The 57,671-nt window shown below is 45.6% G+C and carries 46 protein-coding genes, 1 tRNA gene, 1 pseudogene and 1 CRISPR repeat array (1 of these 49 running past the window's edge); of the genes and pseudogenes, 22 read left to right on the top strand and 26 right to left on the bottom strand.

Annotation, left to right across the window (positions count from 1 at the left end):
* The 6 genes from JGK36_RS17190 to JGK36_RS17165 form a co-directional block, all read right to left on the bottom strand.
* Positions 1–955 carry the 5' portion of a 2-succinylbenzoate--CoA ligase gene (locus JGK36_RS17190; protein ID WP_293197666.1) on the bottom strand. Its footprint begins 584 nt before the window's first position, so the window shows 955 of its 1,539 coding nt (coding positions 1–955); its start codon is at positions 953–955; its stop codon lies off the left edge, out of view.
* Positions 934–1,944, bottom strand: a complete 1,011-nt coding sequence (locus tag JGK36_RS17185) for an o-succinylbenzoate synthase (protein ID WP_293197663.1) — start codon at positions 1,942–1,944, stop codon at positions 934–936. Before JGK36_RS17185 ends, JGK36_RS17190 begins: the two co-directional genes overlap by 22 nt.
* Positions 1,945–2,145: 201 nt before the next feature.
* Positions 2,146–2,946, bottom strand: coding sequence for a 2-succinyl-6-hydroxy-2,4-cyclohexadiene-1-carboxylate synthase (menH, locus tag JGK36_RS17180; RefSeq protein ID WP_293193230.1), 801 nt, complete (start codon positions 2,944–2,946; stop codon positions 2,146–2,148).
* A 25-nt stretch (positions 2,947–2,971) separates the two neighbouring features.
* Positions 2,972–3,217, bottom strand: a complete 246-nt coding sequence (locus JGK36_RS17175) for a hypothetical protein (RefSeq protein ID WP_293182309.1) — start codon at positions 3,215–3,217, stop codon at positions 2,972–2,974.
* Between the two features lie 147 nt (positions 3,218–3,364).
* Positions 3,365–4,261: a 2-carboxy-1,4-naphthoquinone phytyltransferase gene (gene menA / locus JGK36_RS17170; RefSeq protein ID WP_293197660.1), complete on the bottom strand. Its 897-nt coding sequence runs from the start codon at positions 4,259–4,261 to the stop codon at positions 3,365–3,367.
* Between the two features lie 46 nt (positions 4,262–4,307).
* Positions 4,308–4,454, bottom strand: a complete 147-nt coding sequence (locus JGK36_RS17165; protein WP_293182305.1) for a hypothetical protein — start codon at positions 4,452–4,454, stop codon at positions 4,308–4,310.
* Positions 4,455–4,642: 188 nt separating this feature from the next.
* Here JGK36_RS17165 and JGK36_RS17160 point away from each other — a divergent pair, with 188 nt between their 5' ends.
* Together JGK36_RS17160 and menD are read left to right on the top strand one after the other, a co-directional pair.
* Positions 4,643–6,073, top strand: a complete 1,431-nt coding sequence (locus JGK36_RS17160; protein WP_293193231.1) for an isochorismate synthase MenF — start codon at positions 4,643–4,645, stop codon at positions 6,071–6,073.
* A 286-nt stretch (positions 6,074–6,359) separates the two neighbouring features.
* The gene (menD, locus tag JGK36_RS17155) at positions 6,360–8,225 is read left to right on the top strand and encodes a 2-succinyl-5-enolpyruvyl-6-hydroxy-3-cyclohexene-1-carboxylic-acid synthase (protein WP_293197657.1); all 1,866 of its coding nucleotides are present in this window, start codon (positions 6,360–6,362) and stop codon (positions 8,223–8,225) included.
* Positions 8,226–8,450: 225 nt separating this feature from the next.
* Here the strand turns inward: menD and grxC are convergent, their stop codons facing one another.
* A complete protein-coding gene (gene grxC, locus JGK36_RS17150; protein WP_293182299.1) occupies positions 8,451–8,765 on the bottom strand; it encodes a glutaredoxin 3 in 315 nt (104 codons plus the stop codon).
* Between the two features lie 260 nt (positions 8,766–9,025).
* Here grxC and JGK36_RS17145 point away from each other — a divergent pair, with 260 nt between their 5' ends.
* Positions 9,026–9,235, top strand: a complete 210-nt coding sequence (locus JGK36_RS17145; RefSeq protein ID WP_293182340.1) for a hypothetical protein — start codon at positions 9,026–9,028, stop codon at positions 9,233–9,235.
* A gap of 325 nt (positions 9,236–9,560) precedes the next feature.
* Here the strand turns inward: JGK36_RS17145 and JGK36_RS17140 are convergent, their stop codons facing one another.
* Positions 9,561–10,427, bottom strand: coding sequence for a WYL domain-containing protein (locus tag JGK36_RS17140; protein ID WP_293182297.1), 867 nt, complete (start codon positions 10,425–10,427; stop codon positions 9,561–9,563).
* A gap of 97 nt (positions 10,428–10,524) precedes the next feature.
* Here JGK36_RS17140 and cas3 point away from each other — a divergent pair, with 97 nt between their 5' ends.
* The 8 genes from cas3 (at position 10,525) to cas2 (ending at position 21,860) form a co-directional block, all read left to right on the top strand.
* Positions 10,525–12,705 (top strand): type I-D CRISPR-associated helicase Cas3', encoded by a 2,181-nt coding sequence (cas3, locus tag JGK36_RS17135; protein ID WP_293182295.1) that lies wholly within the window; start codon positions 10,525–10,527, stop codon positions 12,703–12,705.
* Positions 12,706–13,436: 731 nt separating this feature from the next.
* Positions 13,437–16,823 carry a type I-D CRISPR-associated protein Cas10d/Csc3 gene (gene cas10d, locus JGK36_RS17130; RefSeq protein WP_293182293.1) on the top strand — a complete coding sequence of 1,129 codons (3,387 nt, stop codon included), beginning with the start codon at positions 13,437–13,439 and terminating at the stop codon, positions 16,821–16,823.
* 53 nt (positions 16,824–16,876) lie between these two features.
* Positions 16,877–17,932 (top strand): type I-D CRISPR-associated protein Cas7/Csc2, encoded by a 1,056-nt coding sequence (gene cas7d / locus JGK36_RS17125; protein ID WP_293182291.1) that lies wholly within the window; start codon positions 16,877–16,879, stop codon positions 17,930–17,932.
* Positions 17,933–17,937: 5 nt separating this feature from the next.
* Entirely contained in the window at positions 17,938–18,675 is a 738-nt protein-coding gene (gene cas5d / locus JGK36_RS17120) for a type I-D CRISPR-associated protein Cas5/Csc1 (RefSeq protein ID WP_293182289.1), read from the top strand.
* Between the two features lie 88 nt (positions 18,676–18,763).
* Entirely contained in the window at positions 18,764–19,597 is an 834-nt protein-coding gene (gene cas6, locus JGK36_RS17115; protein ID WP_293182287.1) for a CRISPR-associated endoribonuclease Cas6, read from the top strand.
* 367 nt (positions 19,598–19,964) lie between these two features.
* Positions 19,965–20,558, top strand: coding sequence for a CRISPR-associated protein Cas4 (gene cas4 / locus JGK36_RS17110; RefSeq protein WP_293182285.1), 594 nt, complete (start codon positions 19,965–19,967; stop codon positions 20,556–20,558).
* Between the two features lie 22 nt (positions 20,559–20,580).
* Positions 20,581–21,582: a type I-D CRISPR-associated endonuclease Cas1d gene (cas1d, locus tag JGK36_RS17105; protein ID WP_293197654.1), complete on the top strand. Its 1,002-nt coding sequence runs from the start codon at positions 20,581–20,583 to the stop codon at positions 21,580–21,582.
* Positions 21,583–21,584: 2 nt separating this feature from the next.
* The gene (gene cas2, locus JGK36_RS17100) at positions 21,585–21,860 is read left to right on the top strand and encodes a CRISPR-associated endonuclease Cas2 (RefSeq protein ID WP_293197652.1); all 276 of its coding nucleotides are present in this window, start codon (positions 21,585–21,587) and stop codon (positions 21,858–21,860) included.
* A 252-nt stretch (positions 21,861–22,112) separates the two neighbouring features.
* Positions 22,113–24,525: direct repeats of the CRISPR family, unit length 37 nt; unit sequence GCCGGAAAATACCTAAAACCCTATCAGGGATTGAAAC.
* Positions 24,526–24,533: 8 nt separating this feature from the next.
* Here the strand turns inward: cas2 and JGK36_RS17095 are convergent.
* The 3 genes from JGK36_RS17095 to JGK36_RS17085 form a co-directional block, all read right to left on the bottom strand.
* The gene (locus JGK36_RS17095) at positions 24,534–25,685 is read right to left on the bottom strand and encodes a glycosyltransferase family 4 protein (protein WP_293182279.1); all 1,152 of its coding nucleotides are present in this window, start codon (positions 25,683–25,685) and stop codon (positions 24,534–24,536) included.
* 329 nt (positions 25,686–26,014) lie between these two features.
* A complete protein-coding gene (locus tag JGK36_RS17090; protein WP_293182277.1) occupies positions 26,015–26,191 on the bottom strand; it encodes a hypothetical protein in 177 nt (58 codons plus the stop codon).
* The gene (locus JGK36_RS17085; protein ID WP_293182275.1) at positions 26,158–28,479 is read right to left on the bottom strand and encodes an IMS domain-containing protein; all 2,322 of its coding nucleotides are present in this window, start codon (positions 28,477–28,479) and stop codon (positions 26,158–26,160) included. The genes JGK36_RS17090 and JGK36_RS17085 overlap by 34 nt, the downstream gene beginning before the upstream one ends.
* 400 nt (positions 28,480–28,879) lie before the next feature.
* Between JGK36_RS17085 and pdhA the strand changes: the two genes are divergently transcribed.
* Positions 28,880–29,911: a pyruvate dehydrogenase (acetyl-transferring) E1 component subunit alpha gene (pdhA, locus tag JGK36_RS17080; protein ID WP_293182273.1), complete on the top strand. Its 1,032-nt coding sequence runs from the start codon at positions 28,880–28,882 to the stop codon at positions 29,909–29,911.
* Positions 29,912–30,155: 244 nt separating this feature from the next.
* Positions 30,156–30,602, top strand: coding sequence for a clan AA aspartic protease (locus JGK36_RS17075; RefSeq protein WP_293197650.1), 447 nt, complete (start codon positions 30,156–30,158; stop codon positions 30,600–30,602).
* A 173-nt stretch (positions 30,603–30,775) separates the two neighbouring features.
* Here the strand turns inward: JGK36_RS17075 and JGK36_RS17070 are convergent, their stop codons facing one another.
* The 3 genes from JGK36_RS17070 to JGK36_RS17060 all read right to left on the bottom strand — a co-directional run bounded on the left by JGK36_RS17070 (position 30,776) and on the right by JGK36_RS17060 (position 34,524).
* Positions 30,776–31,876, bottom strand: a complete 1,101-nt coding sequence (locus tag JGK36_RS17070; protein ID WP_293197648.1) for a M24 family metallopeptidase — start codon at positions 31,874–31,876, stop codon at positions 30,776–30,778.
* An 85-nt stretch (positions 31,877–31,961) separates the two neighbouring features.
* A complete protein-coding gene (gene galT, locus JGK36_RS17065; protein WP_293197647.1) occupies positions 31,962–33,047 on the bottom strand; it encodes a galactose-1-phosphate uridylyltransferase in 1,086 nt (361 codons plus the stop codon).
* Between the two features lie 382 nt (positions 33,048–33,429).
* Complete coding sequence (locus tag JGK36_RS17060) at positions 33,430–34,524, bottom strand: beta-glucosidase (RefSeq protein ID WP_293201011.1); 1,095 nt, start codon at positions 34,522–34,524, stop codon at positions 33,430–33,432.
* Between the two features lie 171 nt (positions 34,525–34,695).
* Between JGK36_RS17060 and JGK36_RS17055 the strand changes: the two genes are divergently transcribed.
* A complete protein-coding gene (locus JGK36_RS17055; RefSeq protein WP_293193246.1) occupies positions 34,696–34,851 on the top strand; it encodes a hypothetical protein in 156 nt (51 codons plus the stop codon).
* Here the strand turns inward: JGK36_RS17055 and JGK36_RS17050 are convergent.
* From JGK36_RS17050 to JGK36_RS17030, 5 genes are all read right to left on the bottom strand, one after another.
* On the bottom strand, positions 34,848–36,731 hold the full coding sequence (locus tag JGK36_RS17050; RefSeq protein ID WP_293197646.1) for a glycoside hydrolase family 2 protein: 1,884 nt from the start codon (positions 36,729–36,731) through the stop codon (positions 34,848–34,850). The two genes, JGK36_RS17055 and JGK36_RS17050, sit on opposite strands and share 4 nt — an antisense overlap.
* 399 nt (positions 36,732–37,130) lie before the next feature.
* Complete coding sequence (locus JGK36_RS17045; RefSeq protein WP_293182254.1) at positions 37,131–37,448, bottom strand: STAS domain-containing protein; 318 nt, start codon at positions 37,446–37,448, stop codon at positions 37,131–37,133.
* 334 nt (positions 37,449–37,782) lie between these two features.
* The gene (glf, locus tag JGK36_RS17040; RefSeq protein WP_293182252.1) at positions 37,783–39,024 is read right to left on the bottom strand and encodes a UDP-galactopyranose mutase; all 1,242 of its coding nucleotides are present in this window, start codon (positions 39,022–39,024) and stop codon (positions 37,783–37,785) included.
* 141 nt (positions 39,025–39,165) lie between these two features.
* Entirely contained in the window at positions 39,166–40,467 is a 1,302-nt protein-coding gene (locus JGK36_RS17035; protein WP_293197644.1) for a glycosyltransferase family 1 protein, read from the bottom strand.
* Between the two features lie 1,074 nt (positions 40,468–41,541).
* Positions 41,542–42,588: an aldo/keto reductase gene (locus JGK36_RS17030; RefSeq protein ID WP_293182248.1), complete on the bottom strand. Its 1,047-nt coding sequence runs from the start codon at positions 42,586–42,588 to the stop codon at positions 41,542–41,544.
* Positions 42,589–43,023: 435 nt separating this feature from the next.
* Between JGK36_RS17030 and JGK36_RS17025 the strand changes: the two genes are divergently transcribed.
* Positions 43,024–43,827, top strand: a complete 804-nt coding sequence (locus JGK36_RS17025; protein ID WP_293197642.1) for a DUF4058 family protein — start codon at positions 43,024–43,026, stop codon at positions 43,825–43,827.
* Between the two features lie 490 nt (positions 43,828–44,317).
* Here JGK36_RS17025 and JGK36_RS17020 read toward each other — a convergent pair whose 3' ends face one another.
* Entirely contained in the window at positions 44,318–44,626 is a 309-nt protein-coding gene (locus tag JGK36_RS17020) for a DUF433 domain-containing protein (RefSeq protein WP_293197640.1), read from the bottom strand.
* Between the two features lie 378 nt (positions 44,627–45,004).
* Complete coding sequence (rlmD, locus tag JGK36_RS17015; protein ID WP_293182242.1) at positions 45,005–46,429, bottom strand: 23S rRNA (uracil(1939)-C(5))-methyltransferase RlmD; 1,425 nt, start codon at positions 46,427–46,429, stop codon at positions 45,005–45,007.
* 829 nt (positions 46,430–47,258) lie between these two features.
* Between rlmD and JGK36_RS17010 the strand changes: the two genes are divergently transcribed.
* On the top strand, positions 47,259–47,744 hold the full coding sequence (locus tag JGK36_RS17010) for an allophycocyanin subunit alpha-B (RefSeq protein ID WP_293197638.1): 486 nt from the start codon (positions 47,259–47,261) through the stop codon (positions 47,742–47,744).
* A 306-nt stretch (positions 47,745–48,050) separates the two neighbouring features.
* On the opposite strand, the gene JGK36_RS17005 is transcribed toward JGK36_RS17010, so the two are convergent.
* Positions 48,051–48,317 (bottom strand): hypothetical protein, encoded by a 267-nt coding sequence (locus tag JGK36_RS17005; RefSeq protein WP_293201009.1) that lies wholly within the window; start codon positions 48,315–48,317, stop codon positions 48,051–48,053.
* Positions 48,318–48,491: 174 nt separating this feature from the next.
* Here JGK36_RS17005 and JGK36_RS17000 point away from each other — a divergent pair, with 174 nt between their 5' ends.
* A complete protein-coding gene (locus JGK36_RS17000) occupies positions 48,492–48,908 on the top strand; it encodes a helix-turn-helix transcriptional regulator (protein ID WP_293182238.1) in 417 nt (138 codons plus the stop codon).
* A gap of 133 nt (positions 48,909–49,041) precedes the next feature.
* The gene (locus JGK36_RS16995; RefSeq protein ID WP_293182236.1) at positions 49,042–49,443 is read left to right on the top strand and encodes a helix-turn-helix transcriptional regulator; all 402 of its coding nucleotides are present in this window, start codon (positions 49,042–49,044) and stop codon (positions 49,441–49,443) included.
* A gap of 109 nt (positions 49,444–49,552) precedes the next feature.
* Here JGK36_RS16995 and mazG read toward each other — a convergent pair whose 3' ends face one another.
* Positions 49,553–50,380 carry a nucleoside triphosphate pyrophosphohydrolase gene (mazG, locus tag JGK36_RS16990; RefSeq protein ID WP_293197634.1) on the bottom strand — a complete coding sequence of 276 codons (828 nt, stop codon included), beginning with the start codon at positions 50,378–50,380 and terminating at the stop codon, positions 49,553–49,555.
* 164 nt (positions 50,381–50,544) lie between these two features.
* Positions 50,545–51,135, bottom strand: coding sequence for a metal-binding protein (locus JGK36_RS16985; protein WP_293143470.1), 591 nt, complete (start codon positions 51,133–51,135; stop codon positions 50,545–50,547).
* Positions 51,136–51,206: 71 nt separating this feature from the next.
* On the opposite strand from JGK36_RS16985, the gene JGK36_RS16980 reads away from it, so the two are divergent.
* From JGK36_RS16980 to JGK36_RS16970, 3 genes are all read left to right on the top strand, one after another.
* A tRNA-Val gene (locus JGK36_RS16980) sits at positions 51,207–51,278 on the top strand.
* A gap of 284 nt (positions 51,279–51,562) precedes the next feature.
* The gene (locus JGK36_RS16975; protein WP_293182232.1) at positions 51,563–51,961 is read left to right on the top strand and encodes a hypothetical protein; all 399 of its coding nucleotides are present in this window, start codon (positions 51,563–51,565) and stop codon (positions 51,959–51,961) included.
* A 169-nt stretch (positions 51,962–52,130) separates the two neighbouring features.
* Complete coding sequence (locus JGK36_RS16970) at positions 52,131–53,195, top strand: folate-binding protein (protein WP_293182230.1); 1,065 nt, start codon at positions 52,131–52,133, stop codon at positions 53,193–53,195.
* Positions 53,196–53,286: 91 nt separating this feature from the next.
* Here the strand turns inward: JGK36_RS16970 and JGK36_RS16965 are convergent, their stop codons facing one another.
* Together JGK36_RS16965 and JGK36_RS16960 are read right to left on the bottom strand one after the other, a co-directional pair.
* The gene (locus tag JGK36_RS16965; protein WP_293182228.1) at positions 53,287–53,493 is read right to left on the bottom strand and encodes a hypothetical protein; all 207 of its coding nucleotides are present in this window, start codon (positions 53,491–53,493) and stop codon (positions 53,287–53,289) included.
* A 603-nt stretch (positions 53,494–54,096) separates the two neighbouring features.
* A pseudogene (locus JGK36_RS16960) lies at positions 54,097–55,143 on the bottom strand (transposase); the annotation flags it as partial.
* 570 nt (positions 55,144–55,713) lie between these two features.
* Here JGK36_RS16960 and JGK36_RS16955 point away from each other — a divergent pair.
* Positions 55,714–57,345: a polysaccharide biosynthesis protein gene (locus tag JGK36_RS16955; protein WP_293193535.1), complete on the top strand. Its 1,632-nt coding sequence runs from the start codon at positions 55,714–55,716 to the stop codon at positions 57,343–57,345.
* Positions 57,346–57,671 lie beyond the last annotated feature (326 nt).

The raw sequence follows: 57,671 nt of genomic DNA, 5'->3' as shown, positions 1-57,671 counted from the left end.
CGGTTTCTGTCATGCCGTAAGTCGGCGCTAATTTGATTTGATTCTTTCTAGCTGTGGCTAAAAGTTCGGGCCAAGCGGGAGCACCGCCTAAAAGTACGGCACGAAACTGGGATAGCCAATTAGTTGTATCTGGGTTTTGCAGCAGCCGTTGCAGTTGAGTTGGTACTAAAGAAATGAAAAATTCTTCGGGTTCGACATCGGATTTTTCGCCTGCTTCTAGTGTTTTGAATGATGCAATTGCCAGTTTTCCTCCGGTTGTGAACGATCGCATAAATTGCATGAGACCGCTGACGTGGTATAATGGTAATACGCAGAATGAGTTAATTTTGTCAAGGTTAAAATATTGTTGAAAACCTTGGACTGAGGCTGTGAGGGTTTCCCAAGTGTGGATGGCAAAACGGATTTTTCCCGAGGAACCTCCGGTAGGAATCATTATTGTAGCTAATTCGTCTATTTCGGGTGAAGGTAATTCTCGTGAATGATGGAATTCCGGCGAATGATTGAGTCCCGGCGAATGATGGAATCCCGGCGAATGATTGAATTCGGGTGAATGATGGAATCCCGGCGAATGGAATTCGCGGCTATACAAACGAAGTCCGCCTCCGCGGACTGGGAGAGGGGGAAATGTGTTTTTAAGATTAGTATTTTGTCCCCAAATTAGTTCGGGTTGGACTAAATCAAAGACTTGTTCCCATTCTTCTTTTACCCAGTTGGGATTGCAGAGAAAAATTTGGCATTTGGCGGTGCGGGCGGCGATGAAACTGGCAAGAAATTGCAGGGGTTCTGGTTCGGCTAGGCAAATTTTTAGGGGTGTTTCTCCTGTTTGATTTTGGGTGATTTGTTGCAATTTCCGATCGACAATTCGAGCAAATTCGCCGCTGTCACCACCGATTAGCCAATTGTCGGGGAAGTCAAAGGGAAGATTCAGAGTATTTACTGTGAGATTTTCTGCCATAGATGCTGTAACCAGGTGTCTTGATTGTCGTCGAACCAGCTATCGGTACCGAAGCCTAGTGCTCTATTATTTAGAGATAATTTTGTTGCTAAGTTTAAGGCGGCTTGTCTGCCAATTTTAGTTTCAAATACTGATGAGAAAACTGCGTCTATATTGTGAGTTTGACAAAATTTGCGGAGTTGGGATGGGGAACCGCCAATCGCTGGTTTGATGACGAAGATTCCCCGCCAGCCTTGGTTGTAGCATTCTTGGATGCGATCGAGATTGGCTGCGGATTCGTCTAGGGCGATCGCCGTTGTATAAGTAGCATTCAATCGTACCATTTCTGGGAACTGTGCGATCGCCAGCGGCTGTTCCAAAAATTCAATCTGGGCGGCCAAGTCGGGTGTTGCTGTCACGCTATCGCAAGCTTCCAGCCATTTTTCAGCCTGGGAGTAGGTGAGTCCCCCATTAGCATCTAAGCGCAAAAGTGCTGTTTGGCGATCGGCTAAATCATCCATTGCTGCGATTAGCTGCTGAAAAATCGTTAATTCTTCCTCAATTACAGCAACGCCAATTTTCCATTTAAACGTGCGATATCCCTCCAACCAAAGCATTGGTAAAACCTGCAAAGCTGTTTCACCTGCGGGTAATAAACCGCTACACTGATTTTTCGGAATTTTGTCTTGACGAGGCGTATTTTCGATTGCTTGGCCCAGATTTTCCCAAGCTGACTCAAAGCCAAATTGACAGGCTGGTAATTCAGCGGAAATACTGAAGATTATTTCCTCTGAAATATTAGCAGGTAACTGTTGACAAAAATCTAATGCTTGGTCAAAAGTTTCCGAACCAAACCAACTCAGCGGGGCAATTTCTCCCCAGCAAATGCGACCATTTTCGTCAATAAGCCGCAGGATGATTCCTTCTCGCATATCCCAGATGCCGTGACTTGTTTGTAGCGGGCGCTTAAATTTTCGCTGATAGGTGCGAAACTCAAATTTATATAGCATTTGTTTTTTAGTCGATTGTCACCAAGGCCAAAGAAACCGGGTTTTTTACCTAATTTGTCGGTAACAACGAATAATTTTCGTAAAAAACCCGGTTTCTGACTACCCGTTAATCATCACTAAGGCCAAAGAAACCGGGTTTTTTACCTAATTTGTCGGTAACAACGAATGATTTTCGCAAAAAACCCGGTTTCTGACTACCCGTTAATCATAAAATTGTCTCACAACTGATGCAAAGTCATCAATATTTTCAAAATGGATATTGTGACCAGCGTTTGGTATAATCTTGAGAGTAGCAGCCGGACACAAGCTGGCAATTTCTGCATTGATACGTTGAAATTTATCATCATCTTCTCCCGCTAGCAAGAGAATGGGGATTTGATTTTGGGCGAGTTTTTCCCACAGAGAGGGCTGGTGGCCAGTTCCCATGTTGCGGAGGGATTTTGCTAATTCTAAGGGATTGTTTGCTAAACGGCTTTCTATGAGTTTCTCGAATTTGGGGGATTTTTTTAATGATTTGAATAAAGGGCGGTCGTACCAGTTTAAGATAAAATCTTTGATGTTGCTATTTTCGAGGTTTTGTGCTGTTTGTGAATCGGCTTGCCGTCTGTGCGATCGATCTTTTTCACTCTTCAATCCCGGAGAAGCTGACTCTAATACGACTTTCTCGAATCTTTCAGGAAAATGTAATGTCATGTACAGCGCCAATCGCCCGCCCATTGAGTAGCCCAACAACAAACATTTGTCTATTTGTAAGTCATCTAATAAGTGAATCAATGCTTGGGCTGTATTTGACATATTGTAGCAACTTTCGTCGCCGCTGACTCTGGTTTGTCCGTGGCCGGGAAGGTCAACTGCTAGACAACAATAAGTTTGAGATAGTAAGGAAATGATTTGGTCAAAGTCTTGACTGTCGCCCGTGAATCCGTGGAGTAATAAAATTAGTGGCTGATTTTTTTTTCCAGTTAAAGAATAGTAAAATTGATATTTTTTAGATTTGTTCATCTACACCATTAAGCTCCTATTTTTATTACAATATCATTACTAGGTTGTCAGGTATCAATCCAGTATATTCTATTGCCACCGATTTTCCATTCCTTAATGAAAGCTTACTATGAATTTCATCGCGTTCTATTGCATGGGCTAAAACTTCACCTCGAATCACGCTTAATTCTTCATCTAATTCAGGATTGACGATGAGTACCCACTCATCAGGATACAGACTAAAAATTTCTTCTAGGGTGAGGATTGGGCTAGTTTTTACTGGCGTACTCATGATTTCCTTCTCGTTGTTTTCGATTCAATATCAAACTGTTTGTAGTAAGGACTTTAGTCCTTATTGACTAAAATCTTGCAGAGAGGGCTAAAGTCCTGACTACGAACCATAGTTCTATTTTACCGAAATTCTCGATAATCGCCCAAACTACAGCACAAACCCCAGCGCTAGCAGCAAACCGCTCGTAAAATGCAGCGCCACTGCGATAAACTTAGAGTTGCTGACCTTTGCGGGTTGGTCGTGATAGTTTGCGACATGGCGGCAAAGGTCGATCGCAAAAAACAAACTTCCAAAAATCAACAGCGTCCAAATTGGGAACATTCGCAGCGCCACAAACAGCACAGTCAAAGCATAAACGCTGCCGCACAACCACTGCAACAACTGCACACCTTTTTTCGTACCAATTCGGACAATCGGCGATTTTTTACCCGCCGCCAAATCGTCCTCAACTTGATGGAAGTGAGAACAAAATAAGATGATACTCGTAGTAATTCCCACTATTGCCGAACCTGCGAAATTAGTAGCAGACCAAGTTTGATTTTGACTGTAATAAGCAGCAGCTAAAGCTAGCGGCCCGAAGGTAAAAAAGCAAATAATTTCGCCTAAACCCTGATAGCCCAAACGAAACGGCGGCCCTTGATAAGTGTAGCCGAGGGCGCAGCACAAAACTACTAGCAAAATTACTGTTGGGTCTTTTTGCCACCAGGAAATACCGCAGATTCCCGACACTCCGATTGCTAAAAATAGATTGGCAAGCCAGAAAATTAAAGCTTTATTTCCGGTTAAGTTTACCAAGGAATGTGCTTTATTTTTGTCTATCCCTGTTTCCGAGTCAAATACATCATTGGTGAGATTCAGCCATGCTATAATTAAAATGGCTGAAATTAAAAATGTCGAAAAAATTGACGCATTAATCGTTTGAGTTTCGGCAAAAGCAATTGCAGTTCCTACTGAAATAGGAATAACAGCAACGCTGTACATGGGCGGCTTGATTGCCGCCAGCCACAATTTACTATTTGAACGCTCAATTATCTTTGTTGTCATTACACAAACTTGATGCAATTGATAGCAGCTCAGTAATTTTACAATTTTATTGGTGAAGAATGTCTGCTAAGTCTCCGCTTGAGTGCGCCTCCGGCATCCGTTGATAGTCTTTGCGGGCGATCGCACGCCCGGTAATGCCCACCTGCAAACCTCTGCGGGGTCGATCGCCTTTTACCGAGAGTCGCCCTCTCAATCTTAAGTTTTATGTCTAAATGTTTCGATGGATCGCGCAATCGTCTGTTTTCTCCCTCCAGCGTGCCCAAACAGTCGGGAAACTCGAAAGGTCATGTTTGGCGATCGCCCGAGCGTGGTTAGATCGAAATAGGGATTATAGCGGGACAAAACCGCACTCTTTCTGACAAATCTGCTATTCTCGATTTCATGACAGTAATACCGCACCGCGCCAATCTTTTGCAAGACCGCAATCAACTGCATCAGTTGCTGTTAGATTGCCAGCAGTCTTTAACCGAAAAAGATCAAACAAAAATAGTTAGTATTTCTCAGGAAATTTCCCCCGTCGATCCGCTAGCGGTACTGCAAGAAATTGCCACACCCGATGACAGACACTTTTATTTTGAAAAAAGAGACCCCATTGTCGGCAACAGTTTTGCGATCGCCGCCCTAGATTCGGCAATCCATCTCACAGTAGCAGGAAGCGATCGATTTGCCCTCGCTCAAAATTTTATTCAATCAAGTCTAGCCCGGACAATTACCATCGGTACGGAACGTTTGCCCTTTAGCGGGCCGCACTTTTTTTGTAGCTTTGCTTTTTTTGATGAGAATGTCGCCACCAATTCTTACTTTCCCCCCGGTACCATATTTTTACCCAAATGGCAGATTACTCGCCTCAACGATAGCTGTACAATTGTCGCCAATGCCAAAATAGATAGAGATATAAATGTTAAAATTATTACTGAAACCATTAGCAAACAATTTGATAAAATTGCCTCTCAAAAATACATCAAATTAATTAACAGCCAAAACTCACTTCCATTAAAACAAATTCCTGTCAATGATGCCGCTCAATTTAAAAGATCTGTCAAGTCCGCTTTAGAATTAATCGAGTCTAAATATTTCAGTAAAATTGTGTTGTCCCAAGCTATAAATGTCATTTGCCAAACACCTTTTAGCGTAATAGATTCCTTAAATAACTTGCGCCTCACCTATCCAGGTTGCTACGTGTTTTCTACCAGTAACGGCAAAGGTCAGCAATTTATCGGTGCCAGTCCAGAACGCTTAATTAGCATTCACAACAATCAGTTGATCGCAGATGCTTTAGCCGGTTCTGCACCGAGGGGAAAAACTGAAGCAGAAGATGGTAATTTAGGCAAAGATTTACTCAACAGCGAAAAGGATATTCGAGAACATCAAGCTGTAATTGACTTTATAATCGATCGCCTTTCGAGTCTCGGCATCCATCCCGACTTTTCCCCGCTACCGAGACTGCTGCAACTATCCAACATTCAGCATTTGTGGACACCCATCAGGGCTAGAATTCCCCCAGATATTCACTTATTGAAAATTTTAGCCCAACTGCATCCAACGCCAGCGGTAGCGGGGGTACCGAGGGATATTGCACTACAGCAAATTCGGGGCTGCGAAAGCTGCGATCGCTCTTTGTATGCAGCACCCCTGGGCTGGATCGATCGCACTGGTAACGGCGAATTTGCTGTCGGCATTCGATCGGCATTAATCGATGGATCTCGGGCGATACTTCATGCTGGTGTTGGAATTGTGGCAGGTTCCGAACCCGACAAAGAACTAGCAGAAATTCAACTGAAACTGCAAGCACTTTTAAATGCTTTAGTTTAAGAATAATATAGCCTTTCGAGCGAAAAATGAGATAAGACATAGGGCATAGGGCATAGGGCATAGGGCATAGGGCATAGGGCATACCTTACTTTTGCGATAACTGCTATATCTCATAACTATGTAGCGAGAAATTAGGTAACTTAAGACTTAGATATGGGTAGCCAGAAACCGGGTTTTTCAGCCAAGACTAGCCAAAAACCCTCAATCTCGAAAAAACCCGGTTTATTGAGCTTTGATTGAGAACCGTTATATGTCATAAAATATTATCGATCGCCAAAACAACAAAATGCTTGACTTTCGGAACACAAACACCCTCTGGGCTTCCATCATAGCCGAGACATTGCAGCGACTGGGACTAACCACAGCCGTAATTTGTCCCGGTTCGCGATCGGCCCCGCTAACCATAGCCTTCGCCCAGAATAAGTTAATAGAAACTATCCCCATCCTCGACGAGAGATCTGCGAGTTTCTTCGCCTTAGGAATCGCCAAAAAATCCGGTGTACCAACCGCCCTAATTTGTACCTCAGGAACCGCCGCAGCCAACTTTTATCCGGCGATTATCGAAGCCCGTGAAAGTCGAATTCCGCTGCTAATTCTCACAGCAGATAGACCCCCCGAATTGCGCGACTGTCACGCCGGACAAGCGATCGACCAAGTTAAACTATACGGCAATTATCCCAACTGGCAAGCGGAATTAGCCATCCCTTCAGCGTCCATAGGAATGCTAGACTATGTGCGACAGACGATCGTGTACGCGATCGAGCGATCGACCTTTCCCACACCAGGCCCCGTGCACCTCAACATCCCCCTGCGCGATCCCCTGGTACCCGTTCCCGAGCCTGCGGTAGAATCATTAGAAACACAATTTAATCCCCAACAATTCTTTGCCGCAGTAGAACCCATTTTTGCAGGAGAAACCTCTACCCCCCCCAGCCCCCCCTTGCTAAGGGGGGGAGAAGAAGGTGCATTGAGACAATGGCCCGAATGCAGCAAAGGGATAATTATTGCAGGTGTAGCCCAGCCTGAAGATGCAGAAAAGTATTGTAGTGCGATCGGCAAAATTTCCCAACTATTAAACTGGCCAGTATTAGCAGAAGGACTATCGCCCTTAAGAAACCGCGCCCAACTCAACCCCCATCTAATTTCCACCTACGATTTAATCCTGCGAAACCGCGAACTAGCAGATAAATTAACCCCAGAAATCGCCATTCAAATCGGAGACTTACCCACAAGCAAAGAATTGCGAAACTGGTTAGACAAAACCCAACCCAAACGCTACATAATCGATCCGGGCCACCACAACTTAGATCCCCTACACGGCCCAACAATTCACCTACGAACCTCCATAGAAAACCTCGCAACTGCTATCTCCCTTCATGTCCCCCCCCTTAGCAAGGGGGGGTTAGGGGGGGTTCTCACCTCTCCCACAAACTCCCCTCAAATCCCCCCCCTTAATAAGGGGGGGCTAGGGGGGGTTCTCACCTCTCCATCAAACGAATACCTCCAACTTTGGCGAAACACCGAAACCCAAGTCAGACAAACAATAGACCAAAAACTATCAGCAATTAATCACATCATCGAACCAAAAATTTCTTGGCTGCTTTCCCAAATATTGCCACCAGCCACACCCATATTTATTTCCAACAGTATGCCAGTCCGAGATGTCGAGTTTTTCTGGAAGCCGAACAACTTAGAAATAAAACCTTTTGTCAATCGCGGCGCCAACGGCATAGACGGCACATTGTCAACAGCTTTAGGAGTCGCCCACCGCAATCAAAGCAGCATTTTGTTAACAGGTGATTTAACACTTTTGCACGACACCAACGGCTTTTTAATTACAAATAAATTTGTCGGTCATCTGACAATTGTTTTAATTAATAACAACGGTGGCGGGATTTTTGAAATGTTGCCAGTTGCTAAATTTGACCCGCCCTTTGAAGAGTTTTTTGCCACACCGCAGGATATCAATTTTGCTCAATTGTGTGCAACTTACGGCGTGGAACACGAGATAATTGAGCATTGGGAGCAGTTCCAACAAAAATTAAGTTTTCTACCAAATAACGGGATTCGGGTCTTAGAACTGCAAACAAATAGGCGCTCCGATGCTAAATGGCGGCAAGATAATCTCAGTAAATTTGCCAAAGGTTCGTAGTAAGGACTTCAGTCCTTTCTTGGGAAATTTAAGGACTAAAGTCCTGACTACGAACCTCATATGCCAAAGGTTCGTAGTAAGGACTTTAGTCCTTTCTTTGAGAATTTAAGGACTAAAGTCCTGACTACGAACCTCATATGCCAAAGGTTCGTAGTCAGGACTTTAGTCCTTTCTTTGAGAATTCAAGGACTAAAGTCCTTACTACGAACCTTTTATGAACAATATTTAAACGGCTGCTTGAGCTAGCAGTGCATCTAACTCTCCATCTCCATCAAGTTTGTGAATGTCATCGCAGCCGCCGACGTGTTGACTGTTAATAAATATTTGGGGCACGCTGCGCTTCCCGTTAGCGCGATCGGCCATGGCATTTCTAGCAGCTTCGTCGCCGTCAATTTTGTATTCCGTGTAATTGACGCCTTTCCACCACAGCAAAGTTTTGGCGCGGATACAGTACGGACAGGTTTGCCAAGTATAAATTTCAACATTGGCTTTGATGCGATCGGGCTTGCGGCCCAAAATGGGATTCAGAAAATCAAGCATTTTCGTTACAGGGGTAAAATTTCAACTGGTTGAGAGATTAAATCATTTTAGCGAAACGCCATCAATCCCGCGTTCTACCAAAGGTTAGGCTGGGATGCAATTACCTGCCGCACCTGTAGTGCTGTGATTCGTGTCACACATTTACTCTACTCCGATCACTTGCTTTCATCCAAAATAATCACCTGCGGAACCTACTTAATATCACCGATCTTTTGAGGAAACCAAGCGATTATGAATATATCGAATTCAACCGCACTGCCATGAAAGCTTTACAACTCCTCCCCGGCGCTATCTCTGAAATCCTCGCTTCTGTAACCGACACAGGCGTTTTGACATTAGCCGATCGCTACGGTTTGATGGCCGCCACCTTAGACGAGTCGCTGAATGACGAAGATAGATGCTGTGTCAACCGCCTGCTGCGGGCAGTGCTCAAAGGCCGGGTGAGAATGGTCAACGAACTTTCAGCGTAACGAGGATTTGCAGTTTTGTTCTGATGGTAAGGTGAGTCAGCGGTAGATAAAGATGGCGAAATTGGTTGGCAGCCGATCGCCCGCCGGAGTCCCAGAGACTTGATATAACGGCAATTTGAATTCGATGTAAAGTTTTCTCCTCCAACAAAACAACGGTTTTTTTCGATGTGCAGCCTGTAACGGGCTGCTTTTTGTTGGACGGCTAATCGCGGATTTCGCCATCGCACGGGTGGTCAGAAACCGGGTTTTTTACGAGAATACTTGACTGTGACCGACAGATTCGCTAAAAAACCCGGTTTCTTGGGTCAGAGTCTAATCTCGTGTTCTAATCGCGGATTTCCAGGTTGTACTGACGGCAGAGGGCGATCAGTTTTTGTTGGAAGCGATCGCGCAGTTTCACAGGTGAGACAATCGCACAATCTTCCCAGTAAGGAGCAATTTCGCGAAAAAACCAGAAGGTATTGGAGATATTCCGAATCACTCGTCTAATTGGCGGATCGCCTTCTAAGTCGCTGACTTCCACATCGCCTTGCTTGCGCCTGTAGTTAAAGGCAAGTCTGCCGGATAAGTGAAATTCTACGGGAATCCTGGCTAAATCTGACAGCCAAGGTCGATCGACCGCAATCACCGCAGCATCTTCAATGCGATCGAGCAGCAGTGTCCAGTTGTGTTCGAGTCCCGGTACGTCTTGATTTCCCTCAGATTCTTCGCAGCGACACATTAAATACTGTCGCTTTTCTATAGGGACAATCCGAGCGTGTAAGACTGTGTAATTCCAAAGTCGATCGGCTGCATCTCGGTAAGACAGGCGAAAAGGTTGCTGTCTGTGAATAAAATGGTCGATTTTTTGCCGCCAAACAGGTAAGGGGTTGCTCAAAAACGCCTCGATTTCGGCCCGGAAGGGGAGAGTTAGTTCGCTGCGTGAGCTCAATAATTCCGCAATTGCCAGCGCTTCATCGATTTTGCCCAAGTCAAGCAATTGCTGTCGGGCGATGTCTAGGGCTTGGATGCGGGTTTGGGGCCAGTCGTTGTTCGGGGCGATCGTCAGTTGGCGGCGGGCGATCGCTTCTATCAGTTTGGATATGTTCGGGCGATCGCCCCACGTCTTCCCGAATTCTTGGGCTAAGGCTTCCAACTGCGCTTTATCTCGTTCAGAAACCGACAGAGTGATCGATTGACCTTTGCGACTCATAAATATACGGACACTTTCTCATTGTACAGGCTTGATAATCTCTATTGTCGGTGTCAATATAGGAAATATCCACTTTCTACGGACACAGATTCAGCATATGTCCGATTACCAGATTACTCTCAAATCCGTTTACTCCTGTCCCGCTGCGGAGATTCCCAAGGGAGTCAAATTACCAGAAAATTGGACACTTTCTTGGCATCAACTTGAAACTTTAAAGGCAATTCGCGATCCGAATATTGATGTCATTACCAACTTTGCTATCACTAGCGATGGTAAAAGTTTAGCCGCTTTTTTAGAAACATTGCAGACAGATTGTTGTGCAGTGGCGCTATATCCAACGAATGAACTGGCGCGAGATCAGGAGACTCAAATTAAGCGCTATATCGAACAATTTCAACCCGAACATCAACCCCGCGTTGTCCGACTCAGCGGCTCGGAATTAGAAATATATGCAGAAAATGAAGGATTGAAAAAAGCAGCCGCGATTGCATCTCGCACAGGTCAATCAGAAATTTTATTAACTAACCCTGATATCTTGCACCATCTGCACCGAGGAGCGTATTTAAGCTCTGAAGATAGCCCTGATAAACTGTGGGGTCGAATCGACAAAGATTTTGACCTATTCATTTTTGATGAATTTCATGTTTTTGCGGCTCCTCAGATTGCCAGCGTCATCAATACCCTGTTATTAATTCGTCATACAAACCGCCGGAAAAAGTTTGTATTTCTGTCAGCAACTCCAGACGAGCAATTAATTAGCAGACTAGAAACAGCAGGGTTTCGCTGTCAAACTATCGATCCTTTAAAAGAAGGCAAATATCGGTTTCCCGATCGCCCCGCCGAAATAGAACAGTTTAAAACAGACTCCTGGCGGCAGATATTAAGGGAAAGTACGCTGACTTTTATTTCCCTAGAACCAACTTCAAAAGCTTCTGAAACTTGGCTTAAAGACAGTGCAAATCTCATCCTGACTCACTTTAAACACAATCCCGGCAGTAAAGGAGCGATTATCCTGAATTCAATTGCTGCCGTCAAGCGACTGACACCATTTTTTCGGGAATTGTTCGCGCCTCACGGTTTAGTTGTTGGCGAAAATACCGGGTTGTCGGGAAAGATGGAAAAAGAGCGATCGCTCTCGTCAGACTTAGTTCTCGGTACTAGCACAATTGATGTCGGGGTAGACTTCAAAATCAATTTGCTGATTTTTGAATCCGCCGATGCCGGCAACTTCATCCAAAGATTGGGAAGGTTGGGGCGACACGATGGGTGCGATCGCAATGGAGAGTTTATTCAGTTTAAAAATTTTACAGCCATCGCACTCACCCCTAATTTCTTAGTCGAACGCTTGTTTGCAGGCGATACTGCCACTTTAGAGTCTAGTGGAATTTACGATCGTCCTTTTTTCTATCAACAAATTCGCGAAAACTACCGCCAAATCAACAATTTTGAGGGATATTATTCGCGGTGGGGTGCGGTGCAGTCTGTTCAAATTTGTTGGGAATTAGGGCACAGGACAATTAAACAGCAGTACGCATCAAGTCAGAAAGCTTTTCAGGAAGCTGCTCAAAAAGTATTTAAAACTAGCTTGGGGAAAGTGGCCGGTAATATTAAACAGTGGGGCAAAGAGTGGCAAGAGCGATCGGGAAATAAGACAGGAAATCCGATTGTTGAAGATGCTAGCAGTTTTCGAGGTTCTAGTCCCCTGCAATGCGGCATCTGCGATTTAACCGATTCCCATGAGGCAGACAAATTTAAAACTTACGATTTACCAGGAATTTTGAGCAATTTGGAAATCGAACCGATGACGGAATTTGCATTTATGCAAATGTTGAAGGAGACATCTGAACGCCTTGGGCAACCAATTGCCAAAGGTCGATTTAAACATTGTCTGGCTTTTTTGAAGTTGCGTAGTTATCGGGAGGAAAGACTGAATTGGAAATTTACTTATTCGGGAACTTTAGAAGAAAATGCTGCTGCTTGGAAAGTTCAGGTTTTAACGGGAATTGAGGTTGTGCAACCTGAGAATTATTGGATCGGGGAAATTAACAAGCGTTTGAAGAAGCAAGCATTGGTTTGTTATGTGCTGCGTTATCCGGTGGCTGAAGTGCGATCGCGCCTGCGACTGCCGGTGCACTTTCAGATTTATCCGATTTGCGATCGGTACAGTATCCACGATACGACTGCACCTTATGCGATCGCCTTTGGGCAGTCGGCCCTGTTGGTGGACACGCTGGCCCACTGGCTCAAGAGCAAGGGGGATGAAATATGGATTGCGTAGAAGGCCAAGCCCTGATAGGGGTTTTGGAGACTTGCAGGCTTTGGTCTATATCAGGCTACAGCTTGCAAGGATGGGCAGGAAGGCGTAAACGCCTGAGTACAGCGTCGGAAGTTTCAATCCCTGGTAGGGCTTGTTTCAGCCTGTCCATCACTTTAGAGGCAAATCCTCTGGTTCTCCTTAATGATTGTACAGGGTTTGGTAGTTGATCAGGTCAGGGAAAAATTATATGGTCTTCCGACCCTAAACTCATAATTGCTGTGTTACGATATCCAACAAGGATGGCTTCAGCGCTTGAGTACAAGGACGGAGACTCGTTAGACGGCATTTAAAACCTTTTCTGACGTAATTCATACCTTTCTTAGGGTAAAAGCCTCTATTCAGAAACAACATCAATGAAGGTTTCGATAAATGGAGAACTATATACAGTTGGAACTCTTCGATCTGAGACTTTACACATCTGAGCAGCCTACTATCGTTGATGGTGAAGCGGAGCCGTTCGAGGAAATTCAGCCATGTGTCGAGTATAAACAGCTAGAACTGGATCTATTTCCACAACGATTTTACGTGAGACCTAAAACCTTGGTGAGATTAGCTGCATAACTATTTTTGGGGGCTGAAAGTTAATCAGTTCACAGCCCCCTTCTTCTTCAGTCATGTCAAACAAACTTTGCAGCAATATCCCCTTTGCATCCAGCAAATCACAGTTTACTTAAATAAATTAGAGGCCTAAAATGGCTAAAAAACGTCAAAAACCAGACGAAGAGTATCAACAACTCTCATTAAATTTTGATATCCCAGTCAATTTGAACTCAGAGCGATCGGATGATCCAGATGATGACTGGTTGCAAGATGAAGAATTAGGGTCAAACTTTCAAACGTCCGATCGCACGATCGAACCTCAAACTCGCGACTTACTAACCCTCAAACTCTTGCGAGAAGCCATTCAGAGTCAAAATCCAGGCGATCGCGTCATGGCAGATTTCGCAGAATATGTCTTGCCAAATCTGCTGCGAGTTGCGATCGGCGTCACAGCCAAAGGCGGCAAATTTTTTGACGAACTCGATCGCAAACAAGGAAAAGAGAACGTCAGGCGCGATAACGCAGGCGATCAGTCCCTAAATACTCACCTGCTAAATGGATTATTTCCTGCTAATTTAATTGAACAGCGGTTAGAAAAACTCGATACCACCGTGCGGCGATCTGTAGGAGAAAAAGAACGGCGGTTAGTAATTGCTGGATTTATTCTCCACGACTTTGAAAAATTCCCCGATGTCCCCAACGATTGTCGCAAGTTACCGCTAGAAAAGCACCGTCAAATTATTGATGAAAAAGTTCGACAGTTAGGACTAGATCGCTTCATCAATCCCGACGATCCAGATGCTTATCGAGAATACATTGACGATTTGCTCTGCCTTGCTTACAACGCTCAGCGGCGTTGGGATACTAACTGGAACTTTTCCGAATTTGGGTTAAATCCAGTGTTGCGCGATCGCACACTCCGTAGTCTCTCAGACTTGACTTGTTTAGCAGATTCCCTAGCATCTATTATCAAACATCCCCAAGATGCAGAAAATACCAGGCTCAACGAGTTAATCCACAGCCTCAGCGACGGGCAATTAAAATTCACTTATCACAGTATCGCTGAAAACAGAGGCGTACTTACCAACGTCGTCAATAACGCTTTAATGGAAGTGCATACGGCACTAAATACCGACGATTGCACCTACTACGAACCATTGCTGTACCTACCAACAGGTGTAATTTATCTAGCGCGATCGGATGCTCCTGCTATTTCAATTGCAGACTTGCCCGAACGGGTAGTTAGCAAGATCAAACAACTCTGCGCCGGACAATTGCAACGGCGACAAACTGGTTTTGGCAGAGATGGTAAAGGCATGAAATATGCCGATTACTATAACCTATTTTTTGATGCGTCAGAGTTGATGCTAGTTGCTGTTGATGCTACTTTACGCATTCTCAAAATAGGAAAAAACTCTGTTGCCAAAAGTCGCAGCGATAATCTGATAAAATTTCAGCGTCAGGATGTTTTGTCTGCTGATTATAACTTCAAGTTTGACGACGATATTCGGATCGATCAGATTGCTGAACTTGGGGACTTAGTGAGTCGCAAGATTTGGGGAGAACAGGTTAATACCATCGAAGCGGCACGCAAGAAAGACAAAAAACTACCCGCCCTAACTCATCTAGATATTGTCGATGAAATTGCTAAGTTTTGGAACCTATCTGAATATCTGCCAGCCCTGAGAGAAATTCAACGGATTAATGAACGCCTGAAAGAACTTAAACTAAAAGGCAATACAGGCGGCGTTCCTTACGAATGGTACTATTTAGCAGCAAAGTACCTAGAACATCACCCAGGAATTGAGGATGTGCGGGAAGTTTACGAACAGGCGATCGCCCACATTTCCCAAATGATTAAACCCATTCTTTCACAGTACAAATTGCCCGACGGTTGGGACGATTTGCGTTTGTGGGTAACGCGGGTTGTCATGTTACCCGGAAATACACCATTGGACACAGCATCCAGTAACGTATTTTTAGATGAGTTGGAACGCTATCAACTCGCTAAAAAACAGGGTAGAGGAAGACAGTTAATCTGTTCGATTTCCCATTCAGCTTACACGGTAACAGAACAAATGGAATCAGCCGTTTTGTTCACCCCTCAAGTTTACACTAACAAACAAATGTTGGGAGGTTCTAACGCCAAACGCAATATTTCTAGTATTGCAGGTTTGGAAATGATGCTGAGGCAAATTTTAATGAATCAAACTCAAGCTGTGGGCAAAAAATTTGAAGATGGCAAATATCGCTATCTCTATTTTTATCCCACATATTACTTCACCCCAGAGACAAATAAGTTTCTGCAAAAAGCCTACACTAGCATTGCCCAAACCCGCTTTGATACCAGCATTCGCAATCATTTTATCAGCAAGGATTTGCAAGCCGATTTTGGACGCGATCGCTACCAAAGCATTGATGCTTTCCTCATAGATGAAAACATCGAACCAGGAAAAGACCGCACCTTCAAACTTTCCTATCCCGAAGACCAACCCCTAACATTTTACTTCATGGCGCTTCCGCCCGGCCGAGATGCAACTGATACCGAATCCTGGGTAATGCCAACTTGGTTAGCTTTTGCATTTCCCATGATTCTGGATGTCAAAACCGTAGTTTCCGAGTCGCCAATTCCACCATTTAATGACGGTGCAGAATTTGAAGAAAGCGTATTTCTTGACAGTGTACCCCAAGCTTTTAGGGTGTTGACGAAGCGCGATCGCTTCCGTCTCGACTATATCTTAGAAGGATGGGAGGAAAACGGTAAAAAATACCCTGCACCTTTAAATGCTTTAACTGCTGCTTATGCAATTCATTTAGATGTGAATGCTAAGCAGGGAAAATCTGGCTATGATGCCAACTGGGGTAAACTGAGCGAACTCGCCAAGGATTTTGAAACTAGCCTGCTTTATGTTTTTGCTTACTTAAAGAATTGGGTTCGTAAGCAAAAATTAGATGCACCGAGTTTGAGTAAAATCAAACTTTATGCTCACTCATTTTACCCTTGTTTTGACCCCTACGTTACCTATAAACCTGAATCGGAGGACTTAATTGTGGAAGCAGAATCACCCTTGAATCATCCCAAAAAACTTACAGAACTTTATCGCAAGTTCTACCGGGCTAAATCGACTCCCGGAAAACCGACCAAATCAAATGCAATTCTCAAGCCAATTGATGAAGCAGCAGATGTAATTCTCAAAGCATATAAGGAGGAAGGATTTAATCTAGTCCAAACTGTAGCTGCTAAAATCTTTAAACTGATGGAGCGAGTGCATAACTCTACCGCTGAGGGACGTTGGGTGATTGCTAAACGGGATGAGGAACGCGAGGCAATTATGGACTTTGCCAATTACTTTGTTGTTGAAGTATTTGAAAAGTCTTTTGCAGGCGATCGCGCTCGTTTAGCTGGTCGTCAACTCAACCTCATTCGAGATACTTGCGAGTTCCTTTATCGCCTTGAAGGCGATAAGAAATATCGCGCAAGGAAAGAGCAAGCGAGTGAGAATGATCTTGAAGATTCTGATTCTGACAATGATGACTAACTAGCTTTTCAATTGACCAAACTTAATTTACAAAACCTAACTGGAGACAAACAATGACTTTTCTAAAGAATCTTGACCAAACCAAATGCTTCCAAAATGAAATTCCCTACAAGCCAATGGGAAAATATATCCATTTTTTGACTATTCGTGTCACTGAATCCTATCCCTTATTTCAAACAGACCAAGAACTTAATAAGGCGAGAGTGAGAGCAGGAAGAAAACGCGAAAATAGCGCTCCGATCAGCCGTCTGACGATGTTCAAACGCAAACAATCTACACCTGAACGCTTAGTTGGTCGGGAATTGCTTCGTAATTATGGATTTATGACCGCACAAGAATGCGAGTATAACGTCCGATTCGCAATGGATAACCCCGACTGCATTATCTATGGCTTTGCTATTGGTGATTCTGGATCGGAAAAATCTAAGGTGGTGGTTGATACTGCATACTCAATCACACCCTTTGATGATTCTCATGAAACATTTACGCTGAATGCTCCTTATGAAAATGGCACAATGGCAGCGAAGGGAGAGATGAAAGAATTACCAAAAGGCAAAGATAAGGGTAAGTTAGATGGAGAAATTGGTACAACTACAGCCCGAATTAATCAACAAGATCATATTCGACCACAGGTTTTCTTTCCTAGCATTATCACTCTCAAAGATGCAACTGAGGCAGGCTTTCTATATGTTTTGAATAACATCCTGCGTACCAGTCGTTACGGTGCACAAACCACTCGTACAGGCACGATGCGTAATGAATTAATTGGTGTTGTTTTTGCTGATGGCGAAATCACCAGTAACCTCCGTTGGACTCAGGCAATTTATGACCTGTTTCCTGATGAAGTGCTGCAATCTCTTGACCCGTTAGATGAAGATGATGTGATGGATAACGCTGAGACAGCAATTCAATCTCTTTTGGATGACGAACCCATTGTAAAAACTGCTTTTATCGGTGAAAAATTTGATCCTATTCTTAAAGAAGTTAAGGCTTTGACGAGTAATGAGACAACGCTTAAAGCAATTTTAAAGAAAGCTGATGATGAGGCTAAAGCTTACGCGAAGAAGCATATCAAGGGTAAAGCAGGAGCTACAACAGCAGCGGAGTAAAAACCATGACTTTAATTTACCGCTGTCAAATCGAGTTGCATGATAGCCTTTATTTTGCAACTCGCGAGATAGGGAGACTTTACGAAACAGAGCCTGTAATTCACAATTACGCGCTTTGTTACGCCCTCGGTTTGGTGGATAGCGAAGTCTATGCCACCACCGTTTCTGAAGAAGATTCCTATCGCTATTTCTGTCCCGAACAAATCCCTAAATACGAGCAGCATTTAACGGCACTCAACCAACAGGGGATTTATGTTACTCCAGGGCGATCCCTTTTTCACTCCTCCACTCTCAACACTTGGAAATACGCCAACAACAACTATCACGTTGAGATGGAGAAAACCCAGAAAAATATCCCCAGTTTTGGCAGAACCAAAGAAATTGCTCCTGAAAGCAAATTTGAGTTTTTCATCATCTCAGAGAAGCCTCTGAAACTGGCTAAATGGATTCGTTTGGGAAAGTGGATGAGCAAAGCTGAATTAAAGACTGATGAAATTACAAAATTCGAGCGCAAAAATGGTGACTTCATTTTTCCCTATTTGCTTAATCCCTTAGATGTGATGTTTTCGCATCAAGTGATGAGCTACGATGTGGTGAATATGCCCCCAGTAAGTTTGATTCAAAATATCAAAATTCGTGGGCAATATTACAAGCTTGAAGAAATCAAAATAGGCGAGAAATATTACAAGCTTGAAAATATCCAAATTCCAGCTTGTATGGAATACCGCTTTCGGGCTAACTAACTCTTAGGTTCGTAGTAAGGACTTTAGTCCTGCTGAGGACTGAAGTCCTCACTACGAACCTATCACACATTAATTTTACTATCCAAATATGCCGCACAGTCTCATCCTCAACATCCTCCCCATCGCCCCAATTCCCCCCGGATACCTCACCGGAAGACACCTGCACGCCCTCTTCCTCACCCTCGTGAGCTCCGTTGACAAACAACTGGGCGATCGCCTTCACGATGCCACAGCCGACAAATCCTTCACCCTCAGCCCTTTGCAAACTAAAAAATGCCCTTTCAAAAAACACCATTCCCTCCAATGGGAACACACAGAACCAATTCCAGAACACTCTCTCTGTTGGTGGCGAATTAGTCTGCTGGATGACACTTTATTCGGTAAATTAACTCACCTTTGGCTGAATCTCAATCCCTCGAAGCCGTGGCACCTTGGCCCGGCGGATTTGATGATTACGAAGATTCTCGGAACACCTCAAGTAGACCAACCTTGGGCTAATGCTTGTACTTATTCTCAACTTTACGAACAAGCTTCAGAAACTAATCGCTTAATTGCCTTCAGTTTTGCGACTCCTACTACTTTTCGACAGGGGAAGTTCGATTCGGTGATTCCGACTAGGGACTGCGTTTTTAACAGTCTCCTCAGTCGGTGGAATAAGTACAGCGGGATTGAGATTCCCGATTTGTCTTTGGATGCACTTTTTTCGACATTTGTCAATATCAAAACTGAAAGATTGACTAACTATGAAAGCAATTTTGTGGGCATGGTTGGGGAGGTTAGTTATCGGATTTTGGGTGATGTGGAGCCTTTGGTGATTAAGCAAATTAATGCTTTGGCGGATTTTGCTCTTTACTGCGGGGTTGGGAGGAAAACTCCGATGGGGATGGGGATGACTCGACGGATTGTTGTTAATAAGAGTTGAACCGATTTTGAGGGCGGGCAAGATGCCGGATGTCCAGGGCGGGCAAGATGCCCACCCCACAATAATACTAAACTCTTGTGGAACAGGCATCTTGCCTGTTGCTAATTATGGTGCCCACCCCACAATAATACTAAACTCTTGTGGAACAGGCATCTTGCCTGTTGCTAATTATGGATGTCCAGGGCGGGCAAGATGCCCACCCCACAATAACACTAAACTCTTGTGGAACAGGCATCTTGCCTGTTGCTAATTCCCAATTTTGAGGGCGGGCAAGATGCCCACCCCACAATAACACTAAACTCTTGTGGAACAGGCATCTTGCCTGTTGCTAATTTCAATTACTAATCTCCTACAAACTATCAAAATTATGAACGATTTTGATTACATTTCGATCGCACTTTTGAACCAATACTCTTACTGTCCCCACCGCTGCTGGCGGATGTCTTGCGCGGGAGAATTCACGGATAACCAGTATACCATCGAAGGGACGAGTTTGCACGATCGCGTTCACACTCTCAGTCAAATCAACCGCGATGAGACTTGGCAGGTGCGGGCGATTTGGCTGAAGTCTGAAAGGTATATGCTGATTGGGAAATCCGATTTGATTGAATCAACGGATGGTGAGTTGTATCCCGTTGAGTACAAGCGGGGGCGCAAGGGCGAATGGGATAACGATGAGTTGCAGGTTTGCGCGCAAGCTTTGTGCTTGGAGGAGATGACGGGGAAAAGTATTGCGACTGGATATGTGTATTACGCGCAGTCGCATCAGCGGCAGTTAGTGGAGATTTCTGAGGGGTTGAGACAGGAGACGATCGCCACTATCAACGCTATCCAAATTTTACTGCAAACTGGCAAAATTCCTCCAGCGCACTATAGCAAACGCTGTCAGGGTTGCAGCCTTTATCAGCAATGTTTGCCGCAAGCTGCTGAAAAAGTCCTGCGCTATCAAGAAGCTAATTAAACCTCATTTTTGGGAGTCTATCATGGGAACACTTTATATCAATCAAGATGATGTGTTTATCGGCAAAACAGATGAACGGCTGAATGTCAAGGCAAAGAATCAAATATTACAGGATGTGCCTTTGATTCATTTAGATGGAGTGGTGATTGTGGGACGGGCGACTATTTCCCCGGCTGCGGTTGCAGAATTGCTTCAGCGGAAAATTCCTCTGACTTTTATCACCGATACTGGTCACTATTTGGGTAAGCTGGAACCGGAATTAAGTAAAAACATTTTCGTTCGGAATGCTCAGTGGAAAGCGGCGGGGGAAACTCCGCAAGCTATTCATGTTGTCCAGGGTTTTATTCGGGGAAAATTGAAGAACTATCGCACCAGTTTATCTCAAACTCAGCGGGAACATTCGGAACTAAATTTAAGTTCGGCAATTACTCAGATTTCAAATGCGATCGCCAAACTTGACAAAACTGACAACATTAATTCTTTGCGCGGCCATGAAGGTGCTGGGAGTGCGGCGTATTTTGGAGTTTTCAACCAATTAATTCGGGCGGAAGGCTTTGTGTTTAAACCCCGACACCGCCCTGCTACCGATCCGGTGAATTCTTTGATGAATTTTGCTTACACGTTGCTACGTCACGATGTCCAAAGCGCGATTAATATTGTGGGATTTGACCCTTATTTAGGATACCTTCATACGCAGCGCTACGGCCGCGTGGGTTTAGCGTTTGATTTGATGGAAGAGTTCCGCCCGTTGGTGGCTGACAGTGTAATTCTCAACGCGATTAACCGCCGGATTCTGACGCCGAATGATTTTACTGTGGAACCGCTGAGTAATGTGATGCGACTGTCGGAAACGGGACGGAAAGAGTTTTTGAGGTTGTATGAAAAGAAAAAGCAGTCTGAGTTTAAGCATCCGGTTTTGAAACGCAAGTGCACTTATCGAGAGGCTTTTGAGATTCAGGGGCGGCTGTTGGCGAAATATTTGATGGGCGAGATTGACAAATATCCACCTTTAGTTTTGTACTAGATATGCACATTCTGATTTCTTACGATATTTCGGAAGACAAGCGCCGGACAAAGATTCACAAAATGCTGAAGTCTTATGGGCAGTGGATGCAGTACAGTGTATTCGAGTGTGCCGATCTGACTGAGACTCAGTATGCTAAATTGCGATCGCGCCTGAACAAAGTCATCAAACCAAACGAAGACAGTATTTTGTTTTTTCCGCTGTGCGCCTGCTGTCAAGGTAAGATTGAACGTATTGGTGGGGTCGTTCCTGCCGATCGAACAATATTTTTTGCCTAGTTTCCGTGAACGGGTAGGTGTTAAAATAGGGGTATCAAATTTTTCGGCTGAAACTGATGTGCAGCAAGAGTTTGATGCCCCTAGTCTCAAAAAACGATTCACGGAAAATCTGAAAGCTTTACAGGATAACGTTTTTGGAGTGAGTATGAAAAATTGGGGATTGACAAGCCTAGGGCTGAAATGGTACTTTTGTTTTAGATTCACGGAACTGCACCTTGAAAACCAAATACACCAAGGCTTCTGGAGCGGGCGGCCGGAAAATACCTAAAACCCTATCAGGGATTGAAACGACGATGTTGACGATAATAATTTACAAGTTTACAGCCGGAAAATACCTAAAACCCTATCAGGGATTGAAACCGATGCTAACCAATCTCTACGAAAAGCTAGACAATTTATCGCCGGAAAATACCTAAAACCCTATCAGGGATTGAAACGTTCCACAAAGTATTTTCGAGTCCACCCCGTTATGCGCCGGAAAATACCTAAAACCCTATCAGGGATTGAAACCTTCGAGCTATTATTAGCGATCCAATGCAGAAACTGCGCCGGAAAATACCTAAAACCCTATCAGGGATTGAAACGTGGTTTGCCCGCCCGCAGGTGCTTGCCAGTCGAGTGCCGAGCCGGAAAATACCTAAAACCCTATCAGGGATTGAAACCGCCTCTGAGCCGGAACCTGAAACCATCAGTCCAGAGGAGCCGGAAAATACCTAAAACCCTATCAGGGATTGAAACGGGGATACGACAGGAGCGGGGGCACTGCTGTAATGGGCGCCGGAAAATACCTAAAACCCTATCAGGGATTGAAACGATTTGAAAAATACCGTCAACTTCTGTATTACCTCTTGCCGGAAAATACCTAAAACCCTATCAGGGATTGAAACACTTCCCAGAGTTGCCAGTCCGATCGCCACTTTGGCCGGAAAATACCTAAAACCCTATCAGGGATTGAAACTGCGGGAAGAGGTAATTGGGGGACTTACGTTAGATGCGCCGGAAAATACCTAAAACCCTATCAGGGATTGAAACTGAAGCGGAGATTGCAGAGATGAAAGCCAGAGCGCCGGAAAATACCTAAAACCCTATCAGGGATTGAAACCTGACTCAAAACTTTCTGACCAAGATATGTCCCCCGCAAGCCGGAAAATACCTAAAACCCTATCAGGGATTGAAACTTTCCCAGTACGGCAATGTGCTTTAAGTAGCGGCCCTCCGCCGGAAAATACCTAAAACCCTATCAGGGATTGAAACCCGCCAGCGCCGCCGTAGACAAAGTTCATTCCATAAGAGCCGGAAAATACCTAAAACCCTATCAGGGATTGAAACACTAATGTTTGGTTGTCCTTGCGAAAAATTGACAGCGCCGGAAAATACCTAAAACCCTATCAGGGATTGAAACTATCCATGAAGTAGAGGCACAGCCAATATATTGAGCCGGAAAATACCTAAAACCCTATCAGGGATTGAAACTTGGGTGTGGTGCCGGTGGAGGGCCAGTACAGTTTCGCCGGAAAATACCTAAAACCCTATCAGGGATTGAAACATTCCAAGATGCTTCGACATTTCGATCGCTACATCTGCCGGAAAATACCTAAAACCCTATCAGGGATTGAAACAACATGGAAAGCCATTGACATCAAGCGACCGAGCGCCGGAAAATACCTAAAACCCTATCAGGGATTGAAACGCGGCTTGAGCGTCGGGCTTGCTGCTGCCACTCCTTCTTATCGCCGGAAAATACCTAAAACCCTATCAGGGATTGAAACAACGAGGAAGTCACGGTAGCGACCATTGTTATCAAGCGCCGGAAAATACCTAAAACCCTATCAGGGATTGAAACATTTCTGCCACTTTAATAATATCAGTGCGATTGCCGGAAAATACCTAAAACCCTATCAGGGATTGAAACTTTTCGATTTGAATCAAATACAAAAGGTAAGAAAATCCAGCCGGAAAATACCTAAAACCCTATCAGGGATTGAAACTTTGCAAAATGGTTGAAAGCTTTACCTACTGGCTATTTAACGCCGGAAAATACCTAAAACCCTATCAGGGATTGAAACGGATCAGCACCCGCTTGCGATCGAAATGTCAGCACCGCCGGAAAATACCTAAAACCCTATCAGGGATTGAAACTCCAGTTTTTCTAATTTTAAGATAATTATAGACAACAAATCGAGCCGGAAAATACCTAAAACCCTATCAGGGATTGAAACATACGTTGTGGCGGAAGACTTAAATGTTCCGAGATCGCAGCCGGAAAATACCTAAAACCCTATCAGGGATTGAAACTGGCCTTTGTGGATGAGGGGCATATTCTCAGGCTCAATGAGCCGGAAAATACCTAAAACCCTATCAGGGATTGAAACGGAAGGTCGAGGAGCCGCGCAAAATCAATCGAATGCCGGAAAATACCTAAAACCCTATCAGGGATTGAAACTCTTCCCATAGATTGTGCAAGGTAACGCAGAAATTCTCACAGCCGGAAAATACCTAAAACCCTATCAGGGATTGAAACTCGCTGATGGAATCAATGTATGCCATGCAGCGAGCCGGAAAATACCTAAAACCCTATCAGGGATTGAAACGATGTTTAGGGCGGGTAGTAAAAAGTATCGGCCCTGAGCCGGAAAATACCTATTTCCCCATCTAGGGCTTGAAACGCCCAAATTACAAAATTATTGGCTCAAAAATAGACTTCTCCACTCTCCTTTTATCCCCTCCCATAACCTCAAGCAGCCGATCGACCGATCGCCCCCAACTAAAATTATCAGCCACAAAACCCGGGCCCGCAACCCGAGCTCTCGCCCCAATTTCAGGCTGCTCGATCGCCCGCTGCATCAAATCAGTCAAATGTTCCCACTCAGGAGCTAACATAAATAAGGTTTCTCCCTCAATTACCACAGCCGTAAATTTACTCTCGATTCGCAGCGCAAAGTCCGATCGAGTAAAATCATCAGTCGGGCCACCCTCGGTACAAATTACGGGTAAACCGCAAGCCACAGCTTCCAACACCGGCAGATTAAAACCTTCCGCCAAATAAGCAGAAACATAAACATCTGCTGCTTGGTAAATCTCCGCTATTTGAGCAAAAGATAGCTGGCTCCCAGTATAAATTAATCTCGGTAAAACCCTCGCTCTTTCAGCATCGTTGAGCACAACTCGGCAGGCTTCAGCAATCTCGTCTCTAGACGGATAAAGCAATTCTGAACCTTTCAAAACTAATCTCGCATCTGGATATTTGTCAACTACCGCCGCGAAGGCTTTTAATAAAGGACGAATCCCTTTGCGATCGGTTTGTCCTCCGATGTTTAAAAATATAAAATAGTTTGACCAACCGAAGCTTTCGCGCAGCAATTGACGCCGATCGCCCGAAACAGGATAATAAATTTGAGGATCGACTCCCAAAGGTACAACGGCAATTCGATCGCCCTCAACTCCGCTACGAATTAAGCCCGCTTTTGACCACGCCGAAGGTGTAATAATTTTTACTTCTGAATTAACCGGGGTTTGGGCGATCGACCTTACGCCGATCGCCTGCAACACTGTACTGGTAATAATCCCCCATTCTGTGGCTGCAAATACCCAAGTTTCGGTGCTGCTGGATGCTGCAAAGTCCCAGGGGCAGTGCATTCGCAGCGTCACGTCGGCTGACTGATTTTCCCGAGGGTTCGGAATGCTGCGGAGTAATCTGTCATTCGGGCGATCGAACAAACTAACTTTCGTCTCCCAAGCTGCGTCTACGTAGGGCATATCCCGGTGAAAAAGCTCAATTTGTCCTGGAGGGCGATGGCTTACGCCCCGGCTTACGCCTACGAGCATTTCTAATAGTTGAAATTGATTGAATACGCAATAGGAATGACAAATAAAACGCCAGCATTCAACAATAATTTGCAATTCAAAACTCCGATCTAAGAATTTAAAATTCTAGCAGAAGAAAGTTCGGCTAACGAGCAATGTACGGGATGTAATATCATATCAATTCCGGCTGCACCGGAATAATATAGAGGAGACGGCAGTGCCGTGTCCCTACAATTGATCGTAGGGACACGGCACTGCCGTCTCCTCCGTCTCCTCCATTTAGATCATTCCGATGCAAACGGATTTAATATTACCCAAAATCAGGAAACGGCACTGCCGTTTCCCTACAATTAATCGTGGTAGGGAAACGGCATTGCCGTCTCCTCCTCGCCCGAGGATAATCGATCATTTTGGAGTAGGGAAACGGCATTGCCGTCTCCTCCGTTACTTGGGACACCCAATGCCCAATGTCCAATGCCCAATGCCCAATTCCCTACTTCATCACTTGCCAATCCATAATCCGCCATTGTCCCTCTTGGCGGATCAAGTCGTAGCGAATGCGGAGGTTTTCGTTGCGGGAAGTAACTAACTGTTCGCGATCGAAGGTTTCGGCTTTTTCGCTGACTTGGGCTTCTACTTCGGCGCGATCGGGATTAGTCGGATTTGTCTTAACTCCTTTAACTTCTAGCTTGTGCACGTAACGCTGGTGGGCGTTGTTTTTCTGTTGGGCATCTGCCATCAATTGCCAGCGAGACAAAGCCGGTTCTGTGAGAACTTTCTGTAATTCTTCGACAGCGTGATTGGGGCCCAAAGCCGCTGCTTTCGCCGACAGCCAGTCTTGAACTATTTGTTTGGCTCCTTCTTCCGTCATTGCTCCCGACACTGGGGCGGGGGCGGGGGCGCCAGGCTCTGGGGCAGGGGCTAGTGCGGGGATTTCTATGGGCGGTGCATCGAGGCTGACGCGGGCTTGTTCTCCTTGGAGAGATGGGCCTGAGAGGGCTTGCAAGGCACTCAAAAACAGACTGAGTATTAACCACAGAATTAACAGGCTCAGGACGGCTGCGACGACAAGCAGAGCCAGCTTGTTTGGTGGCAGGGACTTGACTTGGGCCCCAATTTGGGCTGCTAGGGTGCGCGCCCGATCGGCAAAAGAACCTGTTAACCCCTGGCCGATCGCTCCGCTGCGCCGGCTCGAACTCGGGTTCCTGCGCGGTTTGGAGGTCGAGGCCGCAGGCCGTCCCGCCGTAGCTGTCGGGAGAGAGACGGCCGCCGCAGCCCCAATTCCTGCCGCCGTTGCCTGGTATTTCGGCGCTGAAGCTGCGCTGGATCTGTCAGTCGGTACGGGGGTCAAGGTGAGACTACTGGCTGCCTGTTTGGCTGCGGGAGGCTGTGGAGGTGCAGGCGGGCGATCGCCGGGTGGTTGCAGTTTCCCCTGAGGTTTGCCCGATCTCGGTTGCACGACGACCCATTCGTTGGCGGTTTCGGCATCCGAGGGCAAAGCTTCTAGGTAAGCTTGGACTTTCGGATCGGCAAAATAATCTTTCAAAGAGACTGACTGGTTTGCCAAGTCGCGGAAGTGAGGAAACACTTCTTCTTGCAGCCAGTGTTCGGCGTACAAGCAGAGTCCTGGCAACAAATCGGGAGAATCTTGGGAATGTTCGCGAATGAACGCGAGGGGTTCTTTTTCCGAACTGAGTTCGAGAGATCTGCTGGCTTCTTCTGTCTGGCCCAGCAGCAGCGAACACACAGCTTTTTCGAGGTGAACGTCTTGGCGGCGGCCGAGCTGCATCAGCATCAGCTTGGCGCGGCGGATCATCGAAGGCTGTCTGGCGGCAAATCCTTGGGCTAACAGAGTGTAGACCGAGAGGTAAGTGGCCACTGCGGAGGGGCGGCCGGCTTCAGCTTCAAATAGGGTCTGCTGCTCGCTACTGGTTAGGTGTTTGCGGAGTTGCTGGACGAAGCGGAGGAAGTCTTCTATTCCTAAACCCGATCGATCGTCCCCCGAGCCATCGATGCCGCCCCGTTCCTCCAGCATTTCTCGCAGGATTTGCAGTCCCTGGCGGCGCTCGGAGACTTTTTCTTCGGGGAGCGATAGTAATTCTAAAATGTTGTACGGACGGAGTTTGTATATATCGGTTTGCATTTCACCCCTCACGCTTGGAAATAAGCTTTCGCGCAGCAGCAGTTCTTGACCTGCGTCTAGTGATTTTGCCGCATTTTGGTATTGACCTTGCTGCCACTGTTCGCGGCCGAGTTCTAGGCAGGCCAGGGCTACGGTTAAAACGATATCGGGCCGCACGAGCTGCGGGTCGCCGAAGCGGCCTTCGTCGATCGCGATGCTGCCATTGTTGAGATACGGGCGCCCCAGCTTCTGTACGAGTTCGTATTCCCCCAGTTCTTGCAGTACGAGCAGGGCTCCTACGAATTGGTTGTCATCGATTTCAATACTTGGAGTGTGGGGGTCAGGAGCAGCGTCTAAAGCCTTAGACTCTGCCGCAACGGTTTCTCCTGCATCTTGCAGGACTGTGGCCGGCCCAGTAGAGGTTTTCGACCTCTGCTTGGCCGCCATGGCTGCTTCCGACTCTCGATCGTAAGTTTTGGCTAAAAAACTGACATCATAAGCTTTGCGCCCGTCTGAGTCTGACAGAACGGCGCAGGCTTCATCGATCAGTTGTTTGCGGGCGACGATCGCAACTTCGGAATACTCCCGGCGTGGAAGCTGTAAAGTTCGATCGCGGTGAGCCTGCTGCAACTGTTCGGCAGTAGCTTGAATCGGTAGACCCAAAATACGGTAGTAATCTAGTGGAATGAGCACTGTCCACTTCCCCAAAGCGCTAGCAACTGAATTAGCCTATCTTAGGTGATGCTCTCACATCAAATCTCAAAAATATGATTTTGATGTGAGCTTCTGAGTCCTGTTAAGGATATCGAGAACTTCCTTCAAGGTACTCCGACTGTTTCCCTCTACGGCGTTTTAGAGTGAGGTTCGCATCCTGCCCCACTTTGAACAAGACCGATCTTAAGTTTTAGACACAACCGCAGCGGGTCGATGTGGCAGTTGGCTCTCCCTATTTTGGCAAATTTCCCATACTAAGCTCATTTTAACAATGCTTGTAACTGCTGCTGGGAAAATGTTCGCCCATTTTATGCTGCGGTTGTGTCCTCTGTCGGTTTACATTTAGATGTTTAGGCAGCCGATCGGGTATTAATTTTTTATGGAACGGACTCTACCAGTTTTTGACGCACAAAGCGTAACTATTTCTCGGGATGAGGGCTTGATGCTCTACGAGGATATGGTTTTGGGGCGCTTTTTTGAGGACAAGTGTGCTGAGATGTACTACCGGGGCAAAATGTTTGGTTTTGTCCACTTGTACAACGGCCAAGAAGCCGTGTCTACTGGGGTGATTCGATCGATGCGCCGCGATAGTACGGATTACGTCAGCAGCACCTACCGCGATCACGTTCACGCTTTGAGTGCGGGCGTACCGGCGCGGGAAGTAATGGCGGAGTTGTTCGGAAAGGAAACCGGTTGCTCGAAGGGCCGCGGCGGTTCGATGCATATGTTTTCGGCAGAACACCGGCTGTTGGGAGGCTATGCTTTTGTGGCTGAGGGGATTCCTGTAGCTACGGGGGCGGCTTTTCAATCGAAGTACCGGCGCGAAGCTTTGGGAGATGAAAGTTCCGATGGCGTGACTGCTTGTTTTTTTGGCGATGGTGCGGCAAATAACGGGCAGTTTTTCGAGTGTTTGAACATGGCGGCTTTGTGGAAATTGCCGATTCTTTATGTTGTGGAAAACAACAAATGGGCGATCGGCATGGCCCACGAGCGAGCTACTTCTGACCCGATGATTTTCAAGAAAGCTCATGCTTTTGGCATGGCTGGAGTTGAGGTTGACGGGATGGATGTTTTGGCGGTGCGGGAAGTCGCGAAGGAAGCTGTAGCGCGGGCGCGGGCCGGCGAAGGGCCGACTGTGATCGAGGCTTTGACTTATCGTTTTCGCGGACATTCTTTGGCAGATCCTGACGAATTGCGCTCTAAGGAAGAGAAGGAATATTGGTTCCCGCGCGATCCGATTAAGAAGTTGGCTGCTGATTTGATCGATCGCACTTTGGCCACTGCTGAGGAATTAAAGGCGATCGAGAAAAAGATTGAAGCAGTCATCGATGATGCGGTAGATTTTGCTGAGAAAAGCCCCGAACCCGATCCGAGCGAATTGTATCGGTATATCTATGCTGAAGATGAATAGTCTTTAGACATATTTAGCCGAATGTTGTTGCAGCCTACAGGTTAAACCTGGAGCATCCCATTTTTGCAAATATACTCGTAGGGGCGAAGCATTTCGGCAGTAAATCTCTGGTTATTACTAATAAATTGTCTGCCGAAATGCTTCGCCCTTACAAAATTGAGATGTACCCTTAAAACCTGTGGCTGCACAAATTTCAAGCTAGAATCAAAGGTAGACTTTGTAGACGAATAGAGAGGCTATTTTTATGATAAATTGCGATCGAATTCAAATCAGCAAAAATATGGGCGCAGTTCGAGTCAAAGTCAAGCTAACGAACGCCATTGATGAAGAGTTAGTCAAGAGAGGATTGCTCAATCCCAATTTGTTGCGCGTGTACGAAGCAGAAGCACTGATAGATACTGGTGCTGTACGCACAGCAATTCCCCTAGAAGTCTGCGAACACCTCGGCTTAAGAATTCGGAGTCAAGAAATAGCAAAATATGCTGATGGCCGACAAGAAACTGTGGGATTAACCGGGCCTATTCTGATTGAAATGGAAGGGCGCGAGACAATTGAGGCAGCAATGGTTTTAGGGGATAGCGTGCTAATCGGTCAAACTGTGTTAGAAACATTAGATTTGCTGGTAGATTGCAAGAATCAGCGTCTAGTTCCCAATCCTGAAAATCCCGAAAGACCTGTATTGAGAGTTTAAGACTAAATCCAGAGGACACGGCAGTGCCGTGTCCCTACAATTAATCGGGGTAGGGAAACGGCACTGCCGTGTCCTGATTGTGGGTAATTATTAATTCCGATGTACCGGATTTGATATAACTCGATAATTAATTCGTGTATCCGTATCAAAATCCCCGTCGTGCTTTGCTTCGGCTATATTTCCAGCGGCACCTGGCGCAACCTGCCTGCTACTTCTACACTCGGCAAATTCGCATCGAATGTCAAATTTTCCAACTTTCCATCGCTGGAAATTACAAACGTATCCTCAATTTTTGCTCCAGACAAACTCGGATTCCAAGCCACAGCCGTATTCTCTGTTAAAATATCTGAAGTAGCCGGATTCGCCACAATTTCCCGCGCCAAATATCCAGTAGTTCCGCCTTGATGGTGTTCCCGAATTGCTTGAGGATATCCGTGCTGTTCGTAAGCTTGTTTCAGCGTATCATAAACCGCATTCATAGATACTCCCGGGCGGCACGAATCTAAGCCAGCGGCTTCAATTTCTCTAACTTGTCGGTGCAATTCTGAATGCTGTTTTTCTAGAGAACCAAAACAGACAAATCGAGTTAAATTTGCATACAAACCGTTTCCCCTAGCGCAGAATACTAACATGGCTTGCTTCCCAATTTGTTCGGCGGTGGCGGTGGCGTGGCGGTATAGCGGCAAACGCCTTTCTCCAGCCACTAATGTCAGGGCTGGATGCAAGCCTCTCGCCCACAATGCCTCTGCACCTGCTCCCGCTAGCTGATATTCTGTCCATGTCGGTTTTGCCGCCGAAAGTACCTCTGTCATCGCTTCGCTGGCTAAACGTCCGACTCGGCGATACCGCTCTAATTCGCTTGACATCATTGTCTGTTTGCGAGACTGTAAAGATGCGGCGATCGTAGTTTCGTTATGATGAATTGGTCGATCGCACATCACGTTACCGCCACCAGTAATTTCTTTGACAAAAGCTTCGCGCTGTGCAACATCTGCCCAAGGATAGATGTGCTTTTGAAAGTTGTCGGGCAATTCTTCATCTTGCAAGCGTTGAGCTTCGATTTCATCTGTCAGCACAAAAGCGTTTTCGGCGGTAATTAATATTTCTGCAACTCCGGTTTCTGCTGTCAGCAATACTGTATTGGAACCGCCAGCGGTGGCCCAAGCAAACCAGTCGGTGCCGCGCAAGCGCAGGGATCTCGCTTTTGTTTCTGTTAAGGTTTTGCGGATGAATTCGAGTTTGCGATCGACTTCTGCGTTTAATGAGTTTATCATAAAGCAATTGATGTGGAGTTAATTCTTCAATCTTTCAATCTTTCAATCTTTCAATCTTTCAATCTTTCAATCTAAAATCCAAAATCTAAAATAGATTGACAGATACGGCTTGCAATTCTTTGGCTTTTTCTTCGGGTAATGCGTCGTTGGCAAACATTCCGGCGGCGAGTTCGGTTCCTGCTAGATATTTTAGCCGATCGCTCGATCGATAGGGCGGATAAAATTCAGCGTGCAAATGCGCCTCTGGATGCGGATTCCCGTCTGTCGGCCCTTGAAACCAAGCCATCAAATAAGGGAATTGGCGCTGCCACAAACCGTCGTATTTAAGGGTGACTGTTTTTAAGGCTTTAGCGAGGGATTGACGCTGTTTTTCCGTCAAATCGATAAATGTAGCAGCGGGAGTTATCGGCGCAATCCAAACTTCGTAAGGGTAGCGGGCGCAAGCGGGCACAAAGGCGATCGCCTCTTCATCCAAATAAAGAATTCGCTGCTGATCTGCAATCTCTTTTTGAATCAAATCTTGCAGCAAACCGGAACTGTTTTTTTGATAGTAAACTGATTGACATTCTAACATCCGCGCCGGCACTGGGGGCACGAAGGGATAAGCGTAAATTTGACCGTGGGGATGGTGCAAAGTCACTCCAACTTCGACGCCGCGATTTTCAAAAGGCAAGACGTATTGAATTTCTGGATTGCTGCCGATAACTGAAGTGCGATCGGCCCATACTTCTAACAGCAATTCTAAGTGACTTAACTCCAAAGAACCGAGGGAAGCCTGCGGATCTTGAGTAAAAACAACGACTTCGCAAATGCCCTTAGCTGGCAGAGTTTCGACAATACTTGCAGGTGCGTTGTTCGCCTGAAAAGTCATCGAGGGAAAGCGGTTGTCAAAAACAGCTACATCGTAATCTCCAGGTGGCAATTCTGTCGGGAATTTGGGATTAATTGTCGCAGCCAGCGGGTTGTATTCCGGCGGCGGCATGAAAGTTCTTCCCTGACGGTGGCTGGCGTATGCTACCCATTCCCCCCGCAAAGGATGCCAGCGAAAGTGCGGGTTTGCCTGTACGGGTTCATTGCTGGGACTTACGGCCGCGATACCTTCTGGGATTGGGTAGCGGCTGTAGAGTGTCAGGGGGCGGCCGTCTGGTTTTAGCAATATTTGGGAGTGCATTTTTGTTGGGGCGGGCGTTTTTAATAGATGTTAGGAGTATAACTTCGTGCTGGGAGAATTCGCCCCTATCTAAAGTCGCAATTTTTGTTGAGACTCGGCGGTTGAAACCGCGTCTACACAAACAAAGTCCGCCTTCGCGGACTGAAGAATAAAGGGGGTATTTAAGTATGATTTGGTATGATGCGTGCGATCGCACTTTTAAATATATAGAAAGGCTTAATTCTGGCAAACTTCGACCTTGGATTAAGTCTGTATAATAAACGTCAGCCAAAAGCGATCGCCCTTTTATATCTAATCCCAAATCCGGCTTAAATACCCGCTCTAACTCTTAGTCCGCGCAGGCGGACTTCGTTTGTATAGACGCGGTTTCAACCGCCGAGTCTCAACACTTAAGCAACGGTTCAATCTGCTGCCTTTGAAACTGCAATTCATCCGCCAAAGGCTGATAAATTTCTCGATCGCCCTTTTCATCGCAATAATCCCAAAGACCATTGTAGCAGTGGCGATCGTCATCCCAACCCGGATGGTTGACAATCGGATACAAACAAACTCCATCCACCGGAACTCCGGCTTTAATCGCCGCCGCTACCTCCGTGCACACATAATTCAACCACACAGGTCTAAAATCGTCTTCAGTACCTGTTTCTGCAACGAATAAGGGGCGGCCGTAGCGATCGAACACTTCTTGCAGCAGTTCGCGAAACGGGCGGTACAGCTTGTCTGTGTATTTCATCGGATTTTCATTGTGAATCCACTGATTGCGATCGTAATAATTCACCCCAATAATATCGAGATACTTTTCCTGGCCGCCAAGTTCGGGGCGAAAGCGTCCCGCCAACATATCCCAAGCTTGATATTGAGATAAGCGATAACCTTCCGCCACGTCTTTATCTTCCGGTTTGTCAGGATCGGCAATAATGTTAATTACCGGGTCGATTTGAACGATGCGGGTGCGGGGATTGACTTCCCAAACTGATTCTATCGCTGCGATCGACGCTTTGATCAACTGGATTTTCAGCTCGTCTCCGCGTCCTTTAGCAAAAGGATTGATGTAGGCGACATCGCCGCCGGCCCAGGCAATAAATGAAATTTCATTGACAGGTGTCACAAAAGGTGTTTGGTCGGTTTCCTCAGTCAGCACTTGCATAAAAGCGCGCACCATCTTAGCAAACCGGGACACGAATTCGGGACTGAAAATATCAATATCGTCGGGCCAGCCGTAGTGAAATAAATCCCAAATTACCTGCATTTTGGTGTCGCGGGCGGCGCGGATGATTGGTAGGGCGCTGGAAAAATCGTATTTTCCGGGCGACTGTTCGATTAAGTGCCAGCGGAGGCCTTCGCGGACTGTGTAAATGCCCTGTTCTTGCAAGCGTTGGTAGTCGGCGATCGCAAATTTATCGTGGCCGGTGGCGGCTGTGACATCGAGGCGTTTTCCCGATCGCAATTTGTGGGTGGAACATTCAAATCCGCCCATGAAAAAACTTTGAAACATTATTAGGTAATGGGGAATGGGGAATGGGGAATGGGGAATGGGGAATGGGGAATGGGGAATGGGGCCTAAAAGCATTGGGCATTAGGAATCGGGAATTGGGCCGAAAAGCATTGGGCATTAGGAATCGGGAAGAGGTTCATAAATGATTGAGACTTGCTATATCCAATAACTTGGAACTGCGGGCAATTACCAATTACCAATTACCAATTACCAATTACCAATTACCAATTACCAATTACCAATTACCCATTCCCAATTACCAATTACCAATTACCAATTACCAATTACCAATTACCCATTCCCAATTAGCACTGAGTAATCGCTGGCGGCTGCGAACTTTCTTCGGGAATATCCCAGCCGAGAGTTGCCGCCGCGATCGCCTCTATGGGAAATTTGGGAGTGCGATCGGCATACAGCAAACCGTTAGCTTCTTGGAAAGTATCCGTCAACTGCGTGTAACAAAATCCGCTGAACATTTCCACTCGATTTACCACGTGCAGCAGCGCGGTGTAGCGGTGTTGCAATTCAGAGGTGTCCGACGCGCGCACGTAGCCCCACACCCTGTGAAAATCGGGGTTTTCGCGGCCGGCGCAGGCGATGCCGCCGAATTCTGTCAGCATTACGGGCTGTCCTTGGTGGGGGTGGCCGTCGAGGGTGAGGACTCGCCCTCCGGGACGCCCGCGATCGAACAAATCGGCTAGCTGGACTTCGGGCCCGTAGCGTTTTGCCACAGTTTGCGGGTTGTTGTCGTAGTCGTGAATAGCGAGGATGTCGGTATCGATGCTTTCCCAGCCGTCGTTACCGATGACGGGGCGAGTGGGGTCTAAGGTTTTCGTCAAAAAATATAAGGCTTGCACGTAGTTGCGGTGGGCTGCGGCTTCGACTAAATTCGGAACTCCCCAGGATTCGTTGAACGGCACCCAGACTACGATACAGGGGTGGCTGGAGTCGCGATCGATCGCTTCCGTCCACTCCCGCGTCAGCCTGTCAACGGCCTTGCGAGTGAAGCGGTAGGCGCTGGGCATTTCTTCCCAAACTAGCAGCCCCAGCACGTCGGCCCAGTACAAAAATCGCGGATCTTCGATTTTCTGGTGTTTGCGGACGCCGTTGAAACCCATTGCTTTGACTAATTCGACATCGTGGCGCAAAGCTTCGTCGGATGGCGCCGTCATCAGGGTATCGGGCCAGTAACCTTGATCGAGCACCAGTCTCAGGTAGTAGGGGCGGCCGTTCAGCATGAAGCGATCGCGCTGAATGCTGACAGTCCGCATCGCGGTGTAAGATTTAATCTCGTCAAGCAGTTTGCCGTCGGCCCACAGCTCGACTTGTGCGTTAATTAATGTAGGTTTTTCCGGACTCCACAGCAGTTCGTTGCGGTAGTCGTCGATACCCGGGTCTGAAAGGGCGATGCGGCGGTGGATTTCGCCGTTGATCACTTCGTAGGTGTCGTTGACCAGCAGCAAACAGCCGATCGACAGTTTAACTTTAATTTGAATCCCCGACTGGCGATCGCCCGCCACAAACGCCTCAAAACCGATTTCCCAGCGTTCAAACTGCGGAGTCCACCGGATGCGATCGATATAAGTGTGAGGCACCAATTCTACCCACACCGTCTGCCAAATGCCAGTCGTGCGCGGATACCAGATGCTGTGCGGTTCCACTTGCCAATCTTGCTTGCCGCGCGGTTTTGCCAAATCTTGCGGGTCGTCCTGGGCCCAAACAGTCACCCGCTGCGGCCCGATGGGGTTAAGAACTGCTGTAATGTCTGCGGTGAAAGGAGTGTGCCCGCCTTCGTGTTCGATGACAAACTGACCGTTTACCCAGACGCGGGCGCGGTAGTCTACAGCGCCGAAGTGGAGGAGAACTCTGCTTTCTGTGTGGGGCAGGTCGAATTCGCGATCGTACCAACAGTTAGCGTGAAAATTCGTGTCGCCGATCCCGCTTTTGATTGATTCGGGAACAAACGGCACTTCTATAGTGTGACTCCAGTCCGTAATGTCGATCGGCTGCACGCAGCGTCCCGCGTCATCATAAGCAAACCTCCACTTACCGTTCAGACAAATCCAGTTACTGCGGCGCAATTGAGGGCGCGGATAACCTGTTTTCCGCCCTTGAACAGTCACCTTATTGTCTAGAGTGGAAGACTCTTCAATATCGCAATTTTCTAGTTCTATACCTAACCAACTCATCGGCACATCTACCCGAAGTTATATTTATAGGTTAGCGACTATTCCCGCGACTTTGACAAGTTTTTTGCAATCTAATTTATCGTTAAAAAATTAATTTTTTTGACTTCAAACAGCCTGAGCTTTACTTGGTCTTGTGTCCGGCTTTTCTATACTTGTAGGGTGCGTCAGTCAGCTAACAGCGCTTAAAATTAAGCTATGATTCTCACTGACGCACCCTGCGATCGGTATAGGAAGCATGAGTCTTGACTGCAAAGTTTAGCTAGCTACAGTTTGCAAAGCTCCTAAAGGTTCAGCTAGGTCACTTTTGACCAAGAATATCAATCCCAAATCGAAAATCGAAAATCCTCTCTTCCCCCGAATTTATCCGTGGGGTCGCCTCTAAAATCTAAAATCTAAAATCTAAAATCGATTGACGGGAACTTCTTCCGGAGGTGGCAAACACTGAAATATCTGTTCTAGTCCCGTGAGTTCAAATAGCATTCTAACTTGTTCGCTCATGGCAGATATCAAAAGTATACATCCGCTGTCTCTAACTAATTTCATAATCGCCACTACAGCCATTAATTCCGAATTTTTAAGGAAAATGATATTTGAGAAATCGAGCATCAGAATTTTGCCACCGCTTTCAATTAGGCGCTCTATTTCTTTCTGAAACTGAGGAAATTGAGAACCTTCCAAAACCTGATGAGACAAAACAGTTTTAACGATAGTGCTCATGTTCACCTTAACCCTTGTTTGAATTGTTTAATAACTTTTGAGAAAAGCAGAGTAAAGTGCGGAGCGCGCACCTTACATTTTTGCCATAAAAAATTGGTTGAAAGCCGGAACCCGATCGCGAGAAATTAAAAGAAGACAATTCATTACCCCAATGCTCTTCCTTATAGGTAGAGGTCGCCCTCATCTGTCAACCGTCAACTGTCAACTGTCAACTGACATTTTTAGCCTTACCAACTCACAGCTTGCAGCTATAGCAATCCTAAATCATTTGTGAATTTCTTACTCCCTCCCCTTAATAAGGGGAGGGTTGGGGTGGGGTAAAAAACTTTACGACTCATTTGGGACTGTTATACTTGCTAGCAGATTTGCCATTGCCGTTAACAGCAGCAACTTCTAGAGAAGCAGCGGCTGGGAGTTCAGCAACTGCGTTCGACGAACTCAAATTAGAGGCAGCATCGTTAAGATTTGCCGCCAATTTAATCACCGGATTGGTCGTAATTTGAGTATAAGTTGTCAAAGCTTGAGCGACAACTTGATCCATGTTGTAATACCTGTAAGTCGCCAGCCTTCCCACAAAAGAAACTCCGGGAGTTGCATCAGCCAAAGCCTTATATTTCTTGTAAATTTCCGCATTTTCCGGACGCGGAACCGGGTAGTAAGGGTCTCCCTCAGCTTGGGGATATTCGTAGACAATGCTCGTTTTTAGATGCTCTTGTCCGGTGAGGTATTTAAACTCCGTGCAGCGAGTATATAAATGCTCATTCGGGTAATTTACCACCGGTGCAGCTTGGTGTACGGGTGCGTTCAGCGTTTCGTGCTTGAATTCCAAGGAACGGTAAGGCAGTTTCCCGTAGCAATAATTGAAATAGGAATCCACCGGCCCGGTATAAATCATTTCCCCGTAAGGAATAAAACTCTCAATCTCGCGGTAGTCGGTATTCAGCATCACCTTGATGTTTGGGTGAGACAGCATCTTTTCAAACATCCGAGTGTAGCCGTGCAGCGGCATTGCTTGATAGGTATCGGTGAAATAGCGATCGTCCCGGTTAGTGCGGGTGGGCACGCGCGCAATCACTGATTTGTCGAGTTCCGACGGATCCATTCCCCACTGTTTGCGAGTGTAGTTGCGGAAGAATTTCTCGTAAAGTTCGCGGCCGACTTTGCCGACAACGACATCTTCGGAAGTGCGAATGTAATCCTTTGGTTCGGCTACTTTTGCGAAGAAATCTTCAACTTCAAATGATGTCAGATTCAGTCCGTAAAGTTTGTTTACGGTGTTGAGATTTATCGGAATTGGCAGCAGTTGACCGTCAACGCTGGCGAGGACGCGGTGTTCGTATGGCCGCCACTCGGTGAACTGCGAAAGGTACTCGAAAACTGGGCGCGAATTGGTGTGAAAAATGTGGGGGCCGTATTTGTGAACGAGGATGCCGTGATTGTCGTAGTGGTCGTATGCGTTGCCGCCGATGTGGTTGCGGGTATCAATTATCAAGACTGTTTTTCCCGCCTGAGTTGCTAGTCTTTCGGCAATAACGCTACCTGCAAATCCGGCTCCGACAATTAAATAGTCAAACATTAAAAAACCTCTGGTAATGGGGAATGGGGAATGGGGAATGGGGAATGGGGAATGGGGAATGGTTATTAGTTATTAGTTATTAGTTATTAGTTATTAGTTATTAGTTATTGGTAGCAACTCCAAACTACTAACTATCAACTGTCAACTGCCAACTGCCAACTGCCAACTGCCAACTGACTTCTTACTTGCGATCGCACTTTCGATCAACCCCAGCATTTCGCCCCAGGTATTGTCCCAAGAATTGTCTGCTAAAAAGGCGTCAACTTCGCTCAGCCATTTGGCGCGATCTTCCGAAGTTTCGCCCATAATTTCTTCAGCAGCAGCAACGAATTCTGCCACATTGCTCGCAATCCGAACCAAGCCGTTATCTCCGTAGGGGCGCACCACATCGCGGATCGCAGTAGAAATCACCGGTTTGCCGGCAGCGAGGTATTCGGGAGTTTTCGTCGGACTAATAAATTTAGTCGATTCGTTAATCGCAAAAGGCAGCATTGCTATATCCCATCCGCCCAGATATGCTGGCAGTTCTTGATAAGATTTGCCGCCGAGATAGTGTATGTTTGGGTGAGTTGGTAGAGTAGCAGGGTCTATTTTCACCACCGGGCCAATTATCACTAAATGCCAGTCCGGCTTCGCTGCGGCAATGCCGCGCAGCAGTTCGATATCCATGCGTTCGTCTATAACCCCAAAAAATCCCAAACGCGGGTGAGGAATATCTTTTTGATCGGTCGGTTCTTCTGAAAGATTTCTCGCTGTAGCAAAGTGTTCTTTTTCGATGCTGCTGGGGAAAGAATGAATGTTTGGATGCTGCTGCTGTTTTGCTTCGTAGAGGCTGTGTCCGCCTGTAAATACGACGCTGGCGCGCTTTAATAGTTGGGTTTCATTTGCTTTTAACTCCGGGTGCGCGCCGTGAAATGCTGACAGTTCATCCATGCAGTCGTAGACTACAGCTAGTGGCTTTAAGTGGTTTGTGAAACTGACAGCCATTGGTGTGTAATACCAGAGGATGTACTGGCTAATTTCGGCTGCTTGAAACAAATCATCAAGCATGGCTTGCTGAGCAGTTTGTGCAGTTTCTTCGCTGATTCCTTCGCTCAGGTGCGGTACTATTATCCAGACTCCGGTTTCGTGAATGCTGACATCAAGCCGCCAATCTGTAGCCGAGCTAAAAACAGGTTCTTCTACAAAAAATACGCGGCGATTTTTGGCGCAGCGGCCTAAGAGATGTTGCGGACGCTGATAGACGAAATTCCACCGCAAATGAGACAGGCAAACTAAATCCGGTGCATCTAAAGCAGCAGGTTTTGATAACTTAGCGCGCAATGCGGGTGAGGGTGCGAATTGAGAGGGAGATTTTGCGGGATCTATCGAGGTAAATCGGATCTCCCATGCTCGACCTTTATTGCTATAATTTTTGTTTACTGAGTTTTCTGGGGGGGACATAATTAGCCTCTGGAATTTGTCAATGAAAATTTGTTAATGAAAATTGGTTGGTGAAAATTTGTCAATAAAATATCCTTCTCAGCAGTGTCTTACTGAAATTCGCAAGCATCAATCTGAGAATTTTTATTTGACGAGCAAGCGCCGCATTCAGTGGGCCAAACAAAGCAAAAGTTTAGCTGCGGAAAAACACGCTTATCTGCTTTTTTCAGTATTGAAACTGGAGATAAGTTAATATTGTTAGACTTGCTATTGTTGCTAAATCTAACTCAGTTTTTCTGCCATTACTTCTATCTGAAGGATGACTTCGTTCTCAGCGCCTAGCTTGCACCCTTTTGAAAAGCGGTTAAAATGCCGATCGCTCTTGTAAAATGACTCTTAACTGGCAGGTACAGGGCGCTAGGATTTGAGATTTGAGATTTGAGCTTTGAGATTGAATAATTGGGAATGACTTATGAATTAAGGGTTTGAAGCTTGGCTACCGTTGCATTGTGTTTTTAAACAGGTGTTAAAACTGAGCAAGTTTTATGTTTTTATTTGGAGGGGAGAGAAAATTTGCGATCGAGCTTTTGTTGCTATTTGCTTTAACAAACTTCGCATTTTTTCAACTTATGCGATCGCACACCTACAAAATTTGTATCTTCATATACAATTGCTTTGCCGAGATTTATGACTTCCGATAGATTAACAATTGACAGTTTATGTATTTGGGTTAAACCCACATCTGGTACCCTTTTCAACTATACCGGAGATACCAGGTAACAGCGACGAGAAACGTAGGATTTTACGCGAGTCTGATACAAGAAACCAAGGTGACGAGATTGGTGCAAGATGTGAGGTTAAACTGACGCCCAGAGTACAAATCTCAATCATCCCTCTAAGGGCGGGTTTGCCGATATCTGCGATTCCCGCACCAAATATGGACGCAAACCGCGACTAGAAGATAGCAGCAACTTTACCAGAAAGAATTGGTTTAAAGCCCCAAGCCCGATCGGGATAAATTAAAATCAGACTATTCATGATTCCAATCCTCTTCCTTCCAGGTAGAGGTCGCTGTCAACTGTCAACTGTCAACTGTCAACTGAATGAAAGTCGGCGGCTGTCAATTTTGGCGATTCCCCCTCCAAAGGCAGAATCTTGCACCATCGAACTCTTTAAGAAATCGTGGGGAAAACCCAATTCAATGGCACTTACTGTGTCTAGCTGCTGCATTTGTTCGGGAGTTAATTCAAACTCCAGACAAGCGAGATTTTCTTGAAGTTGCGAGAGTTTGCGGGAACCAACAATCGGAATCACATCGACTGACTGTTGTCGCAACCAATTCAAGGCTACTTGAGAACTAGGTTTGCCAATTTCGGCTGCTATTTTACTAACTTCAGCCGCAATATTGAGGTCTCGTTCGCTAATTTTTCCAGATTCAGGTGAATTAAGTCGTTTAGCTTCGCCTGCGGTTTCTGAAATGTTGTATTTTCCGGTTAGCAAACCGCCTGCTAGGGGGCTCCAAGCTGTGACGCCAATATCGAAGGCTTTTGCCATGGGGAGCAAATCGCGTTCGGGAGTTCGCTCTTTTAAAGAATACTCGATTTGCAAGCCGATAAATGGTGTCCAGCCGCGCAGGTTGGCGATCGTATTTGCTTGAGAAACAATCCAAGCCGGTGTATCGGAAATGCCGATGTAAAGAATTTTGCCGGCGCGTACCAAGTCGTCAAAGGCGCGCATTACTTCTTCGACGGGTGTCGTAAAATCCCAAGCGTGCAGCCACAGCAAATCTATGTATTCAACTTGCAATCGCTTCAAACTGGCCTCTACTGCTTGCACCATATTTTTGCGGTGGTTGCCGAAACCGTTGATTTCGCCATTTTTCATGTTAAGACTGTATTTGGTGGCAACAACCCATTTTTCGCGATCGCCCCCGATGAAGTCACCGACATATTTTTCGCTGGTACCGTTGGTGTAGAGATTCGCGGTATCAATGAAATTGCCGCCCGCTTCTGCAAAGGCGTCGAACATCTTCCGGCTTTCGTCGTAGGAACCGCCCCAACCCCATTCTTCGCCAAAAGTCATGGTTCCGAGGCAGATTTCGGAAACGCGAAGTCCGCTGTGACCTAGTAGTTTGTATCTCATGTCACCTATCTGTTAGTTCATTGCGCTTAAGAGTATATATCTGAATTTGCTGTGTACGCATCAGTCGGAGGTGAGGGGCTTTGGGAGTGCCAAGAGTTCCCAGTTGGATTTTGAATCTTTTGTCAATTTAGGAATTGCAATTAAATAACTTAAGCGATACAGATTTCGGTTCGTAGTGCGGACTGAAGTCCGCACTACGAACTTTCATTCAGTCCAGCGACCAAATTAATACTCTAACTCAAGCTAAAATTGGGCAGTTTTCAGTTGACCTTCTGATTGTAAAGCTCGATCGAGTAAGCATGACTGTCAAAGTCGAAATTTGCCCCTAAAGTAGCTTAGCGCGATCGGCCTTTTCTTCCCAAAAACATCGCCCTTGTCGCAAAATTAACCCAGTGCTAAAATGATTTTAAAATCAACAAATCGCAAAGCAGTCCTATGCCCTCACCCTTTCCCGGCATCGACCCCTACTTAGAACACCCTGATTTCTGGCAGGAAACTCACCATTGGTTAATTTCTCTGATTGCGGAATCCTTAGTCCCCCAAATTCGCCCCAAATATGAGATCGCCATTGAAAAACGTATCTATCAAATTGACGACACCAATGACAATAATGATGACTCACTTTTAGTAGGTATCCCCGATGTAGCCATCAAACGCCAACCCAATCCCCCCGATATTCCTACTGGTTCAGTTGCCATTGCCACCCTCACAGTTCCCACTACCGTCAAAGTGCCAGCCCCTGAAAAAATTAAACAGACTTACCTAGAAGTACGAGAAATGGCAACTAGACAAGTTGTCACCGCAATTGAAATTCTTTCTCCAGTCAACAAACGCAGTGGAGATGGCAGAATTACTTACCTCAAAAAACGCCAAAGTATTTTAGGTAGCTTAACCCATTTAGTTGAAATCGACTTGCTGCGAAAAGGGGAACCTATGCCCGTACTTAACAATTCTATTCAAAGCGATTACCGCGTTTTAGTCAGTCGCAGCAATCGCCGTCCCCTTGCCGAACTTTATGCCTTTGATCTGGGCGATTCTCTACCTGTATTTCTACTTCCCTTGCGCGAGGAAGATGTAGAACCTATTGTTAACTTACCCGAATTGTTCGCAGGTGTTTACGATCGCGCGGGTTATGATTATCGAATCGATTATAATCGAGATCCGATACCGTCCCTGTCAGAACAAAAGTTGGTTTGGGCAAAGGAACTTTTACAAGCAACTGGACTGCGAGATAATTAATCCTATTGGGAGCATCTCATTTTCACAAAAAGGATGTTTTTCTACAGTGCGAGCGGGGACAGCACTACAAATACAAAACTGAGATGCACCCATTCTATTTTACCTTATTAATATTAATCAACGTCTATATTATATACAGAAAAATTGCCACTTATACCATTTTTATAAAGATGTGCTATGGATGAAGTCTTAGCCCCCCCGAAATCGCGGGGGGGTGGGGGGTAATATCTAGTGCTACGGGTGCATCTCAGGCAAGGCGAATACATCCGTAGGGGCGAAGCATGACCGCAGAAAATATGGGATGATAACTGATAATTTATATGCGGTCATGCTTCGCCCTCTTCAAAAGTGAGATGCACCCTAGTGCTACTTTATGAAATTGGTATTACAACAACCCCACAATTTTAATTATTGTGGGATGGGCGTCCCGCCCGTCCAGAAAAGACGGGCGGGACGCCCATCCCACAAATATGTGTAAATTATTTAATTTCTATTCCTTAGCTCGCATTCTCACGAAAAATGGTGAAGGCGAAAGCAGAGATTTTTCCTGTTGTACCTGCTCCCATTCAATCCGAATTTCCCGATCGATTTCTGCTTGAAAGTCGAAGTAATAAGCCATTGCTGCATGGGCTTCGGACTGCATCAAATAAGGATGCTGGCGGCACATTTCCTCCACTGACCAACCGTAAGCTAGATAATCCATCACAATCTGAGCAACCCGCACGCGCGGTATCCGCTGCAACCGTGCCGGTTGACCCGCTACTTTCTCGATATGAGGATAAATTAAAGCTGATGTCATTGCTTTTTGTATCTATCTCTACAGGAGCTTAGCATAAATATTATAACACTCAACCAAAATGAAAAGAATTAAAGAAGCCGATCGCCCTTTTATCCGCAAAAAGCGATCGCCAGACTAAGGTACGCACTGCACACCCTACATATAAAGTATGTGCGTCCAGGACTGCGGATATTAGACTTCTTGCAAAAATAGTTAGGACGGGCTAGAAGCCCATCCCACAAAAATCTTTTTTTCTTGTGGGATGGGCTTCTAGCCCGTCCCAAAATTTGATTAAAAGGACTTTTGCAAGAGGTCTAGTGTAAAAAACCCGAATTTGCTACAATCTCTTAGTCCGCCTTCGCGGACTTCGTTTGACAAGCAGCGATTTCAATCCCCAAATCATACAGGGGGTAGCTTCACCAAAAACGCCACACACTCAACATGAGAAGTCTGAGGAAAGAAATCCGCAGGCTGCACCCGCGCTAACTTATAATCCCCGTTTTCGCACAAAATCTTCAAGTCGCGAGCCAAAGTCGCAGGCTTGCAGCTAACATAAACAATGCGATTTGGTTTGATTTCCTTGATTGTTTCCAACACCGCGCGATCGCACCCTTTCCTCGGCGGATCGAGCAGCACAATATCCGGTGTCAATCCCAAAGCAGGCAGCAAACTCTCTACAGTTCCCACCTGAAAATCGACATTTTTCAAGTCATTTAATTCAGCATTTAATCTGGCTTGCTCGATCGCAGTAGGTTGCACTTCTAAACCGATCGCTATTTTGACTTGTTTTGCCAGCGGTAAAGTAAAAGTCCCAATTCCGCAGTAAGCGTCAACCAAAACCTCGCTTCCGTGCAAATTCAACTCCCCGACAATCACCTGCAACAAGGCCTCAGCAGCCTCTGTGTTTACCTGGAAGAAAGTATCTGCCTTTAGCTGAAAATTCAAACCCGCAAACTTTTCTCGCAGATAAGACTGGCCAGCAATGCAGCGAGTTTCTGCACCAAATATCACATTTGTTTGAGCTGCATTCACATTTAAACAAACACCTACAAGTTGAGGATATTGTTTCAGCCACTCAGCAGCTTGTGCTTCAATTCCCGGCAACTCTCCGGTGCGAACTATTAAAGTTAGCAACATTTCTCCCGTGCGCCGTCCGATTCGCAAGGACAAATGACGCAATTCTCCTGTATGTTGCTTTTCGTCATAGACTGGCCAATCCCGCCAGTGAATGTCTTCTTTGACTTCTTTCAACAAAGGATTGAGGCGCGGATCTTGCACCGGACACTGATTTAGATTGACTAATTTGTGGGTGCTTTTTTGATAGTAACCTGCTTGCACTTGACCAGTTACAGAAATTGCTACCGGATAAGTCGCTTTGTTGCGGTATCCCAAAAATTGGGGAAATCCTTCGATTTTTCCCGTTAAGATTTGATCGACTTGCACATCGTTAAATCCGCCAATTCTTTCTAAGGCTTGAATTATTTGATTTTGCTTGGCTGCAAGCTGATATTCATAATCTACGTGCTGCCACTGACAGCCACCGCATTTGTCGGCGACAATGCAGTTGGCTCGGATGCGGTGTTCTGATGCTTCCAGAAGTGTGTCCAACTTGCCTTTAGCATAGCTGGATTTGACTTGCACGAGGCGCACGAGGATGCGATCGCCCGTGACGGTATCGGGGACAAACACCACTAACTCACCAAAACGACCAACTCCGTCTCCGGTGTCTGCCAAGTCGGTAATCTCTATCTCAATCAGTTGACCTTGCTGGCAAGGGTTTGCCACTTTCGTCGAGTTTCGGGTGGGGAATTTAGATTTGGTCACAAGTAGTCGTGGTAGGATTTAATATGGTAATGCAATATCGCTCTCTCTTGTTTGAGATGAGTCGTAGCGAAGCGAGGCGCAAGCCATCGCACTCAAGCTCAAGTGCAGGCAGTCTTCCTGCTTCCGAACCCCTTTCTGCTACAGCCAAAGCTTGCGTTAGACAACATTGTCCTCGATCGAGCCTGTGCGATATGCTATTGGGGCTTGATGGGCCAAAACTCGTGAAACAGTCTAAATGTCTGCCGACATCCAAACTCTCGATCGCAGTTTTTGAATTTTTCCCAGAGTACCTTGGGACACAAGGAAACTAGCTTAGCTAGACAGGCGAGAATCCCCAGCCCATAATCTTTGATTTGGGTTGGGATGAAAGACGCGCGAGGATATGAGCGACCCTCCAAGCGATGTTGAGCGTAGCCAACCAGTAATGGAGGGTGGCGACGAGACGAGCAAGCACTCCGCAGTAATAATTGCGGTAAAATACTCATAGCTTAGATCAAAGAATAACAATCTGGGTCTAAGTCAAAAGTTTTGATGTGACAAGTGGGGCGGGACGTGTTCCTCACTATAAAACGCCGTAGAGGGAAACGATTGGAGTACCTTGAAGGAAGATCTTGATATCCTTGACCGGACTCAGATGCCTACAACATACCGCTTGCGGTTCGTGTAGGAGCGTCACTCACTAAGCATAACGCTTGCGGAGGTTGACCGCCTGCTTCTAAGATCGATTAATGTTAGCAGCAAGGTAAGTCGCCGAAGCAAGAATCTCATCTTTAACAGATGAGAATGTCAATGAATCTTTTCCTCAAATATCCTCAAATTTTGAATAACAATGAGCGTAGTTAGCCAATTTATTCTCCAAGCCGATGACGAACTTCGTTATCCCAGTACCGGCGAACTCCAAAGCATCAATGATTTTTTTAAGACGGGAGAACAGCGGGTGCGTATTGCTACTGCGTTGTCTGACAGTGAGAAAAAAATTGTTGAAGAAGCTAGCAAAAAACTTTGGAAAAAACGCCCTGATTTTATCTCCCCAGGGGGCAATGCTTACGGCCAGCGCGAACGGGCTTTGTGTCTGCGCGATTACGGCTGGTATTTGCGCCTGATTACCTACGGTATCTTGGCCGGTGACAAGGAACCGATCGAAAGCATCGGTTTGATTGGCGTTCGGGAAATGTACAATTCTCTGGGCGTTCCTGTTCCTGGCATGGTGGAAGCTATCCGCTGTTTGAAGGAAGCTTCTTTGTCTCTGCTCAATCAAGATGATGCTAAGGAAGCTGCTCCTTATTTTGATTATATCGCTCAAGCAATGTCTTAATTGAAGAGGCGATTTTTTTCATGGATGTGGCGGAACATTCGCGGGTGATTTTTGGGGTAATTTTATCTCGCCATTGCTCGCAAATGTTTCGCTTCTGTTGACAGTTGACAGTTGACAGTTGACAGTTGACAGTTGACAGTTGACAGAATCGAAGGCAATGGTTTGAGCAATTAACAGCGTCCTCACCGTCGGATGCGGTTCTTAAGTTTAGAAAATCTGCCTAATTTCTGCTAGGAAGCAATGCAGCTTGAGCTTTCCCAGATTTCTAAAATGTCTTGTCTTTCTATGCACATTTCAATTAAAAAGTCAATAGTTTTTTGGAGATATTGTTTGTTGAATTTCCGACTGTCGTGCTGAATTGATGTTTTGAGTTGCGAGAGTTGTCCAAGTGTGGGGCAGGTTTGGATTTGATGGGCGATCGCATTTTGCCATTCTTCCAACTTGCGGCACTACGTAAGCCCAGGATTCGACTCGCTTAATCAGATTTTGACTTATTTTCAGGAATTTGGCGATCGATCGGGCGGTGATACGGAGCTTTTTCGAGGGCCCGATGCGGCGAAATAGTGCTGTCATGGCTGTATACTCAGGGCTTGAGAGGCAAGTTCTGTTTAGACTTAATTACATATTACTCTATCTCAGACTCTTATCTCACTTGTGCAACAAAAATTAATTTAAGCTCAAATGTTGCCCGTACAACCCTCAATCATTGATGCTGTGCTAGTTTGAGAGTTAATCTAGGTGGAAAAAATGTCAGCACTCTCTAACAACGCTGTGGTAGATAACCGGCAGGAATTGCGTCCCGTTCGCTTCACGGAGACGGGGCGGATGCGTTTGGGTAAGATGTTAAAGGCTGCAAGACAGACAAAAGGTTGGTCTGTTAGCGAAACACAGTTCAAAACAAGGGGGTACGAAGAGGCGCTGTTCATCGCCACAAATCAACCCGTACCCAAAGATGTCGGTATCAGTGCCGCCACAGTCAACCGTTACGAACGCGGGAAGTTGGATAATCTAGACTGGCGCTCATTATCTCTGTTGTGTTTTGTCCTAAAGCCGATCGATCCTGTGACAAATCAACCCCTCGAACCGGCAAATGCTCTATATATCGCGTGCGAACACTCGCCGTACAACGACGCGAAGCTTTACGAGGAGATTACCGACTGTTAACTTGCTTTTTCCCACCCTTTTGCTTAGCAATTAAAGCTTTAGCTTGTTGCTACAGAGCTCCTAACTCCTCAACTTGGGGCTTGGGTTAGTTCTTATGTGATTTTTAGTTTATGACATTCTATAGGACTGTAAAATGCCGGGATTTCTTGACTTTAAGGCTGTAGTCGAGCAGGAAAAGCTGCGTCCTGTGCGATTTACCGATACGGGACGCGGTAGACTGGGAAAGCTTCTGAAAGCAGGTAGAGAGCTTCGAGGTTGGTCGATTATTGAAACAGAAATGGTGACAAAAGAATATGAGGCGGCTTTGTTTCGGACAGCCGGAGAACCTGTACCAAAAGATGTCGGTATAAGTAATGCGACTGTTAGCCGCTACGAAAGAGGGAAGTTAGAAAGCTTGGATTGGCGATCGCTCTCCCTGTTATGCTTTGTCCTAAAGCCGATCGATCCTGTGACAAATCAACCCCTGGAACCGACAAACGCTCTCTATATCGCTTGCGAACATCCGCCTTACAACGATGCGAAGCTCTACGAGTAGGTGAATCAGCTTTTTTGGGCGGGCTCGCGTGCCCACCCCACAAGAGCAATATTGAGTAATTGTGGAATAGGCATCTTGCCTGTTCTTGGGCATAATATTGATGACTAGCTTACTGCGGGCCCTTTTGCTTCGCCAGTAAAGCCTTAGCTTGTTCCCACAAAGCGTCTAACTCTTCGGGCGGATAATCGGATAAAGGTCGATCGCACGCAGCCTCAACTTTAGCAAACCGCTGTACGAAGCGATCGTTCGTTCCCTGCAAAGCAGCCGACGCATCTAAATCGTACCAGCGAGCCAATTGAATCAACACAAACATAATATCTCCCAATTCCGACTGCTGCGCGGCCTTATCCTCGTGTTTGAGAGCGTGTTCAAATTCCGCCATTTCCTCGTGAAACTTATCCCAAACGCCGTCTACACTGTCCCAATCAAAACTCACCTCCGCAGCTTTTTGAGAGATTTTTGCAGCGGCAGTAATTGGTGGCAAAGTGCTAGCATAACGGCTCATTTTTGAGGCTAAAGTTGGTGGCTTTTCCGCAGTTATGCCCTTTTCTGCTGCTTTGATTTTTTCCCAATTTTCGTTAACTTCATCGACACTGTTAATTTCTACATCTCCGAAGACGTGGGGATGACGCCGAATCAGTTTTTCCGTGATTCCCGCAGCGACTTCGGCGAAGGTAAATTGTTCGGATTCGCTGGCAATTTGAGCTTGCAAAATTACCTGTAATAATAAGTCGCCCAATTCTTCAACGATCGCACTTTTGTCTCCTTTACGAATCGCGTCGGCGGTTTCATAGGCTTCTTCGATGATGTGCGGAATCAGAGTTTCGGGAGTTTGGGCTAAATCCCAAGGACATCCGCCGTCGGGCGATCGCAATGAGGCCACAACTTCTATCAGGTTTTCGAGTGCTACGAGCGATCGACTGTGGGAATTAGACATTAGAATTTACCTTAAGTAGAAGGAAGAAGGAAGAAGGAAGAAGGAAGAAGGAAGAAGGAAGAAGGAAGAAGGAAGAAGGAAGAAGGAAGAAGGAAGAAGGAATACATAGACAGCCAGCTCGATCGCGAGCGATATTTTACATTTTATTAGGTGGATTTACTTGTTCACCTCTTAGATTTGCTAGACGTGCGGCGGGGAGATTTGCTTTTGCGCCTCTTAATAGTCTTCGGAGGGTGCAACCCGCTCAATCCTTTCTTTTTGAACTGTTTGTAAGCAGAACCGCCCCAATCGCTAAGATAGTGGCTCATCGCGCCCAATTCCAGACCGACGTAGATGGCTATAAATTCGATATAGTGTTCCAAGAGCGATCGACCGTAACCCAAAACCGCTTCCTGCCAATTTCCGGCTAAGTTGCCAATTTTTTCGGCGATCGTCAATCCCAAGACTCCTATAACGGCGATCCAGGTAGCGAGGTACAAGATTCGCAAAGCCGTGCCGATCAGAGGCCCGTGGGACAAAAAAGAGCGGTGGCGCAGGCTTTTTTGGTAGGGAAGCCAAATAAATTTGAACCATCCCCAGCGCTGATACTGACATGAGTAAATATCTAAATCCGGGCCAAACATCAGTCCGCCGACTAAGAAGCTGCCGGAAACGAGCAAAGTCAGGTTGCTGTTTTGAGTATGGCCAAAGGTGACGCCTGCCACCAGGGGCAAACACCATAGGGTGATTCGATCGTGCGTGCGGCCAGAGGGCATTAAAAGTTTATGATTTTTTTAGTTGATCTTTCTGGGATACTGTGATATGATAAGTCCCTGTAAGCGCAATTGGGCGATTAGCTCAGTGGTAGAGCGCCTGCTTTACACGCAGGATGCCGTAGGTTCAAATCCTACATCGCCCATATCCAATTGAAAAGCTGTTTCCACTGTTTCCAAGGGCTGGAAGTTTTAACACCTTCGCTCTGTGCCTTTGCTTGGCAACAGGCAAGATGCCTGTTCCACAAGAAGAAATTTAATGTCTTGTGGAATAGGCCGGACAGCCTGTTGTTAAAAAAACTTATTGGGAATGGTGCCAGATGTCCGATCGACCAAACTTAACATTTTGTGGCGGATGTCCCACAAGTTGACACCCAATGCTGGAAAATTAATCTATTGATTGATTTTCCTTTTTAACATCGTCAGATATATGAAGCCTAAAATAACTAGCCCGATCGCCTGGAAACAAGCTGAACTTCTCATGCAGCCGGCGATGATCCGAGTGCTAGACAACATCCGCAAACAACTAGAGGAGTCAGTCTGGACAGGAACTTATCAAGAAGTGCAGGTTCCGATTCCCGGCTATCAACTAATTTTAGAGCATCAAGGCGAGCACAGATCCGTCGATATTTGGGAACTTTGCTATCGAGTCTGCTTTGTCAACTACCAGCGGGCCCACACTCAAATGCAAAGCCAGGAAGTTGTAATTGACACTTTTTTAATTGACGAGGACACTGGCGATGTAGACTGGAATCGTCTTGATGCCAAAGCGAGTCAATTAATACAAGAAGTTTTTGCTAATTTGAGTCAGTTGACAGTTGACAGTTGACAGTTGACAGTTGTCATGGGTAGTTAGAAACCGGGTTTTTTCAGGACAAACGCGTTACAGCCAGAAGATTATGAAAAAAACCCGGTTTCTCGGCCTGTGAGTGCGATCGCAAACTCAAAACCAAGCATTAATAATTCAATACACGCTGAAAGCTTAAATCTCAAATCCTATGCTAATTCAAGAATTGCACGACATTCAAGCCGCAGCAGGCGCTACTTTTGCAGAGTTAGCAACCACAGAAACAGTCCCTATCAGTTTTGGTAACGACGGTGCCGCCATCGCAGCAACTAAACAAGGTGTGGCTTTGTGCGATCGCACTCACTGGGGACGCATTCAAATCTCCGATAGCGATCGCCTGCGGTTCTTGCACAATCAAAGTACCAATAACTTTAACATACTCAAACCCGGTCAAGGTTGTGACACCGTGTTCGTCACATCCACAGCTAGGACGATCGACCTCGCCACCGCCTATGCTACAGAAGATGCTGTAATATTGCTAGTTTCAGCCAACCGCCGCCGCCAATTGCTCGAATTGCTCGATCGCTATATTTTCCCAATGGATCGCGTAGAATTAACAGATATAACCGATACAACCGTTGCTTTCAGTCTCCTCGGCCCCGAAAGCACTCAACTACTAGAAAAACTCGGAGTTACCGAACTAGACAATCAATCCTACGCTACTCACAAATCGATAAAAACCCCCCCTCTTTCGGCGGATGAAGGGGAGGTTCGAGTTGCTGTTGGTAGCGGTTTAGCAACTCCTGGATACACGTTAATTGCGCCAGCCAGCGACGCAGCCCGCTTGTGGACTGAGTTAGTTAAAGCTGGGGCCGTACCAATGGGCGATCGAATTTGGGAACAACTGAGAATCGAACAAGGACGCCCCGCACCCGATTTTGAACTCACAGACGATTACAACCCCCTAGAAGCCCGCCTTTTACACACAATTACTTATGACAAAGGCTGCTACATCGGCCAAGAAACAATTGCCCGGTTGAACACCTACCAAGGAGTCAAACAAGAACTTTGGGGCGTGCAATTGAGCGGCCCCGTTGAGCCCGGAACAGTCATCACAATTGGAGAAGAAAAAGTCGGCAAACTCACCAGTTTTGTCAAAACCGAATCCGGCTATTTTGGACTTGCTTACATCCGCACCAAAGCCGGAGGCGAAGGACTGAAAGTGCAGCTAGGAGAAATTGCCGGAGAAGTAGTAAACCTACCTTATTTAAATTAATCAGCATAGCTTCGTAGTGAGGACTTCAGTCCGCATAAATCAGAGGACTGAAGTCCTCACTACGAACCCAGAGCGCCTGTTTTAGTGGACATCAAATAATGACATATCCCTCCCTTAAAACAGCTTCACTAACCTGCGGATCCGGCTCTACAGGGTCGCTGTAATAAGTTTCAATATGTTTAATAAAACCTTCCCGATAAGCTTTCAGATGTGATTCAAGTGCTTCGATATCCTGCTTTTTTGTCGCGTAATACCATTTTTTTAAAGATGTGCTAGAGATAAATAATGTAAAATCCAAGACCATCCTGTGAGAAACCAATGACATGATTCGTTAAAGATGCTAAGATTTCCTGAACTTTTACGCGGAGTTGGTCAAGATTACTAAAAACTAACTTTCGCTTAAAATTCTTTGATGTATTCCCACACTCTTTCTGTTGGATTTACTTGACAGACAATGAGGAGGCTGAAATAGTAAAATAATATTGTCTGGCAATTCAGATGTGCTTAAAAGATGACCCGGAGCATTATCGACTTGAATGATATGCAATTCATCGGGATATTCAAGCGACAATTGTTCCAAATATGCTTGAAAACAAACTTTATCTAAATGGGAAAACTCCCCAAAAAAACTTCGTCCAGTAGATGGATATACTGCTCCGTAAAGCCAGAAACATTTAAATTTCCATTGATGTTTTCCTACGGGTTTTACACCCCGTAGTGTTATTCTTCGTCTCTGAATTGTATGTAGTCCTAATCGAGTTTCGTCACTACACCAAAACAGAAATCTTTTGTATTTCTTTACTTGGTCAGGAGCTTTATTCAGCAAGGCTTTGATTTTTTGAGACAGGCTATTTTTGAATTCATTAATTGCCGTTAAATTTTGTTCACTACTCCGGGGCCTAAGGTTCGCCAAAATAGGATCACGGACAACTAAAGTGAACAGATTCCTTTGGACTTCATACCAATTGCTAATTATCTTTTTAGAGCGCATCAACTCCAATTTGATAAATGCGTGAAGTGAGCAAATCAAAAAGATGAGGTATAACTGGCAGATCGTATAACCGCTTAGACGTATAGGGCTCGCATCCCAACAACGTCCGCGAATCTTTCGCTAGATCCGCTATACTTGTTTGAGTCCTCTATGAAAAGTTTCAATGCCCCAATGTATATCGTGAATTGTGATAAATTCACTTCGACTTGTTTCTTGCAGCTTGGACAGTTGTGGCAGATATAAAATATAATGTCTAGAGTCTTCTTTTTTAAAGTCTTTCCTAAACAATTTTATAAATCCAAATTCTTTCAAATGAGTTATTAATCCTTCATCTGCTATCTCTAAATTACTTACCTGGCAATACTTGTGCGGCTCATTAGAGACGGTTCTGTTTTTTTAAATCCCGAATAAAAAAACAGTTTCTGGTTTCTTAGAAACTTTAAGTTTTCTACTCCTGAATACCAACTATCTCCCGTTACTATTCTTGGTTGTACTCCCCATTCTGTGATTTCCCTCACCATTTATCTAAAATAATCGTTTTTGGTTTTTCCATCTCTTTTATCGTAAATTCTGTAATTGATTGGCACTGAATTACCATAGATGTCACTATAATATAGCGTGATTAAGTTTAATCCTCTGATCGGCTTATGGTATTTACCTGACCAAAAATAGCTAATTAATTCTGTATGTTTTGGTTCACTATACAGCTTTTATATGACTGTATCGTCAACACTTAATATACCTCCTTCTAAGTTGATAAACTTTTCTATTATCGAAAATAAATCTGACGGTTCATATCTCTCTCTCACCAAAAAGCCATTAATACTATCATGGGAAACGTCTCCCAATATCTCTGAAGTGCCTACTGCACCCCCCAAACTTGGGTTCTGAGAGTAAAAATAAGGTGTATAGCTCCTTATTGCATCGCGCTGTCGAGGTTTTAGTTATTTTTCTGATTGTCCGATACCAGGCACGTAGATGTTCCCTCTTTATCAATGCACTATTTGGTTATTTTGTCAATGCGTAAGTCCTAATTTACTGAAACATTAGCTATATTTGGTAACCTGCCATACAGATAGCTTGAGTAGTAAAAGGCTGTGGAATCGCTGTCAAATATAATGTTAAGAGTTTTAACGCTTGCGCTACTTTATATGAACTTTAAAATTGCGTCAAAACTCGTATGTGATTGCAAAGAAATAGTAAAGATATGTTTTGAGTATTGCCAACAGCCAGCAACTTAAGTTTATAGTTGTAGAGACAAATGTTTGATAGATCGTGTTCCAACTTGGTCGATCGCCAAAATAAATAGGTAAAGAAATGCTTAATAAAACTACAAGTAGGCTGAAGACAAGCAATAAGTATGAGAGCCGATAGGGCATCTCTACCATAGGGTGTCTTTCCCATCAAGTCGCTTTCAGTCTAAAAAATCTTAAAATTAAGCAGACTTTAAAAGATTCTGTCCCTCGAAAATCAGTTTAACAACTCGCTTATCAGCAACCGTATTTCTAGAATCTCAAGGAGCCAACAGTGAAAAGTGTAATTAACCCCTCAGAAGTGTTTGAAGGTGCTAGCAAAGCCGAAATAATCGATCGCATCCAACGGTTAGTTCCCCCAGGTTCCCCGGAACCCCAAGATCCTGAAATCCTAGCAGCCCTAAAAACTCTCACCGCACAGCTAATCACCGCCTATCAAGCCGACGGACAACTAGAAAGCGAACCTTTTACCGACGTGCGCGATCGTACAATTCACCTACAGGCATCCGCAGTCAACAGCAAAATCAAAGGAAAAACCATTCTCGTAACCGGGGGAGAAGGATGCGTCGGCGCTTTCTTAATCGAAAAACTCATCGAATTAGGCGCAACCAAAATCATTTCCGCAGACAAAGCCCGATGTCAAAACCCCGGAGAAACTCTCCCGCATTTTAACAAAGAAGGTGAAGTAACTTTCTATGCGGTTGACATTCGCAACTGGGAGGCACTGAAACATATATTTGAGGTAGAAAAACCAGAGATTGTTTTTCACCTAGCAGCCCAACGCCAACCCGGACTAGCTGAAATCAAAATCCGAGAAACAGTTACAACCAGCCTGTTAGGATGCAAACACGTCATCCAGCTATGCGAAGAATACGGCGTAGCAGACTGCATCTTCTCTTCCACAGGCAAAACATCTCGATACTTTACAACCGAAGTTTACGCAGCCTCCAAAAAGTTTGCCGAATGGCAATTTGCCAAAGCAGCTCAAGCAGGAAACGTCACTTACGGGATGGTTCGCTTTACTCATATGTTGGAAAATAGCTTGTTCTGCGAGCAAATGTCCAAAAAAGTAGAGCAAAGTAAAACTGTCAACGTTCATGCTCCCCACCGCTACGTCACCGCTCAAAATCTTGTCGAAGCCGTACATTTATTGCTGAACGCTCTGGTAGTCTCCGTTCCCGGAAAACTGAAAATTGTCGCAGTCAGCAATCTCGGGTGGCCGACAGAAACCTTGGAAGTTGCTCTTTATAAAATTCTTGAATCAGGCAAAAATCTGCCGATTTATTTTCAAGGACTTTTACCGGGATACGAAGAACCATTTTTCCTCGGACAGTTTGACTGGAGCAAGCCTACAGACATCCATCTGCTAATTAATGTTCTGGAAGATCCTTTTAGAATCATTGATGATGCTGGCGACATGGTAACTGTAGAATTAGCTCCTTTTTCTTTGCGCGTGTTAGATGGACAAGTGTCAAACTTGGAAAACTTAATCAACACTCCAGATTTACCGGAAGTGGAAATCAAGCACGCTCTAGTCGCAGCAGAAAAAGAAGTTATTGCTTCCTCTTTTGCATGGAGTTCCCCCCAAGAGTTGTTAAAGATTTTGCAGTGGGGAGTCAATCCCAAGAAATTGCAAGGTTACGGAACAGAAATTGGTGACTACACGGAGATTATCGAACTCCTGCTGCAAGGAATGTACGGGCGGCTCAACGAAGAAGTCTTGAAGGGTGCCGGAATTACTGCTGATGAATTTGAGCAGTTAGTTGACAGTCTTTCTACGCTGGATTCTATTCAAGCAGAAGTGGGATATTTGCGATCGATATCGAGATGTGTCAGACAATCTGTACTCCCCGCACACTTCACCAAAAAAAAATCTGAACCTTCTCCTGTCCACGATGCAGCGTAATTGGAAAATAGTTTAGAGATGGCTTTGTTGATTTTAGTCGATTAAAAATAGAACATCGCAAACCCGGTTTCTTTGAAATACCGGGTTTCTTAATTCTAGGCCTATTTGAGGTTAAGTTAAGTGATTTATAGCATTTCGAGCGAAAGATGAGGTATAACTGTAAATAAAGTTTTTGAGGCGATTTCACTTACTATATAATCACTATCTGAGGGCTAAAGCCCAACAACATACCTCAGCTATCTGAGGGCTAAAGCCCAACAACATACCTCAGCTATCTGAGGGCTAAAGCCCAACAACATACCTCAGCTATCTGAGGGCTAAAGCCT

The organism is Microcoleus sp. PH2017_35_SFW_U_B (assembly GCF_020737865.1).
Lineage (GTDB): Bacteria > Cyanobacteriota > Cyanobacteriia > Cyanobacteriales > Microcoleaceae > Microcoleus.
Note: the sequence above shows the minus strand (reverse complement) of the source record. Positions and strands in the feature narration are given on the sequence as shown.

Bases quoted from the DNA above. Each gene is read 5' to 3' on its own strand.
- JGK36_RS17185 (WP_293197663.1), bottom strand. From the start codon at position 1,944: ATGCTATATAAATTTGAGTTTCGCACCTATCAGCGAAAATTTAAGCGC.
- menH (WP_293193230.1), bottom strand. From the start codon at position 2,946: ATGAACAAATCTAAAAAATATCAATTTTACTATTCTTTAACTGGAAAA.
- JGK36_RS17175 (WP_293182309.1), bottom strand. From the start codon at position 3,217: ATGAGTACGCCAGTAAAAACTAGCCCAATCCTCACCCTAGAAGAAATT.
- menA (WP_293197660.1), bottom strand. From the start codon at position 4,261: ATGACAACAAAGATAATTGAGCGTTCAAATAGTAAATTGTGGCTGGCG.
- JGK36_RS17160 (WP_293193231.1), top strand. From the start codon at position 4,643: ATGACAGTAATACCGCACCGCGCCAATCTTTTGCAAGACCGCAATCAA.
- menD (WP_293197657.1), top strand. From the start codon at position 6,360: ATGCTTGACTTTCGGAACACAAACACCCTCTGGGCTTCCATCATAGCC.
- grxC (WP_293182299.1), bottom strand. From the start codon at position 8,765: ATGCTTGATTTTCTGAATCCCATTTTGGGCCGCAAGCCCGATCGCATC.
- JGK36_RS17145 (WP_293182340.1), top strand. From the start codon at position 9,026: ATGAAAGCTTTACAACTCCTCCCCGGCGCTATCTCTGAAATCCTCGCT.
- JGK36_RS17140 (WP_293182297.1), bottom strand. From the start codon at position 10,427: ATGAGTCGCAAAGGTCAATCGATCACTCTGTCGGTTTCTGAACGAGAT.
- cas3 (WP_293182295.1), top strand. From the start codon at position 10,525: ATGTCCGATTACCAGATTACTCTCAAATCCGTTTACTCCTGTCCCGCT.
- cas10d (WP_293182293.1), top strand. From the start codon at position 13,437: ATGGCTAAAAAACGTCAAAAACCAGACGAAGAGTATCAACAACTCTCA.
- cas7d (WP_293182291.1), top strand. From the start codon at position 16,877: ATGACTTTTCTAAAGAATCTTGACCAAACCAAATGCTTCCAAAATGAA.
- cas5d (WP_293182289.1), top strand. From the start codon at position 17,938: ATGACTTTAATTTACCGCTGTCAAATCGAGTTGCATGATAGCCTTTAT.
- cas6 (WP_293182287.1), top strand. From the start codon at position 18,764: ATGCCGCACAGTCTCATCCTCAACATCCTCCCCATCGCCCCAATTCCC.
- cas4 (WP_293182285.1), top strand. From the start codon at position 19,965: ATGAACGATTTTGATTACATTTCGATCGCACTTTTGAACCAATACTCT.
- cas1d (WP_293197654.1), top strand. From the start codon at position 20,581: ATGGGAACACTTTATATCAATCAAGATGATGTGTTTATCGGCAAAACA.
- cas2 (WP_293197652.1), top strand. From the start codon at position 21,585: ATGCACATTCTGATTTCTTACGATATTTCGGAAGACAAGCGCCGGACA.
- JGK36_RS17095 (WP_293182279.1), bottom strand. From the start codon at position 25,685: ATGCTCGTAGGCGTAAGCCGGGGCGTAAGCCATCGCCCTCCAGGACAA.
- JGK36_RS17090 (WP_293182277.1), bottom strand. From the start codon at position 26,191: ATGGCGGATTATGGATTGGCAAGTGATGAAGTAGGGAATTGGGCATTG.
- pdhA (WP_293182273.1), top strand. From the start codon at position 28,880: ATGGAACGGACTCTACCAGTTTTTGACGCACAAAGCGTAACTATTTCT.
- JGK36_RS17075 (WP_293197650.1), top strand. From the start codon at position 30,156: ATGATAAATTGCGATCGAATTCAAATCAGCAAAAATATGGGCGCAGTT.
- JGK36_RS17070 (WP_293197648.1), bottom strand. From the start codon at position 31,876: ATGATAAACTCATTAAACGCAGAAGTCGATCGCAAACTCGAATTCATC.
- galT (WP_293197647.1), bottom strand. From the start codon at position 33,047: ATGCACTCCCAAATATTGCTAAAACCAGACGGCCGCCCCCTGACACTC.
- JGK36_RS17060 (WP_293201011.1), bottom strand. From the start codon at position 34,524: ATGGGCGGATTTGAATGTTCCACCCACAAATTGCGATCGGGAAAACGC.
- JGK36_RS17050 (WP_293197646.1), bottom strand. From the start codon at position 36,731: ATGAGTTGGTTAGGTATAGAACTAGAAAATTGCGATATTGAAGAGTCT.
- JGK36_RS17045 (WP_293182254.1), bottom strand. From the start codon at position 37,448: ATGAGCACTATCGTTAAAACTGTTTTGTCTCATCAGGTTTTGGAAGGT.
- glf (WP_293182252.1), bottom strand. From the start codon at position 39,024: ATGTTTGACTATTTAATTGTCGGAGCCGGATTTGCAGGTAGCGTTATT.
- JGK36_RS17035 (WP_293197644.1), bottom strand. From the start codon at position 40,467: ATGTCCCCCCCAGAAAACTCAGTAAACAAAAATTATAGCAATAAAGGT.
- JGK36_RS17030 (WP_293182248.1), bottom strand. From the start codon at position 42,588: ATGAGATACAAACTACTAGGTCACAGCGGACTTCGCGTTTCCGAAATC.
- JGK36_RS17025 (WP_293197642.1), top strand. From the start codon at position 43,024: ATGCCCTCACCCTTTCCCGGCATCGACCCCTACTTAGAACACCCTGAT.
- JGK36_RS17020 (WP_293197640.1), bottom strand. From the start codon at position 44,626: ATGACATCAGCTTTAATTTATCCTCATATCGAGAAAGTAGCGGGTCAA.
- JGK36_RS17010 (WP_293197638.1), top strand. From the start codon at position 47,259: ATGAGCGTAGTTAGCCAATTTATTCTCCAAGCCGATGACGAACTTCGT.
- JGK36_RS17005 (WP_293201009.1), bottom strand. From the start codon at position 48,317: ATGACAGCACTATTTCGCCGCATCGGGCCCTCGAAAAAGCTCCGTATC.
- JGK36_RS17000 (WP_293182238.1), top strand. From the start codon at position 48,492: ATGTCAGCACTCTCTAACAACGCTGTGGTAGATAACCGGCAGGAATTG.
- JGK36_RS16995 (WP_293182236.1), top strand. From the start codon at position 49,042: ATGCCGGGATTTCTTGACTTTAAGGCTGTAGTCGAGCAGGAAAAGCTG.
- mazG (WP_293197634.1), bottom strand. From the start codon at position 50,380: ATGTCTAATTCCCACAGTCGATCGCTCGTAGCACTCGAAAACCTGATA.
- JGK36_RS16985 (WP_293143470.1), bottom strand. From the start codon at position 51,135: ATGCCCTCTGGCCGCACGCACGATCGAATCACCCTATGGTGTTTGCCC.
- JGK36_RS16975 (WP_293182232.1), top strand. From the start codon at position 51,563: ATGAAGCCTAAAATAACTAGCCCGATCGCCTGGAAACAAGCTGAACTT.
- JGK36_RS16970 (WP_293182230.1), top strand. From the start codon at position 52,131: ATGCTAATTCAAGAATTGCACGACATTCAAGCCGCAGCAGGCGCTACT.